Source organism: Enterococcus sp. ARL09-542, assembly GCF_005234805.1.
GTDB classification, from domain to species: domain Bacteria; phylum Bacillota; class Bacilli; order Lactobacillales; family Enterococcaceae; genus Enterococcus_D; species Enterococcus_D gallinarum.
On the sequence record NZ_QPQX01000009.1, the window covers coordinates 57,672 to 115,342 of the forward strand.

Below are 57,671 nucleotides of genomic sequence, written 5' to 3' on the forward strand. Positions count from 1 at the left end.
CCTTATCCATTAATGCCGATTTATAAATCATATATTTCGTTTAATAAGTTCCTTCTTCTCCTTGAGATGTTAGAATTAACGGCCCAGCTTTAGTGATTGCCAAGCTATGCTCATATTGACAACTTAAACTGCCATCTAGAGTTCTTGCTTCCCATCCATTAGACATCATCTTTACTTGCCCATCACCTACATTCACCATGGGTTCAATCGTGATGACCATTCCCTCTCTCAGACGAACCCCTTTCCCAGGTGTCCCATAATGAGCAAAGAAAGGTTCCTCATGGATACTAGGTCCAATTCCATGAGCAATAAAATCTCGTACGACGCTGTACCCTTGTGCTTCTACATAAGCTTGTATCGCATGACCAATATCCCCAGTCCGATTACCAACCTGTGCTTGCTCGATTCCAAGATAAAGAGCTTTTTTAGTTACCGCCATCAAATTGTCAACTTCCGGTGTGCTTGCACCTACTACATAAGCCCAACAAGAGTCCGAGATCGCGCCATTTAAATTGACACACATGTCAACTTTAACCAAATCACCTGACTTTAAGACTTGTTTTTTAGGAAATCCGTGACAAATTTCGTCGTTCACACTGATACATGTAGCATACTTATAACCTTCAAATCCAATTTGGGCAGCAATACCTCCATGACTTTCGATGTATTGACGCACAAAAACTTCAATGTCCCAGCTAGTAATTCCCGGCTTGATAAAATCTCGTAGATGGATATGAACATCGGCTAATAACGATCCAGATTCAGCCATCAACTCAATTTCTCTTTTAGATTTTAAGGTAATCATGTGTACTCCCGCTTTCAAATTTTTATAAGATTTTGTTGCAAAGTTTCAAACTGATTTAATTCCCATATTTCTACCGAAGCTTTCAGCCAGAATGCCGAGTAGCCTTTTTATTTCTCTGCAGTCCAAAAAAGAAGAAGATTTATTCTTTACATCCTAGGAAACATAGCAGTATACGATGGCTTTTTTAGGAGAGCGTCGTCCGTTGGAGCAGATCAATAAATATCATATAACATTCTTTTCGCTCTGATAAAAATCCGTTTTCTCGAATGGACGCTCTAATATCCTCATGGCATCTTTCCTTTTGATATTTAAAAATGCTATATACCAACTATCCCTTTTCCCTTCATTCTCTTTAGAAAGATAGATTCTGTCCATTTGCTTTCAATTTCTTTGATAACGATAGACCTCAGCAAAACAAATCCTCCTCAAGCTTCATAATAGCTAGATGTCTTCTTTCTGGGGTGTGTTCGATTATTTAGATGTGCTTTCACTAGTAGTATCCTTTAATAATTCTTCAAACCATTGCACGTTTACGACATGATGAGAACGGGAATTTTCCAACATCTTTTTAAAATAAGTAGGGATAGCTTCATTATGTTGAAGTGTTTGATCTAATAAAAAAATTTTCTTTTTCGTTTGTTCAATTTGTATTTTTATTAGCTTTATAAATTCCTCTTTTTTATATTCGTTAGCAAATAACATCGCTGCATAAAAAGAGAAATTGATATAATCGGTCTTAGATCCATACTTTACCATTAATTTTTCGAATTCTTTGTTTCCTCGTTCTGTAATGATATAATTATGCTTTTCTCTCGTGTCATCCAGTTGATCAATTTTTTTAATATATTGCTTTTCTTCTAATTGTTGCAGATTATAATAGAAGGATCCTTTTGTATAGTTTACGATATATTTATAGTGACGATCCTCCATTAAAGCTAATAATTCGTACCCATAGGAACCCGGTTTTTGCTTTAATAGACCTAAAATTAGTAGTGGAATCAAAAAAATGCCCTCCTCACACCTCGAACTCATATACTATTATGCTACACCTTACCCCTTAGAGATTTGTTTCAGATGTGTTTCAAATTGAGAATAGGAAATTTTGCCTAACGCCAATTCCAGACTTGCCATATATATCTTTTCCGTTTGGGTATGTGGTCGTTCATTATGAAGCTTGGTCCATTCATTTTCATTATTTAATGGATTTAATATATGCTGCCTATTAGAGAAAGCTGCAAAATATCGTAAGCCAAATTTTCTTTGTGAAATTGCATCGATATGAATACCATCAGGATTAGATGTTAAACCTTCTGCTGTGACAAAGTAACAATTATCTTGTTCGAAAGCAAATTTTTGCAATTCTTGATTGATGAAATTATATTCTGTACAATTTTTTCCGAACCCCTCTTTACCTAGAAAATCTCCTAAGCCACCAATAATGATCGGTATATTGGGGGCATTTAATTCCTCTCTAAAAGCCTTCATAATTGAAAGTAATTTTTGGTAATAGACTTTATACTTCCCATTCATACTATCGCTTTCTCCTTGGTGCCAAAGAATTCCTGTTAATTCACTATTCTCCATAGCAAATTTTGCTTCTGTTATAGCATGTCTAAAAAGAGCCTGATCTACATGCCACTCATCCAGCGTACTGCCACCTTCCGCACAAGGAATTAAGCCAATCGTCTCTTCTGGATTTTCATGACACCATGCATCTGCAAAGGAACCAGCTAGACTGATTCCAGAAACAGGGCGATCATAATTAATGGGTTCCGTCATCATTTGCCATCTTCCATTACGCAACATTTTAATTTTTTCATTATAAATGGGAGGTACATCCTGGATGAACCCTCGCCCTGCCATATTAGATTGTCCTATCATTAAAAATGATTTCATCATTTTCTTCATCCTTTCTTTCTATTGGCTATTTACGAAGAAATACTTCCAAGCTTCAATAAATACTGTGGAGATACTCAGTTAATTGACTGCTTCGTTCAATTTTCTTGAGTTATAAAAATGATCATAGTCTAATTAGACGAATATCATATAAACATTATAGTCTAATTAGACTTATTGTCAACAATATTTTTTGACGAGACTGAGACCTATTCATCCATTATTTTTACATTTACGCTCTCCAATTGATTTCTGAGCTAATTAATCGTAAAAAATAGCCGACTAAGGGAAATACGTTACTTCAAACCCCAGTTGGCATTAATTTTCAGTAAACTATAATTTAATTTATTTCTTGATATTATCGATAAGAGGGAACACATTCACTAGCTTTTAATTATTTTTTATGACTCAACAAATGATGGAAAAATGTGGTAAAGTTTACATCAAGAATAACAGATAGTAACAAACAAATCTGATTTTATAGAAAACAGACAGATAATATATAAATGCAAGAAATTATCATATGGTTAATGAATGAAACAAGCCTTAACACTAGACATTGCCTTTTTTGATTCTATCACTTTTAAAACTGATAAACCATTCTCAACAATGTAATTTTCTGAAACATTAAAATAGGGATAGAGTATAGATATCCCCTATCCCTATTATCCTCTTGACATGAAATGCTGATTTTTGATTCATCAGCATTCCTTAACAATGAACTCACTCTTTTAAACTAAAAGTATAGTTAGTAAATAAATTTATCATTCTACCTTTAATCTTTAGTTTTTATTTCTTTAATATAGTTTGACGACTACATCATCCTTTAAATAATCTATAGCTTTTAAAAAGAGAGAGAGCTTGAGAATAATTTATTTGCTTTTCTGTAGTAATTCCAGCTTTCGCTAACGATCTTCTCAATTGATTTTTTGTAAATATCAAATGAATATTCCCCGATATCCACGCTTCAATAAATTTTTTATATTCCTCTATTTCTTTTTTACTGAAACGATTTGATCTCCGTACCAAACGAACCAATGCACATTGAACATTTGGTTTAGGATGAAAATAATAATTCGGAATCTTTTTTAGTATATGGACTTCTACCTCCGGCAACAAAAGAGCCCCAAGTAATCTTGATGTATCCATCAGTCGTAAAGCAAAACCATACTCAACAATCAAATCAATTTGATATGCACGACTATGAAAATCAACTTTCCTCACTATGTCGGTACTAATGTTAAATGGAATATTTCCAAACACCCGATATTGTATATCTTTATTGGGAAACGAGTATTTCAAAACATCCACGTGGTATACTCGCACATTGGCGTACGTTTTTAACTTCTTTTTCGCTTTTTCAGTTAAATACTTATCTTTCTCTATAGAGATAACTTTTTTCGTTCGTTTTGCTAAAGATTCCGTTAAATGACCTTTTCCAGTACCTATCTCGTAGACAAGATCATCTTCTTTAAAGTTCAAACTACCTACAAAAAATCTGACATATTATAAAAGTCCATAGGCTGTTTTTGTACTTTATCTTCACTTTCCATATCCACACCTGCTTTTTCTTTTTATAATACCAAGAAAATCAGTCTATAGGAATGACTATTTACACTTGAAATGTAATTACTTTTTCAACTCAAATATTATGATATGTATATCTTAAATATTGGGATAAGAATAGCCCTTCATTTCAAAAGTAGGGAATGTTTCATCTATCCTATCTCCACAACCTCATGAAGTTATCTAATCTGTCTCCACAACCTTACGAACATTTTTGCGGTAGATATGTTTCCTCAAAGAATATAAATAAGGGTTTCTCGACATTAACATCCTCGGCAAAGTAGCCGTGAGAAAAGTTCAATGTCAGGAAACCCTTTATTTATCAGCGCTTTGAAAAGTCCTATTTCTCCACCCTTGACATCAAGACAACACACTCAACATGAGTGGTTTGTGGGAATAGATCAACTGGCTGGACTTGTTTTGTCACATAGCCTTCTTCTGCAAATAGCGCTAGATCACGTGCTAGTGTGGCTGGGTTGCAAGAAATATAGACAATGCGCTCTGGCTTAACCGCAGCTGTTGTCTCGATAAAGCTAGCTTCTAGACCTTTTCTTGGCGGATCGACAAAGACAACAGTTGGCTGAATGCCTTCACGTAACCATTGAGGCATAATCTTCTCCGCTTTGCCTACAAAGTAATGAACATTTTCTAAGCCATTTCTCGCAGCATTTGCTTTGGCATCTTCGACCGCTTCAGCAACAACTTCCATTCCGAGAACTTCTTGGACACGATCAGCTAAACTGATTCCGATGGTTCCGATTCCGGCATATGCATCCACGACAATGTCATCCGGCTGTAGATCTGCTAATTCAAACGCTTTTTGATACAGCACTTCTGTTTGGGCCGTATTGACTTGGTAGAAAGATTTGGCAGAGATTTGGAACGTCTTATCGAACAATTGGTCATCAATCGAAGCTTTTCCATAAAGGACTTTCTCTACATCACCCATGATGACATTGGTTTTTTCTTCATTGATATTTTGGATCACCGATACTACTTCAGGAAGCTCTTCATGAATGACTTCAGCAATCTCTTCTCCTTTGAAAAACTTCGCTTTTCGTGTGACTAAAATGACCATCATTTCTCCTGAGTGGTGTCCGCGACGGATCACAACGTGTCGTAAAAAGCCTTCGTGAGCTTCTTCGTTGTAGGCTTTGACGTTAAAACGCTGCAAAATGTTCCGCACGGTTACGATCGCTTGATCGATCGCCGGATCTTGGATATAGAAATCTTCGATTGGCACCAAGGTATGACTATTTTTGCGGTAAAAACCAGTAGTCAACTGCCCTTTGATTTTTTGAACGGGAATTTGCGCTTTGTTACGGTAGCCAAAAGGTTGTTCCATGCCGATCGTAGGCAATACCTCAACTTGCGGCATTTTCGCGACTTTTGCTAAAACATTCTCTACTTGTTGTTGTTTGAATGCCAATTGCTTTTCGTACTTCAAATGACTCAAAGGTGCGATACCGGTTCGCAACAAATCTTCATTAGGCAGTTCTTGACGATCTGGACTCGTTTGTAACAGTTTCATCACTTTGGCAAAACCGAATTTGTTGCCAACTTTCAACACTTTGACTAACGCACGTTCGCCGGGTAATGTGTTTTCAATAAAAAGTAAATAGCCATCGACTTTGGCGATGCCGTTTCCTTCATGGGAAAGATCTAAAATATCGACCTCAAGTTCCTGATTCTTCTTAACAGGATAATTTTTCATAGGTTTCTCCTTTGTACTTGCTTTTCTCATTTTAAAAAGGAATCACTGAAATTGCAAGCGCTGTTTATTTCGATGATGGCTCTTCGCCAACATTTTGAACAAAAAACATCCGAAGGATAGAATCGGCTGATTGCTTTTAGGCTCTGCGGCGAAGAGCCGCTGCACCACAAGAGCAATTCCTTTTCCATCCTTCGGAAAATCATCTACACGAGAAGTCTTAGACTTCCTTAGGTGTTTTATTTATCAGCTGTTTTTCTTTTTCTGTGATTTTTCCCGTTCGCTCTTGTTCAAGATTTGTTTTCTCAAACGAATGCTTTCTGGGGTTACTTCACAGTATTCATCATCGTTCAAGAATTCCAATGATTCTTCCAAAGAAAGAATGCGAGGTTTCTTGATAACGGATGTTTGGTCTTTGTTTGCTGAACGAACGTTAGTCATTTGTTTTGCTTTCGTGATATTAACGGTTAAGTCTTTGTCACGAGAGTTTTCACCAATGATCATTCCTTCGTATACTTCGGTACCTGGTTCAACAAAAACAGTTCCCCGTTCTTCAATACTCATGATCGAGTAAGTCGTTGCTTTACCTGTATCGATAGAAACCAGTGCGCCTTGATGACGACCACCGATTTGACCTTGGATCATTGGCAAATATTGATCGAAGGTGTGGTGCATGATGCCGTAACCGCGAGTCATAGATAAGAATTCTGTCGTATAACCGATCAATCCTCGAGCAGGTGCCAAGAAAATGATCCGCACTTGTCCATTTCCTGTATTGATCATGTCTTGCATTTCTGCTTTACGCATGCCCAATGATTCGATGACTGATCCCATGTATTCTTCCGGTGTATCGATTTGAACACGTTCAAATGGTTCACATTTCACGCCATCAATTTCACGTTCAATGACTTCTGGACGAGAAACTTGCAATTCAAAGCCTTCACGACGCATATTTTCGATCAAGATCGACAAATGAAGTTCTCCACGGCCAGAAACGATCCATGAGTCAGGTCCAATTGGATCAACACGCAATGACACGTCTGTTTGCAATTGAGCCATCAAGCGCTCTTCGATTTTACGTGCTGTAACGAATTTTCCTTCACGACCAGCAAAAGGAGAATTGTTCACGATGAATGTCATTTGCAATGTTGGTTCATCAATATGCAGCACAGGTAATGAATCTTGGTGATCAATTGGTGTCACTGTTTCACCAACGAAGATATCTTCCATTCCGGAAACCGCGATCAAATCACCGGCTTTGGCTTCTTGGATCTCTAAACGTTTCAAACCAAAGAAACCGAAAAGTTTCGTTACACGGAATTTTTTGACTTCTCCATTTAATTTCATCAATGCAACTTGGTCGCCGACTTTGATTGATCCGCGGAAGACACGGCCAATTCCGATACGTCCAACATAATCATTATAATCAAGCAATGATACTTGGAATTGCAAAGGTTCGTCACTGTTGTCGATTGGTGCTGGAATGTGTTCAATGATCGTATCGAACAATGGCGCCATCGTTTTTTGCTGATCAGCTGGATCGTCTGATGCACTAGATGTACCGTTGATTGCAGAAGCGTAAATGACTGGGAAATCTAATTGGTCGTCATCTGCCCCTAATTCAATAAATAATTCCAACACTTCATCGACAACGTGTTCTGGACGAGCAGATGGTTTATCAATTTTGTTTACAACAACGATTGGCACTAAATGTTGTTCCAACGCTTTTTTCAAAACAAAACGTGTTTGCGGCATCGTTCCTTCATACGCATCAACAACTAAGACAACACCGTCGACCATTTTCATGATTCGTTCCACTTCTCCACCGAAGTCCGCGTGTCCTGGGGTATCCATGATGTTGATTTTTGTGCCATTGTATTCAACGGCCGTATTTTTTGCTAAGATCGTGATACCACGTTCTTTCTCGATCGCATTTGAATCCATCGCCCGTTCTTGTAATTGGGTATGGCTATCTAACGTTTGGGATTGTTTCAATAATTCATCAACTAATGTAGTTTTTCCGTGGTCAACGTGGGCAATAATAGCGACGTTGCGGATATCATTTCTAATATTCAATTTATAAACTCCTTTTTTGGTGACATTGCACTCGACAAGCCATTATACCAGAATTTCTTTCTGAAATATAGTGCAAAGTTTTCATTTTTACAGAAAAAAACAGATACCCGTAGATATCTGCTCGTCATTTATTGATTTGCGATCGTCAATAATTCTTGAAAGGCTGTTGGTGTGCCACCAATAAACAATTCCCGACCATCTAGAGCAAGTTCCTCTCCGGTGATATTCGCCATCTTCAAACCTAATGTTTCCATTAAGATACCGCCAGGGGCATAGTCCCATGGCGCTAGGTTGGAAATATAGCCTGCGCGCTGACCTAAGACCAGCGCAATCAATTCGATGCCCGCACAACCGGTCATCCGTACACCTAGTGCCCGTTCACTCATTTCGACTTCATGATGACGATTATGCATCAACATGGGCGCATTTAATCCGATCAATCCTTCCTCTAAAGCGATATCTTTCGGCGGATCGATTTTTTTTCCGTTGCAAAAGACCCCAATTTCCGGACCACCCCAAAGAAATTCATTTTTCATGACATTATAAACAAAGCCAAAACGTCCTTGGCCTTCTTCATATACAGCAATCATGATACAGAAATTCTCTTTTTCCAACACGAAATTCATGGTTCCGTCAATAGGATCAATGATAAATACTCGTCCACTAAAATCTGAAAGTCGATCTAAACCATTTTCTTCCCCTAGAATTTTTGCTTCTGGGTCAAAGGCTTGAATCTTCTCAATTAGAAAATCCTGCGTCGCCTTATCCAGTTCAGTCACCAAATCTTTCCGACCTGATTTTGTTTCAACGATCAGAGACTCTTTATTTAGGTTTTCTTTGATTTTTTCCCCTGCTGCAATCATCCAGCTATGGATTTCACTAACGATTTCTTGCATGGTTGCTTTCTACTCCTTCATTTTCAGTTTACCGCTTGTCGTCTTAGCCGCTTGAACCGTTCGATACAATGAGTATCCGCTCAAGTCTTCGAAATCTCTGCCTAAACGGCGCTCTTCCCCAATACTTGGCACAACTTTCTTAAACTGCTGATAAGCTTCTAAAAACTCCGCTGCCGGGATCCCTTTCTCGTAGGCTTGTTCTAAGCGATCCCATAGATTCATTACAATAACCATTTCATCTGTTGACCAGTCCAGATCTAGAGGATATTGATAATCACGCATTTTAATCACCCCTATTCGTCCTATTCAGTGTACCATAAAAATACAAATTGGTCAGAGACTCTGTCGCAAAATAAAAGAGAACAGCTCTCAATGAGAGATGCACCCCCTATTTAAAAAAAATGAACGAATGTTTTGAAGAAGACCCCATGATGCCTAGGCTATATCGCCTTTTACAGACTTAATCGAGCTTAGTCCTAGCTCTAACTAAAATACGAGATACCTTAACTCATTCCACGTTGGTTCATTTAGATAGTTGTGCTAGAACTTCAGTAAAGTCTTTAACATAATAGCGTAGGTTTTTTCTTCCCTTAATAAGGATCGTATGTCCCTCGTTTTCCAAAGCGCTTTTTTGTTTCTCGATTCCGCCTGGATACTTAGGATTTAACTCCCCATTCGCTTTTAATGTCCGCCAGAAAGGAATTTTATCTGTTTTTCTTTGTTCACTAGCCCATGCTGCGATGGAAACAAAAATACCCGCGGTGATTGGATCTGTGAAATCGGCGCCATACCTTTCTGCCAGATACTCGCGAATCTTACTAATCGTCATCACTTGGCCTAATGGGATACGCCCCATGATTTGATTGTAATCCACTGGAGGAGCCAAAAGCATTCTCTTTCCCCCATATTTCTCAATACTCTTTTCATCTATGATTTGCTTGATTTTCGGCATTCCTTTCGTCTCATGGAGCATCTTATTGAAATCTTTCTTTTTTTCATCGACCATACTAGTCCCTCCTTTACTTTCAAAGTACCGCCTTCTAAATCAAACTGCAATGAGAAGCTTCAAATTATTTTGAAAAAGCATGCAAAAATAAAAAATTCTTGATGATCTGAACGGATTTCCACCAATTCACGCTGATATAAAACTTTGTATATTCTGTGCCCCATTGCCATGGAATAGGGAAAGAACCATCTTCTAGCTGGTTCTCTGAGATTTTAGCGGCTTCTTGCTGACAAAGTTCTTTATCAAAAATGGTGAGCATTTGTTCTTTCGAGAAAAAAAGTCCGATGGTTTGCTGGTGTAAGAAGTGAACCATTCTTCTGGGTCTTTCGAGACGGTTTGACGAATTTGTTGGAACAACACTTCTTGAAAATTTATGTTCTCCAAAAGAGGTTGATCATGTGTTTTTTTACAATAGTTTAGCATTTCCAATTAAACGACTAATGTATGCCTATCATCGTTGTCTCATTGAGAAAGCTTCAATGGCGGTTTGAAGGATTCCCTCCGTTTGTTGAGATAAACCAGTAGCTTCCACGCGGATGATCATACCAGCAAAACTCACGGTGGGATTATTAGCCGGCACACCTACAGGACTCTCCCACCAGATGGCATGGGGGTAAAAGCAGTCGGAGGTACTTGGTTCCGCCATTTCCCTTCAGAAAAATCTTTCCCACTGGACAACTACCTCAAGATCCCCTGTAATATAGGATTTTTAGCATCAAGGCAATTGATCTCTCATAAAATACTGCAGGCAGCTCACGCCGCAATCGGGGTGCTGTTGGGTTTCCAATTGTCTGGCTCTAAGCCGTGACCAAAGCCGCCATCCTCGTTTTGATAGACCTCTAACATCTGTAAAACATTCTCCCGACTACCGTCTTCAAAATGAATCTGCCAGCGTGCAAGTTCCAATGGACGTACATTCTGGTAAATAGATTGTCTAGCTTTTTCAAAAGGTTCCCTATTTTCACGCTCCTATTCAGTCTTGTTCAGATCTGTTCAGACTTGTTCAGATCTGTTCAGATCTGTTCAGACTTGTTAAGGCTTGCTAAGACTTATTGGTTACTTTGATTATGACCTAATTTATTATTCGTTACAACGCTTACACTGCTAGAACTATCCCTTCATTGATCTTCTATTTTCTTTAACGACTGCTTTTTTTACTCTTGCGGCTAAACTTTACAGATAAATGCTAGTCGTCTTTCTTGAAAAGCATTCTTTTGGTGTTTCCTTTTCCTTGATGTTACAGTAAGAATAGCAAGAATAAAGGAGGATTTCATTTGCGCTTAGAAAATAAAAAAATCATCGCGTTAGTCGACAATGATTTCGAGGATTTAGAGCTTTGGTACCCTGTTCACCGTTTGCGAGAAGAAGGCGCTCAAGTGGATTTAGTTGGCGAAGAAGCCCATAAAAGCTATAAAGGAAAATACGGAGTTCCTGCAGAATCCGCGTTTGCTTTTGACGACATCCATGTGGCTGATTATGATGCCATCTTAGTCCCTGGCGGTTGGGCACCGGATAAACTGCGCCGATTCCCACAAGTCATTTCTTTTGTTCAAGCAATGGACAAAGAAGAAAAAGTCATTGGTCAAATATGTCATGCCGGCTGGGTCTTGATTTCCGCGAATATATTGCAAGGAAGAAAAGTGACTAGCACCCCTGGCATAAAAGACGATATGACAAACGCCGGAGCTACTTGGGTGGATACACCAGTTATCACCGACGGTCATATCGTTTCAAGCCGTAGACCACCTGACCTGCCCGATTATATGCGGGAATTCATCGCTGTTTTAGAAAAGAAATAACCCGGCTAGGCTGATTCACTTTAACGAAAAAGAGTGGCGAACAATCATCGCCACTCTTTTTCGTTATCATTTTTGAACATTGCTCTAGCTATTTTTGTCATTCCTTGTCTGCTATTCGGAAAGATCGGAAACAGCAGAGGCCTTTGGCAGCTTACGGATCCCCCATAGCGTCAATAACGCTCCAATCAAAGCAAAGCACGTGCCGCACAATAACATCTGCCAGACACCGAAGTTCTGTAAAAGGCTGCCGCCTAAGATATTCCCCAGCACACCGCCTAATGTCGTCGCAATAATGATCAGCGTTTGTCCAAATACCCGATCTTCATCTGCCAATACGTGATTGAAGAGATAAGCAGACGCTGGGATAAATAAAGCAAAACTAAAGCCCTGCAATAGGTGTGTCATTTCCATCATAACAATCGTGCTGATAAGCAACATCATTACTCCTCTGACTGCAAATGCGATACTAGAAAACAAAAGCCAAAACTTGCTGGACTTTCTTTTGACCAAATGTTCGAAGAATATCATTCCTGGCAACTCGCATAATGCAGCAATCATTAATGAAATTCCTACTTCTTTGCTGCCGCCTCCGATCGAAGCAAAAATCTGTGCCAAGAAGCTATTGATCATTGTGTGAAAGCTGAACAGAAAGCTGAATCCTATGAATAACAAAAGTAAAAAAGGATATTTTTTTCCTAACCCACCCGAATGCTTCTCTTCTATCTTCAACGGCAGAACCCTTGTCTTCACTGTGGGCAGCAAAAGTAAGAGGACAAAAAACAGTCCTGCTTCTACTAATGCCATTATTGGGAGAAGCGCAGCAGAATAGCTCGCCAACAACTGCCCTAATAAGAAAGAAGTTGCGGCATATCCTAGTGAACCGCCTGCTCTCGAAAAACCAAAATTAATCCCATAGCCGGTGTTCACATACTCAAATGCAAGAGCATTGATAAATGACTGCATGGAAACTAGCACGATTGCACCAATGATAAAACTGATAATCGTCAGTGCTGGCAGTAATAACCCTACTAGAAGAGCGATAATCAGGCTCAGTGTCATCCCTTTTAGGACAGCAATCAAGGGAATCCTTTTTCTTTTAATGATCACTTGACTGATGAAAGGCTGAAGCGCGGCTGAAAAAATATTGATAAGTGCTAAGATCCCACCGATTTTTGCTGGATCGATCTTAAAATAAATCAGAAATAATGTGGCAAATCCATAAATTGAACAAAACATCATCCAATAAAGAAATTGCAGACTTGTATAATAGAGACGAATCGTTTTCCCACCCAATTGTTTACGCATACAATCCCCGCCTTCATCCGTTTTAGATAGCAACTTAATATAGCATAATTCAGACAGATTTGCTACAGCAATCAAGTAGGCAACCGTCAGTATTTTATGCCATTCACTGATACTTGATCACATAAAAAAACTCGCTCATCGAAAGGATGAACGAGTCTTCTATCATTAAATATGGATTGGTAAGCCTAATGCCAACTCAGCAGCATCCATGGTGATCTCACCTAAAGATGGATGTGGGTGGATCGTTAACGCGATATCTTCTGCGTTCATACCTGATTCGATTGCAAGAGCCAATTCTGAAACCATGTCACTTGCACCTAAACCAGCGATTTGCGCACCGATGATCACATTGTCTTCTACTGTTGTTACTAAGCGTATAAATCCTTCTGTTTTACCAAGAGACAATGCACGACCATTTCCAGAGAATGGGAATTTGTAAGCTTTCGCTTCAATTCCAGCATCTTTTGCATCTTTGATCGTCATACCGACAGAAGCTAATTCTGGATCAGTAAAGGCAACCGCTGGCATTGCTTTATAATCAACAGCAACTTTTTTACCAGAAATGGCTTCAGCAGCAATTTTTGCTTCATAACTTGCTTTATGAGCAAGTGCTGCACCAGGTACGATATCTCCGATTGCAAAGATGTTTGATACGTTCGTACGGCCTTGTTTGTCAACTGTGATTAATCCACGTTCGCCAACTTCGACACCGGCTTGCTCTAAGCCCATGTCATCTGTATTCGGACGTCGACCAACTGTAACCATCACATAGTCAGCTGTCACTGATTCTTCTTTGCCATCAACAGCGTATTTAACCGTTACACTATCGCCATTATCAACAGCTTCTTTAGCCATTGCATTAGTAACGATCGTTACGCCTTTTTTAGCGAAGTCTTCTTCAACTAATTTAACCATATCTTTTTCATAAGTTGGCAAAATTTGAGGAGAACCTTCAAGAATCGTTACTTCTGCTCCAAGGTTTGCATAAGCAGCACCAAGTTCAGAACCGATGACACCGCCACCGATAACAACGAATTTTTTAGGCACTTCTTTCAATGCCAATCCGCCAGTAGAATCAAGCACACGTCCACCGAATTTGAAACCAGGGATTTCAATTGGGCGAGAACCTGTCGCGATGATTGCATTATTGAAAGAATAAGTTTGAGCTGAATCAGGATGAATCACACGTAATGTGTGATCATCAACAAAGAAAGCTTCCCCTTCAATTGTTTCAACTTTGTGTTTTTTCAATAGGAAGCCAACACCTGAAGTCAATGTTTTCACAACTTTGTTGTCTTTCCATTCTTGTGTTTTAGCAAAATCAAGAGATACGTTTTCGCTTGTTACACCAAACATTGTCGAATCTAGTGATTCTTGGTAATGATGTCCTGCTGCAATCAATGCTTTTGAAGGGATACAACCAACGTTTAAACAAACACCGCCAATGTATTCTCTTTCAATGATCGCAACTTTTTGTCCCATTTCCGCTGCGCGGATGGCAGCTACATAGCCGCCAGGTCCCGCACCGATTACAACTGTATCTAATTCAACAGCAAAATCTCCAACTACCATTTGTTAATCATCCTTCCATCATTAATAGCTCTGGATCAGCTAATAGACGTTTGATATTATTCATTGCTTGTTGCGCTGTTGCACCATCAACAATTCGGTGGTCAAAGCTCAATGAAAGTTTCATTACGCGGCCGACAACGATTTCGCCCTCAGCATTGACGATTGGTTGTTGCGCGATTGTACCAACACCCAAGATAGCTACTTCAGGGTAGTTGATTACTGGTGTGAACCAGCCACCACCTACAGAACCAATGTTACTGATAGTGATCGTTCCATTGCGCATGTCATCTGCAGAAAGTTTGCCGTCATGAGCAAGTTTAGCTTTTTCGTTGATTTCATCAGCGATAGCAAACATTCCTTTGCGGTCTGCATCTTTGACATTTGGTACATATAACCCATGATCCGTATCCGTAGCAATACCGATATTGTAGTAGTTTTTGTACACAATTTCTTGTTTTGCATCATCGATTGAAGCATTCAAGATAGGGAATTTTTTGACTGTAGCAGTCAATGCTTTTACAACATATGGCAAGAAAGTAAGTTTTGTACCATTGGCAGCAGCAACTTCTTTAAATTTCTTACGATTATCCCAAAGATTTGTTACTTCTACTTCATCATGCAATGTTACATGAGGTGCTGTATGTTTGCTGTTGACCATTGCTTTCGCAATTGCTTTACGTGTTGGAGTTAATGCTACACGTTCTTCTAAATCACCCAAGTTAGACTTGAAGGCTTTAGCTGGTGCTGCTGGTTTGCTTTCAGCTGCTGGTGCTTGTGCTTCTTCTTTTGCTGGAGCTGCTGCTTCTGCAGTTGCTGAAGCTCCGCCACCAGATAGGAAGTTCTCAATGTCTTCTTTTGTCACGCGGCCACCTTTGCCAGTTGCAGTTACTTGTGTGATGTCGACATCTTTTTCACGAGCAAATTGACGGACAGAAGGCATTGCTAATACACGTTTGTTTGGATCAGCAGCTTCAACGACACTTGCTGAGCCAGAAGTTTCAACTTTTTCTGGCGCTGCAGTTGGCGCTGCAGAACTAGCAGCTGGTGCACTGTTGTGTCCTGGAGCATCGATTTCTACTAATACATCACCAACATTAGCAACTGTTCCTTCTGATACAAGGATATTTTTTACAGTACCTGTGACTGGAGATGGGATTTCTTCAACTGATTTGTCGTTTTGAACTTCCAATAAAGTATCATCTTCATTGATGGTGTCGCCAGCTTTAACGAACCATTTTACGATTTCGCCTTCTGCAATTCCTTCACCGATATCTGGTAATTTGAATTGGAATACGCCTTCGCCTTCTGAAGAACCAGCAGATGCAGCTCCCGTTGTTGGAACAGCAGCTGGTTGTGCAGGAGTTTGGGCTTGCGCTGCCACACCTGCATCTCCTTCATTGTCTTCATGGCCAGGTGCATCGATTTCTACTAATACATCACCAACATTGGCAACTGTTCCTTCTGATACAAGGATATTTTTTACAGTACCTGTGACTGGAGATGGGATTTCTTCAACTGATTTGTCATTTTGAACTTCCAATAAAGTGTCATCTTCATTGATGGTATCGCCGGGTTTAACGAACCATTTTACGATTTCGCCTTCTGCGATCCCTTCACCGATATCCGGTAATTTAAATTGAAATGCCATTTTCTATTCTTCCCTTCTTCAACTATTAAAAGTTCACGATTTCTTTCACTTTGTCTTCGATATCTTTAGCATTTGGCAACCAGATATTTTCTGCTTGACCGAATGGGAAGATTGTATCTGGAGCAGATACACGTCCAATTGGTGCTTCTAATGAAAGAACCGCACGTTCAGAAATTTCAGAAACGACTTGAGCGCCTACGCCTGCTTGTTTTTGAGCTTCTTGAACAACAACCACACGACCTGTTTTTTCAACAGATTTAATGATTGTTTCCACATCAAGAGGAGCAACTGTACGCAAATCGATAATTTCAGCATTGATGTTTTCTTTTGCTAAGTTATCCGCTGCTTTGATTGCTTCACGAACCATTGCACCATAAGTGATGATCGATACGTCTGTTCCTTCACGAGTCACCGCTGCTTTATCCAATGGAACTTCATACGCTTCTTCTGGCACTTCTTCACGGAATGAACGGTAAAGTTTCATATGTTCTAAGAAAACAACAGGATCATTGCTGCGAATAGAAGCAATTAACAATCCTTTTGCATCGTATGGGTTTGATGGAATCACGACACGGATACCTGGTGATTGAGCAATCAATCCTTCCAAGTTATCTGAGTGCAATTCTGGTGTATGCACACCACCACCAAATGGTGAACGAATCGTAATTGGCAAGTTGCGTGTGCCGCCCATACGGTAGCGAGTACGTGCCATTTGTCCAACGATTTCATCAAATGTTTCAAAAACGAATCCGAAGAATTGAATTTCTGGAACTGGACGGAAACCTTCTAGTGCTAAACCAAAAGCTAAACCGCCGATACCAGATTCAGCAAGAGGGGTATCGAAAACACGATCTTCACCGAATTTTTCTTGTAAACCTTCTGTTGCCCGGAAAACCCCGCCGTTTTTACCGACGTCTTCACCAAAGACTAAAATTTCTTTGTCGTTTTCCATTTCAACAGCTAAGGCATCTGTAATTGCTTGAATCATTGTTTTTTGTGCCATGACTATTTCGACTCCTTCGCTTCGTAAGTTGCAATTTGTTCTTTAATGTTTTGAGGTTGTACTTCAAACATATTTTTCAAGAAATCTGAAACTTTTTGTTTAGGTACACGGTCAGCTTCAGCGATTGCAGCTTTGATTTCTTCTTTAGTTTGTTCAATGATTTGTTCTTCTTTTTCTTCAGACCATAGTCCTTTTTCAGTCAAGTACGTACGGAAGCGAACCAATGGGTCTTTTTGTTGCCATTCGCTGTCCATATCTTTTGAACGGTAACGCGTTGGGTCATCCCCTGATAATGTGTGTGGACCATAACGGTAAGTCAATGTTTCAATCAAAACTGGTCCATTGCCATTTGCTGCCCATTCACGAGCTGCTTTTGAGACAGTGTAAACTGCTAATGGATCCATACCATCCACTTGGATTCCTGGGATACCAGCTGCAGCTGCTTTTTGAGCTAATGTTGGCGCAGCACTTTGAACTTCACGAGGTGTTGAAATCGCAAAACCGTTGTTTTGGATGTAGAATACAGCGTTTGCATGGTAAGCACCAGCAAAGTTGATTGCTTCATAGAAGTCCCCTTGTGAAGAACCGCCATCACCTGTATAAGTGAAGACAACATTTTTCTTGTTGCGCTTTTTCAGACCAAGAGCTACACCAGCAGCTTGCACGTATTGCGCACCGATAATGATTTGTGGTGGTAAAGCTTGCAAGTCTTCTGGATAAAGGTTTCCAGCTACGTGTCCGCGAGACCATAAGAACGCTTCTTTCAATGGAAGGCCGTGTTGGATCAATTGAGGGACATCACGGTAACCCGGTAAAAGCACATCTTCTTTTTCAAATGCAAAATGGCTTGCTAATTGACTTGCTTCTTGACCAGCTGTTGGCGCGAAGAAACCTAGACGACCTTGACGGTTTAACGCAGTAGAGCGTTGGTCTAATACACGGGACCATACCATGCGAGTCATCAACTCGACTAATTCGTCGTCACTTAGATCAGGTACTAAATCTGGATTTACGATTTTTCCGTCTTTATCTAATGCTTGATAAGTTGGAAAATCTGCATTGACTTGCTCCAAAATTGCTTGGAAATCAAGTGCTTTTTGTTTTTTTGCCATCTTGACACACTTTCCTCTCTGATATAAAAATTCACTTTCGAATGTAACAGGGATAAAATCTGTATCATCGAAAAATCATTTACTACTATAAATTATCATTTAAACGAGAATAAGACAAGTGAAAAGGTATTTTTTTTTAATAAAATGATTCCCATTAGACCAACTCTTAAGAAACGATTAGTGAAAACAATCACATTTAAGCAATCGCTTTCTTGCTTTGCTCCTTATTAAATTCTTTTTTTCTTTTAAGAATAGTACAGACTTCGCCTTTTAACTAAACAGAAACGTAACACCTCGAGGACTTTCCCTTGTGAATGTTTCGACTTAGTAAAATTAGTTTTTTTTGATAATGAGAAAAAAATAATACAGAATAGAATAAAAAAGAAACAGATAGCATAAAAGTTAAAATCTTTTATGACTATCCGTTTCTTTTCTCAGATCCACTCTTTTGTATAATGGATATAGATTCTCTTAGCTACTTCTACGCTTACCAGGTAGGCAAGAATAATGCCGACAAACCATGGCCAGTAAGAAGATGGTAGCGCTACAAAATCAAAGACTGTGTGCAGCGGCGACAAGATAATACCGAAACCCACCAAAATCGCAAGAACGCTTGACAGTAAGACTGCTGGCGATGCGATACTTTGGAAAAATGGCAGTTTACGCGTCCGGACCATATGCACGACTAATGTTTGCGTCACAAGACCGATCATGAACCAGCCGGCTTGGAACAGCGCTTGTTCTTGAATGGCATTTGCTTGGAACACATGCCACATCACGAAGAATGTCAAGATATCAAAAATACTGCTGACTGGTCCAATGCTTACGGTGAATTTCAATAAGCCTCTGACTTGCCACTTGACTGGTTTTTCTAGTTCTTCCACATCCACATTATCCCAAGGAATAGTCAACTGTGCCATATCATAGACTAGATTTTGCACCAGCAATTGAATAGAAAGCATTGGCAAGAAAGGCAAGAATGCACTAGCGACAAGAATCGAAAAAACATTCCCAAAGTTTGAACTCAATGTCATCTTGATGTATTTCATCATGTTTGTGAAAACTTTACGGCCTTCAATGACGCCTTTATCTAACACATTCAAGCTTTTTTCTAATAAAATGATCGAACTTGCGTCTTTGGTAATGTCTGCGGCCGTATCTACAGAAATACCGACATCAGCAGCCCGCAGTGCAGGCGCATCATTGATTCCATCTCCCATAAATCCGACAGTATGACCATCGGCTTGCAGCGACTGAATGATGCGTGACTTTTGCATAGGATTCAACTTAGCAAATAGATTGACCGCTTCTGCTTTTTCAGCCAATTCTTCATCAGAGAGACGATCAACGTCTATCCCTAGAAGATAGTCGTTCACTTCGATCCCCACATCTTTACACACCTTTTGCGCCACGATCGCATTGTCACCAGTCAAAACTTTCACGTTGACACCATGACCATGTAATGAAGCAATAGCTGTTTTTGCGGACTCTTTCGCTGGGTCTAAAAAGCCCATGAATCCGATCATGATCATATCTTGTTCATCTTCAACTGTGTAGACGGCTTCTGCGTGAGCATCTCGCTTGATTGCTACTGTTAGGACACGCATGCCCTGTTTGTTCAAGCGGTGATTTACCTCACGAAGTTTTTCTCTTAATTCATCTGTCAATTCCAGAACTTGTCCGTTGACTTCCACGTATTTGCAGACTTTCTCCATTTCCTCAGCAGCACCTTTTGTGACCATGATTTGGTGTCCATCTGCTTTGACAACCACTGTTAAACGCCGGCGGGAAAAGTCAAAGGGGATTTCATCCACTTTGATGACTTCTTGATACGGTGCTTGGCGCTCTGTGTCTTCGAAGTAGTTCAATACCGCAATATCCATCAAATTTTTCCAACCTGTTTGATAGTAGGAATTCAAATAGGTCATATCCAACACTTGTTGGTCTTCTTTACCAAACGGATTCAGATGCTGCACTAATACGACGCGATCTTCAGTGATCGTGCCGGTTTTATCCGTACATAAAACGTCCATACTGCCCAAGTTTTGAATCGAAGGCAATTCTTTGACGATCACTTTTTCTTTAGCTAACGACATGGCACCTTTTGCCAAATTACTTGTGACGATCATTGGCAACATTTCCGGAGTCAAGCCAACAGCTACAGCGATTGCGAAGAAAAGGGCTTCTCCCCAGTCTCCTTTTGTCAATCCATTGATCAAAAAGACGATGGGAAACAAAACCATTACCATTCGCAGCAACAATTTACTGACTTTCGTCAAACCATCCTCAAAAGTAGTCTTTCCTCGTTTTGACGTTGCATTTTTGGCAATATCACCAAAAAAAGTACTTTGACCGGTTTTTAAAATAATTGCTTTACCTTGTCCACTAAGGACATCCGTTCCCATGAAAACCAAATCTTGCATATCTAATGCGGAAATCGTTTCTTTAGAATCTTTGATCCCAGCATCGACAAATTTTTCCACCGGCATAGATTCTCCGGTCAGAGAAGATTGATTGATAAATAAATCTTTTGTCCAAATCAAAATAGCATCTGCCGGAATCATATCCCCGGTTGCCAATGTCACGATGTCTCCTGGTACGACTTCATCCATCGGAATCTCGATCGTTTCGCCGTCTCGAGTGACAGAACATGTATTTTCAATTAATTCTTTTAAAGCCAAACTTGCTTTTTGCGAACGATATTCTTGCACGAATGTGATCGTAACACTTGCTAAGATCATGATTCCCATCACGACCACTGCTTCATAATCACCTGTGAAAAAAGAAATGACCATCAGCAAAGCCAAAACTAATACAAAAGGATCTTTGAGAGCACTTAAAAACATCAGCCAAGCAGGTGTTGGTTTTTGTGCATCTACTTGGTTTGGTCCATATTCTTCCAGACGTTCTGCTGCATCCTCTTTTGATAGTCCATTAAACGAAGTCCGCATTTCCATCAGCAACTCTCTTTCCGAAAGTTGTGCAAGTAATTTTAATTCTTGATCTTTAGATAATTTTTTTAACATCTTCTTTTCCTCCTATAACTAGGAGTTGCATTTGCTACCCCTAGCATTCTTTTTATTGTTCATCTGGGGACTGGGGTATTCCATGTTCATCTTCCTCTCTGTTTATCAAGCAAGAAACTCTGGATCATGCAGAAGTGTTGGTCAAAAATAAAGGCAGTCAGCAATTGTCTTGCAGCACCTCATAAAGGTCTGTATGTATCAGCTAAAATAAAGGCATCAGTGACCATTAACACAAAAAAACGCATGCTCCCAATAAGCATGCGTAAAAAACTCATGATCATTGTAGAGCTTTAGCACTATAGGGCGTAGATAACTTGACGTTATCAGCTGCTTTGGGTTTAACCTTCACGATTAGACCTGTCCTACCAACTAAGCATCTCTCGATACTTTTGCGGCAGCAGCTTGTGTCCATATAGGAGCCTCACCTAACAATTATTTATTTCTATCCTCACTATAGTCTATCTAATTATATAGGTCAACCATTATGTGAAAATACTTTTGTTATTTTTCAATTCCATTTTCAGTTTTTGGATCATTGGATCGAAGGATCTGCCATTCCGGACAGACGGTAATATTGAGCCAACACTTCTTTGATTCGCTGACTTGCTTTACCATCACCATAAGGATTTTCAGCATGCGCCATTGCGGTATATGCAGCGTGATCCTGCAACAACTGCTTCGTTGCTTGATACACATCCTCTTCCCCTGTACCGACCAATTTCAACGTTCCTGCCGCAATGCCTTCTGGACGTTCAGTTGTGTCCCGCAACACCAATACAGGAACACCGAGAGAAGGGGCTTCTTCCTGGACACCGCCGGAATCAGTTAGAATCAATGTGCTTTGGTTGGCAAAATTGTGAAAATCGATGACATCTAAAGGTTCAATCAATGTAACATTCTCTAAAGCACCCAGAGTTTCTTGGGCAATTTCTCGAACTTTGGGATTTTTATGCATCGGAAAAACGACTGAGACTTCTGGAAACTCGCCTGCGATTCGAGCCAATGCCTGAAAAACATTCTTCATCGGCTGACCTAAATTCTCTCTGCGGTGCATCGTCAACAAAATCTTTCGCTGTTTTCTGTCTGTTAGTGTAGGATGCTGATAGTCTTGAGAAACAGTGTAGCGCATGGCATCAATCGCGGTATTGCCAGTGACAAAGATGGCTTCTGGATCATGATTTTCCGCAAGTAGATTTTCTTTACTTTGAAGCGTTGGAGCAAAGTAAAGATCCGCTAGCACATCGATGAGTTGCCGGTTGGCTTCTTCCGGATAGGGTGATCGTTTATTCCACGTCCGCAAACCAGCTTCAACATGACCGATCGGAATCTGAGCGTAAAAAGCTGCGGTTGCTGCGGCATATGCCGTTGTTGTGTCACCATGAACAAGCACAATTGACGGTTTTTCTTGGTGGAGAATCGGTTCTAATTCCAGCAAGACTTTTGTAGTGATGCCGGTCAACGTCTGTCCCAATGTCATGATATCCAAGTCGTAATCAGGTTCGATCGCAAAAACCTCTAATACTTGATCTAACATCTCGCGATGTTGGGCTGTCACCACGACAATTGATTGAAATCGAGGATCAGCCTCTAATTCTTTTACCAAAGGCGCCATCTTGATGGCTTCCGGTCTTGTCCCAAAAACGGACATTACTTTGATAGTCAAACACTCACCTGCTTCTTTCTGCATGTTTACTTTATTGTTATTGCTCTTACTCACTTAGTCAACTGAATATCCGCTTTTAGCTCAGAATATTTTTTTAGTTTTTTTTCATCATTTCTTCTATTATAACGAAAGATTAAGAAAAACCAAATAGTCGATAGAGATGATTCCACAAAAAGCAGAAGGTCAGCGCTGAAAATAAAAAAACCAAAAGACTTGTTGCCCTCAGCAGCAAGTGATAAGAATGTTTTGCTATCGCTTGCTGTAAGACCAAAGAAATCTTTTGGATCGAACTTTTATTCATGCCACTGTCAATTCTACAGCCGAAGCAACTTAAATTGTATCGCCATTGAAAATCGAGTTTTTCACGATCACATAATCAACTTTTCGAATCGATTCGAGGTCTTTGCCACCGGCATAGGAGATCGATGATTGTAGATCTTGCTGCATCTCAACCAAAGTATCTTTCAAAGAACCTTTGTAAGGGATCCAGATTTTTTTCCCTTCGACGTTTTTCTTTTCCCCTTTTTGGAATTCAGAAGCAGAGCCAAAGTATTCTTTTAAAACGACACCATTTTCGACTTTTGTTTCCCCGGGAGATTCTTCATGTCCAGCAAACAATGAACCAATCATGACCATCGTTGCCCCAAAACGAACAGATTTTGCGATATCTCCATGGGTGCGGATTCCCCCATCGGCGATAATCGGCTTGCGAGCTGCTTTTGCACACCAGCGTAATGCAGCTAATTGCCACCCACCAGTTCCAAAACCAGTTTTGATTTTAGTGATACAAACTTTCCCTGGTCCGATCCCGACTTTCGTTGCATCCGCGCCGGCATTTTCCAATTCTCGGACCGCTTCAGGTGTGCCAACATTCCCTGCGATCACAAAAGCATCTGGTAAATGTTTTTTGATATGTTGGATCATATTGATGACAGCATTGGAATGTCCATGGGCAATATCGATCGTAATATAATCAGGCACCAGTCCTTCAGCAGCCAATGTTTCGACAAAAGTATACTCATAGTCTTTGACACCGACACTGATCGAAGAGATCAGGCCTTTTTCCTTCATTTTTTTGATAAAAGGAATGCGGGCTGCTTCGTCAAAGCGATGCATAATATAAAAATAGCCATTTTCAGCTAAAAATTCTGCGATTGATTCATCAATGATCGTTTGCATATTTGCAGGAACGACCGGCATTTTAAATGAATGTTTGCCTAAAGTAACCGTCGTATCACATTCTGAACGGCTATTCACGATACATTTATTAGGGATTAATTGTATATCTTCGTAATCAAAAACTTTCATGTCAAACATAAAAATATCCTCCAAATCTTGATAAGAGTGAAGCAAGCATCAAATGGCTGTCGCCTATTTTTAATGCCCACAACAATTTAAACCAGCTCACTCATAAATACAAGTGTTTTAGAATCTTTTTTTTAAAAAGCAACAGGAATGTTCGTCTTTTACGAACATTCCTGAGATAGTTTCCATTAAATAAAGGGTTTCTTCTTTTTTTAAGGTAAAATATTGCCAGCTGCCAAATATACTTCATACCATTCTTGGCGTGTCAACACAATCGTAGATGCCTTAGCGATCTCTTCGATACGATGCGGCGTCATCGTGCCTGCGATCACCTGCATATTTGGTTATTTGGACACACAAAAAAAGCCCCCCCTACTCAAAAGAGTAAGGGGTGCTTGTGTTACTTAACGTCTTGCTCCAAGAACCATGAATTGATTCCGTCCAACAAATATGCTTTTTTAGATTTAGATTGATTGACAGATTTAATCTGTTTGATCTTATATTTATTGCCTTTAACCCAATATGGGATATTTTGTCCGGTCTGATATTGAGTTGCGAAGCTTTGAACGGTCACAGTATCGCCAACTTTGTATGTCGCATTACTAGTTGTCACAAGCTGAATGTCGTTCTTGTGGGCCCAACCCAGGCTATCAATCAAATATGGTTTTTTACCGCTGACCACTCGCTTGATTGTGCCAGTTTTGCCGCGACTAGCAGTCGACCGACCAGCGCCTGTGCTATCCTTGTATAGCGCATCAGTGATTTTCACCTTGTCGCCCACTTTAAAACTTGTTGAAGCAGCTGGCTTACTTGTGGATGAATTGTTGTTGTTAGATGAATTTGCAGAATATCCGAACACAGCCAGTGTTGCATTAACTGCTGCATCCATTTTCTTGGCCATGATATCCATATCTTTTTGACTATCTACAAATCCCCATTCGATTAAAATTGCCGAGCCTGTTGAAGCTCGAATGACATATAAGGATGTAGTAGCCTTAGCCCCACGGTTAACCCATCCTGTCACTTTACAAACAGCTGTACAAATTTCTTCTGCTAATTTTTTCGCTTGAGCATTACCAGCGTAATACCAGACTTCAAACCCATTTGCAGTACCGTTAAAGGCATTCAAATGGTGACTGACGTGGAAAGACTTGCCAACAGCATTCATTTTTTTGACGATGTTGTACAAGTTATCATTGGCTGTACGTCCCACATTATCCGTAGCATCTACCGCTTTGGTTACTGCACGAAACTTGTCATGGATCTTTTGTGCTACTTCGTGCTCTTTCAAGCCGCATCCACTTGCACCAGGAACGATCGCGTTATGTCCTCTATGAGAGGTTGAGTTATTATATTTGACCATGGTTATTCACCTCTCCCGATGTAAAAGTAGTCTTCGATTTCATCTGTTGGATCATCCGTTTTTTCACGTTTTTTTACTTCAAACTTGAAAGTCTTGTCTTGACCGTCTTTCGTGAAATTGCCTGTCAAATGATATTCTGATTCGCCTAATTGATTCATTGTGTGAGCTGCATCTTGCACTGGATCCACAGCCTCGATGATTTCTGGTTTTGCCACTGCTTCAAAGTCTTCGATAAATTTTGCTTTGTTCCTCATGTTTATCCCTCCAATTTTGTATATAAAAAAAAGCGGCCTATTCAGCCACTCCTTGATCAACACCATCTTTCATCCCTTTTACTGCTGATTCGATTAACAGATTCAACTCTTCTTCAGTAAACTTAATGCCGTTCTTGTTAAATAAGTCTACTAACTGAGCCTTGGCTTCTTGCAACTTAGCATCTCCATTTGCTTCTGCGTAAACTTGCTGAACTGCTGATACAACGATCGCTACATAGTTCTTCTTGCTTTCCAATTGAGCCAGCACACCTTTCCTCTTCAAATATGCCGTTCCTTTTTGTCCAATGAACGTTGTCGCCAAACCAACAACGACAATCAACAAGTTTAACAATACATCTTGTAATGCTTCCATTTAAACTCCACCTTTCAAAATTGTGTTCTCGTTTTTAAGTGTTTCATTTTCCCCTTCGAGTTCCTGAATACGCTCATCACGCTGTTCCACTTGCAACTCAAGAAACCCGATTTGCTCCTTATACGCTGTCACTTGCTTCTCGTGTTCTTCCTTAAACTCTCGGAATTCTGATCTAACCGCTGCTAGTTCATCTTTAAACTCTTTTACTTGCAACCGATAGCCTTCGATAATGTTCCCCATGTTTTGGATATACAAAGCTTCTGCGTTGTTATCCCCTTCTGTCTTCACTTCTTCAACCTTATTCTTCCCCTGCACTTTAGCCACTAATTTCGGACCGTATACCGCCGAAAGAAAAACGCCGATAATTGTCATGATTTGCGGAAATCCGCTGGTCCAAAATCTATCCATCTGCTTCATCCTTTATAATTATTTCCTGCTGATTTACCTTCAGGATATTTGTACTCATTAGCGCTATTGTGAAGCAATAAATCCAAGATGGATTAGTGCTGCCATCTATGAAAGTGACCAAGAAACAAGAGCCTAATAGAAGCCACAGAAACAGCAATACGAAGTACAGAGGGAGTTTGAGATATACATTATCAATTATCAATCCAAACACTTTCAGAGCCCCGATAATGATAAACATTAAACCAAAATAACGACCACCAATAAATCCGAAGATATTATTGATAGCCGCATATGCGTTTGAATATGAAAGAATGTTTGAGTTGAAGAAATGATAGAATCCATAAGCAATTGAACCTAGAGAGAAAACAAAAGAGGTGCTTCGCTTATTAATATAACCAAATGTATAACTAATTAATAACCACATATGCCACCTACTTCCCTAAAGTAAAAACCTTATATGAGTAACGAAAAACTATTAATCTTAACATTTACTTGTCCCCCACACCTAATTTCTAAATAGTATGAACCGAAAACATTACTAACATCCAAATAAATTTTTCTGTTTTTTCCACCATAGAAAATTGGTTGACTTGAATATGCACTAGGATAAACAGTTCCTTTACTTACAAAACCTTCTGATGGTTTATTCGTAAGAAGATTAACACGGCAGGTATAGGCATTAGAATCCCCGTTTCCGCCATTAAATATAATATCCGCATCTAGTTCTAACATCGAAAATTTACTGATGTCAACCTTATCATCAATGACAAACCCTACTGAACCTATCTGATTGTTTTCTTTACCGCCAGTGGTATTTAACGTAACTAATCCGCTCTTATCAATCGAGTATGTCGGATAATTCGAATCTAGTATACTACTTTCGATATAGGCAATATATCCATATACCTTTTTCGCTTTATCGAATCTATCAAAAATAATATTCTTCGTTGGATCGTAATACGGTTGCTCATTTGCATATAAATTCCCTTTGTAAAAAAGATTGTTATACATAATCCTTGAAGATACGTCTGTTTCATACATCTTTCCCGCACTTTTTTCTGGAAACTCACTTCGATTACCACGTTCCAGACGACTGTCTACAACATTCAACACACTACCGTCTTTTGCTTTGAATGTTACGGCATTGCTCTGCATAGGAATTTCGATTTCGCATTGTGTCATCGTTACTTTGCTATTGCTCAAAGATACCACTCCAGATGCAACAGGTGATTCAAAGTGGCATGAATTAATAAAAGCCGTTGTCGGAATTGTTGGATTAGTGGATGTAAATTTCAATGGCAACAACAGGCCCCCATCGGATGAGCAGTTCGTAAGCATTGCTTTTCCTTTTATGTCATATCCTATTTCATCTACTCCGTTTAAATGTATATCAGAAAAATTCATTGTTGTATTTCCCCAAAATGGCGAGAGAAATCTAAACCCGTTTTTAGCTTTTTCAATCTCTAATCGACTGTAAGTGCAATACATATTGTAACGAATAGTTTGCATGGCAACATTTAAATTTTTGAACAGTAATCTTGTGAATTCAGACATTGAAATCCCCAGTGCAAATATTCCCTGTTCGGTGTTATCTGAAGTGTCCCCGAAAATAGAGAAATCTTCTAGTTTTATATTTGAGCAATAATTTGAACTAGATGCAACATCTTGAATCGGTATCTTATCGTAATTACTTTCATTCATCAAAATAATTACAGCGTCAATATTTTCTGAAGCATTTGCTGAAGTTGTTTCATCAGCAAAACTATATGTTGTTTTCCCTTTCTTGTGGATATTGGTAATTCCCATACCTGCACCAGAAATAGATACCCAACTAATGTCTTTTTTCTGATTCGCCTTGACTAACAATGGCTTAGTAATTACATAATCCCCAGCTGGAATGAATACTTTTAGACGATTAGCAAATCCGTAATCAAATGCCTCCTGCAATGCGGCGGTATCGTCTGTTATATTATCACCTTTTGCACCGAACCACTTAACGTTCACACTTCTTTCTGCATTTTCATTTTGAACGCGCTGCATAAAAGATACACTGCTTTCAAAACCACGAAATTCATTATTCTTTCCAATTTGTTCATCAAGCCGTGTCGGTAAATCGGGATATGGCTGTGTTGCTCCTTCAGGCTTTCTTGATCTTATTAGTTCACTGAGTATTGTTCCACCAGGATCAACCGATTCAAGTACCTCTTTGTTCTGTTCGACAAACTCTTCCCAATCGGATTTACCAGAAGCTATATATTCTTCATACAATCTTTTCAAGTCTTCAATCGTCCAAATATAAGTTGACCCATCACTTATAATCTGTCTGGATCCATCACTAAACACGTTTTTAGTGACTTCATAAGTGAAATCACGTGTGGTGAATTGTTGTACGAAGGTATGATCATCGACCATTTTACGGAAACTAAAATAGGCCAGCTGTCGTCCTAATATTTGCCAATCTTGCGCTCGCATCGTGTACTCTAGTTTCCCGATTTTCGGGTCTGTCATTTCAGATGGCAATAGTTTTTGTTCAATAATACCTAATCCATCAGTTTGCCCGATTTTCGCACAAAAGAAAACTTGCAAACCTTCATATGATTTAGGTGTGGCATCTTCTAATATTTGTACAACGAGAGTCTGTGTTTCTTCATCTGCTTGTCTGATTTTTAGTAACCCTATATTATTGTTTGGTTCGCTTACGTTAAGTGTAATTGGGTATTTAACCGCCAAAACTATCAGCTCCTTTAAAACTCTTTATTTTTTAGAAATTTATATATTCTCTTGGATTGATAAAGTCATTTTGAGATGGCCAAGGTCCATTTTTAAAAAACTGAAAGTGCAAATGCGGACCTGTACTTGGCCCTGTTGTTCCCATGTTTCCGATTTGTTGTCCTTGTTTTACGGTGTCTCCAACTGAAACTCGCAATTGACTTTGATGTGCATATCCTGTGTATAGTCCGTCAGAGTGCTTGATAACAACATAGCTTCCGTACCATTCAGGATAACTTCCAGCAATCACGACTTCTCCTGCAGCCGAAGCATAAATAGGGGTGGTTGGATTTCCATTAACTAAATCAATCCCGTTGTGTAATTCGTAAGCTCCTGTTATAGGATGCTGTCTATAGCCAAACTCACTTGTCACAGTGACTGGTTTGCTAATAGGTACTACATATCCCACGCTCTCCGTTACTTTTACATATTGACGAATCATTGCTGCATAATGGAAGTTTCCTCCGTTAACATACAGATAGGTTCGTCCATCTGCTTGGGAAACTGCATTAACATATGGATAAGTGGCCCCTGTGGTATTTCCTAAAGAAGGTGCTACTACGTCTCTTGAATATTCTTCTGCTAAATCAGTAGTATTCTTCCCTCCACGATTTGCTAACCAAGGAATATATGCACTTCCAAAATTATATCCTTGCATGACTCCCCAAATATCAACGTTTTGAGTTTGACCATTTTTAATCTGTTCCGCCAGATGTTTACACCCTTGTTTAACCGAAGATTCTCCAGTTAAATAGCCTGGTCCTGGATAACCAGCCGATTCAGAAGATTGCATGATATCATCTGTGCCGTCTGTGCTTGGGTTTTCAACCATAATTAATGCGTAAGCTAAACCGATATAATCGGAGATACCATATAACTTTGTATATTTGTCAAGCCAAGCAACAATGTTGGGGTTTCCTGTAATGTTGCTCCCTATATTGATTGGTTCATAAGTAGAGCCGCTGGGACCGACCCCTCCGCCAGATCCACCTGGATAGACTTGTTGCCCTCCAGAATAAATACTGCCAGCATCTAAACGTCCCGCAATCTTTACACCTTTTTTAAATTCAACATCACCTTCAAAGACAACATTATCTTTGAAAGTGATCTGTCCTTCACCAAAAGTTCCTTTTCCATAGAAATTGTACAGTCGATTATCCGCTGTGCTTTCTTCAGGAACTTGAAGAATCGGGGCAGATAATTTCTTGTTATCTTTACTTGCGGAGTTGATTGAGAATATATAACTAGGATCTTGCACTACTGCAAATCCGTTGATTACTCGACCACCACCATACGTAGCTGTAATTCTCCCCAGTTCTTCTCCATGAACATCGTCTAGTCCAGTTGATACAACTTGTTTTTCAAAGGTTAATTTTCCGCCTTCCATAACTACTTGGAAATCTTCATCATCCAAAGTTTTCAACGCAACCCCTTGAACGAGGATACCTGACAGAATGCCTGCAGTGATAAAGTCAGCCACGATTGCACCGTCTTGAGTCATTGCCAAACCGTACGGACCGTTCACGCCGTTGTTAGAGTATCCTAGTCCACCTAAATTCCATCGCCAAACCTTTTGAGCATCAGCGACAGAAGGTTTATCCATAATTAGGATTTCGCTAGGCGCTTTTTCAGGTCGCATACGAATGATGCCGCCTTTTGTCCCAGTGATCCAGCTCGAAGCATTTCGAACGGCTTCAACCATCAATTCAGTGCGCCTTTCAACCTTTTGACGTAGCTTTGTCGTCTCAGTTGCCGTGGCATTGGTGTAGAATTCGATATCATTGCCCAAGGTCACGCTTTTGTATTTGCCAAGCGTTGGGTACCAAGTGTACTCGATCATTCGCTCAGCTACTTCAATTCCTAATTTTGCAACTGTACAGTAGCAAGTATCGCCGAAATGCAGCCTTGCAATATCATCGTATAGTTCTTCATATTCCATAGTGTTTTCAAGTTGGACCATTGAAACCGTATGAGTGATTGAAGGCTCATGTACTCGATCGACATCAAATTTCGATTGGCCCCATTTTTTCAAATCTGCAACAGTGGTGAGTTCTGAATTTTCGTATTTACCAATGCGGCGGTTTTTGTCAGTTACTCCTGTCAATTCGAGATATTTGTACGTGATAGGCTCTTTATCTTCATCGTAATCGCCTTCTGGCACTCCGCCGATTAAATACAAGCTATTATAATAGTTGCCGTCTATCTCTTCCTCGATCGATTCTAGGTTCACTCCTAAATCAACCCGATAGCCATTGTCTTTTCCGATTCGAGACAGCAATCTAAAACGATAGTTGTCCATATCCAATTCGCCAGCAGTGATACTCGCTAGATTCTCGTTACCATTGTTTGAACCAATCACAGCATCAACTGGATTAGTTTGTTTGACAGTGAATTGGTGGACTGTTTGAATATCTGACTCAAATGAAAAAGGCTGCTCAAATGCTAAGGCAGCCTTTAATCTACTCATGATAATTGATCCAGTACCATTTTGAGTGAAACTACTCTCAATGAAATTCCGACTCAACATATAACCGATCGCTCGTCCGGTAACAGAGAAAGAATTGAGATTTTTCGTTACTTTTTTTATCTCAAAGTATTTCATCTTGCCATCTTCATCTTCTGCACGAATGAAGTTATCTTCTTTGAGATATTCTACATTTTGACCATCTAATGAATAGTTGCCATAAAAAGTATAGTCACCATTTAGAATACGGTTGATTTCAGGTAAATCAGCCCAATCAATCAAAGCGTGACCGTTCGTTTCTAAGTCCGCTGGCATTTCTTCATAAACATAAACTAAACTCACAAATACACGCTCCTTCTTAAAATTGTGCCGCTAGAAACACCTGTGGTAGTCAGTTTGTTTTCTCCCGGACGAACCAACGGCCATTCTCCTTTGCTGAAAAGTGTTTTCGAACCTTGAATAATTTTTCCGTGTTCGCAATCGACTTTGATTACTTCTGTACTGGTGTTTGTAATCGTCAACGAAGTACTGTTGATTGTAAGTTTGACGTTGCCTCCTGTTGGTTTCAATTCTAGGTAAGGCTTTGCTGTTTCGTCTCCAGGGTCGTGAAAGACCAGCGAAGTAGCAAATGGCAATGACTGCTCATTTACTTTCCGTTTAAAAGGCTGGCATCGAAAAGTTAAATCAAAGGTATAGAAATACCCCCACTCGTTTTCAAACTCAGTAGGGGAATCCATCATGCAAATAACGTCTCGATAGGTATTGTAATCATTATGAGTAATCAATTGCCCACGACCTCGTAACCATTGTTTTACTTCACGTAACCGATCATAAGGAACTGTGATTGATTCAACTTCTAGGTTATACGGTTCGTAATCATCAAATGTTTCGTACAAAGATCCGCTTCGTCCTAACACAGTGATTTCTTCATAGCGTTTGTTTGGAGAGATCTCAGGAAGTTCAGTTTCGATAATACAATCCATATCCATAACTGCGTTGATTCCTTTGAATATAAAATTCGGTGTATCAGCATCCATGAACATTCCTACTAACCTCCCACACCGGCAAGTGCCTGTTTGCTTGCACGGTAAAATTTACGGTTCATTTTGTTTAATTCGCTTGGGTTATTCGCATCGACATTCCCAATGTGGATATGTTGTTCCACTTTAGTAGGCTGTACTTTGCCGCCAATGCCTTTGCGTTTTTCTTCGTCTGATAACGGAGTAACAGTTGTCTTACCGTTTTTGTTCGTAAGCAATTCTGGTCCAGCTTCACCAACGATCGCTTGGCCATTCAAAACATGTCCGCCTTCTGCTAAATAAGGAATCGTGGATATACTAAACCCTTTTCCGCCAACACCAGGAACCCATTTTGGAATTTTAATGTTGTTTAGTCCACCAAGAAATGCATTGATCAATCCAATCATTGTGTTTAGTGGTGCTTTAGCCATAGCAGCAATCATATCAAAAATACCGCCAAAAATATTTACAACACCATTCCACGCTCGTTCCCAATCTCCAGTGAAAATTCCAGTTATAAAATCTATAAATCCGGTGAAAATTCTCTTACCTGCATCAAAAAAGTTTTGGAAATTTTGTATGATTCCTCCAAAAGTATTGCTAATGTATCCGCCCATAAAATTAAATACTTCTACCGCTATATCAGAAACACCTTGGAAGAATGCATTCACACCGTTCCTAAACCATTCTACTTTATTGTAGGCAAGCACTAATCCTGCTATGAGCAATGCAATACCAGCTATCACAAGAACAAAAGGATTTGCTGCTAGTAATGCCGTCATTCCAGACCACACTCCTTGTAAAACCCTTATTCCAGTTGCGATTTTGGTAACCGAACTCATTAGCGTTCCTAAAACAACCAATACAGGACCAACTGCAGCAATGATACCTGCTATGGTTATAATCCAGTTCTTAGTACCTTGGTCCAGAGAATCCCACCAACCTTTAAAACTCTTCAAAGCATCAATCGCCATTTCAAAGAAAGGCAATAAGCTGATTTGGACGGATTCACCTACATCAGCTAAAGCTATTTTTGCATTGTTCATCGCTTGGTTAGATTTATCAATTGGATCTAGCGTAGCTTCAAATGTTTCCCCAACTGAACCTTGGCTTTCATCAGCGATTTTTGCCAAATCTTCTAGGTTTAACGTTCCTCTTCGAATCGCATCTGCCATTCTTGGACCACCTTTGGTACCAAAAACTTCTGCAGCTGCGTTGATTGCATCTGTTTCTGAACTAGCATTCTTAATCTTATCTTGAAGTTCCCCTAAGCCTTCAGACAGAGATTTTCCATCTTTAGCATAGGCAACCGTAGCTTTTGACAAACTGCTCAAGGCTGCATTTCCATCGACACCAGCTTGTTCGAATTGCCCCATCAAAGTAACGCCCTCGCCGAAACTAAGGCCCAACTGTTTGATTTGTGGGGCACCTTTTATAGCCGAATCAAACAGACTATCGACTGCTTGACCAGTATTTTGAGACGTTTTGGTTGTAACATCCAACACTTTATTCAAATCATCATAGGACAAATCATAGGCTTCGATAGCCTGTCTTGCATAGATAGCGGATTGAGAAACGTCTGTGCCATTAATTTCAGCAAATTGAAGGATATAATTGGTTGAATCTTCAAGTTTTTTATCCATGAACCCAAATTGAGTATTCACTTCACCGATTGCTTCTCCGACTGTTTGTAGTTCTAAGTGAGTATTTGATCCAACGTTTTCAAACGAAGTTGCCAAACTGTCAGCAACATCGCCTGTTGCTCCAGTTTTAGTTATGATCGTATCTAACGCTTCATCAACTTCCGAGAATGCAGCTAGCCCTGCCGCTCCAGCTGCCACGATCGGGGCTGTAACGCCAACAGACATCTTCTTACCGACATTCGAAACCTTTTCGCCAGCTTCTTCGATTTTTTGTAACTTTTTGGCTGTATCAATAGATACATCGCCTTGTTTTTTTAGTGCTTCATTCGTTTCATCCAAAGCGGCTTTTAATTTATTTTGACCAGTTTCGGATTCAAGCATCTTCTTATAAAGTTTTTCAGATTCTGCTGAGTACTTACCAGTTTCTTCTACTGATTTTTCATATTGTTCTCGCAAAAGTTCTGTTCGCTTTTCAGCGAGCGATAACTGATTTTCGAGTTTCTTTTTCGCAGCAGTCAGTTTTTCAGTTGCTGTTGCGTCTTTATCCATAGCAGACACTTGGTTTTTGTACTCAGTAGCTGCTAAGTTCATTTCACGATTGATTTCCTTGATCGTTTTAGAGTAATTGACTTCTCCATTTGTCTTGAAATTTAAGACTGTGTCTACCTCTCTTACGGCCATCTTAGCACTCCTTTCCTACCACCAAGGGCTTTGATCCATTGTTCTCGTTTCCGGCGGTTCAAACTCCGTATTACTTTTCAACCACTGGATATAAGATTTAAGCCACAAGTTAGGTGTTGCTTTTAAAAAAAATTCCTCACTCCAATTAAGTAGAGTGAGGGCAACATAGAGATAGAAGCTCCATGGAGTTCCTATCTCTTGTGTTTCTTCTTGTTTTTTCCTTTTTTCTTTTGAGGAGTTTGATAATCTTGTGGCTTCTTCGATTTTTTTAAGTCTTCAACCTGAAACTTCTGATTACTAAAAATTTCCATGCATGCCCCATAAGCCTGTAAGACATCGCCGTTCATACCTAAGAATTTGAAGATAGTTTGAGGATCTTCTTCTAAACCGCCAGTGCGCAGCATTCCATAGATCAACGAGCGCATGATTTTTAAATCAGCAGGCGTCAAATTACGAGAATTGATCTCCCCATCGCTTTTATTGATCAAAAGATTCATATCATTTTCGAACTTTGAGTAATCTTCACCGTATACATCTGCAATATATTCCATCGTTTCCATAGTAAATACAACGGGAAAGTCATGCCCTTTAATATTAACCACACGAGAGTTGCCTAAGTCGTCAATATTAATTCCGTAGTCAACTAATCTAGCCATTACTCGCCACCACCTACTGGAGGAGTAGCTGCAGCAATTGTTTGCCATTGTTGTTCAGAATAGATTGGCTGTGCAATGAATTTTTCAAATAGCGCAAGAGATCCGGTAGTTCTATTTGAATCAAAACTTGAATACATTACATTGTTGTAATTCAATCCAGTTGCTACTAGGTTTGCCGTTACATCGTCGATCTTTGTTTCATCTTCTTCGGTTGCATACTCTTCATCAATTACATTAGATAACTGAGTTTTCGGATACCATACTGCTTTGCGGCCACCGCCTTCAATTTTCCCGATAAATCCAAAAGCAAAGAATGGATATTCTCTTGCAATATTCTTAGAAAATGTTACGCCGCTTTCAGCAATCAAACCTTTCAATTCATCCATGACATCAATAGGAATTCCCACATGGTCCAATCCTAATTCGTGTTTTGTTTCTCGTGATACACGGCGGAACATCTTGCTTGATGCCCATTTTTCTAACGTTGTTCCGTTACCTTTTACAGCCAGTTTTGTAGCAATAGGTAGTCTTACAATTCCACCATATTCTGGTGCTTTATTTACGCCATCTTGTGCCTCAGGAGACATCATAGCGATCAAGATATCCTCAAGGCCTTCAAAATACAATACATCTGTTTTGCCCAAATTAATTACCTCCCCAAAGATCCATGATCTTTTGTGTCATGATTTCTTCGATTTTATTTTTGTTCTGTTCGTAGGTACCGCTAGCAAAGTTCTGCGCTCTTTGATTAGTGGTCCCATTTTCTGCGAATCGCCAGTAATACGCTGTATCTTCGAAAGCAACTCTTACTCTGTCCTTCTCTACCACAACCTTGATTTGATCTCGCATATGTTTTCTTTTCATTAAGCTTTTAGGTATACGTGGCAACATTTTGTCGACATAAAAGTTTGCGGCTTCTTCTAATGACTCCAAAGAAACTTTGACAGGATCTACCCTGCTCAACTCGCCCAATATATCAGACATTTCAGCAAATCCATTCTTATTACTAGGCATCTTCAACACACCTCACATAAGTATAAAAATTGGTGATTGTATCATCGTTTTCATCGCCTTGGATACCTACAAAATCCGTATACAGAATACCTGCGTTTTCCAATGCATGTTCCAGAATGCTCAAGTCTTGTTCTGTACCAGCCGTAAGTAATGACACTTGATAATAAGGCATTCGTTTATGGACTTTTGAAGAAGCCATTTTTTTACTTTTGCTAACATTCGAATAAACGATATAAGGATAGTTTGTACCTCTTGCTGCTTTATCACGAGTAACTGGCAAATTGGTTGCTTTGAGGGCGGTTTTTAAGTCATCCAAATTAATTAACATATGTCAAACTCAACTCCATTTCCCTACTCTTTGGTAGCGTGTAAATACGGGCTATGTTATACGCAATACCGTCGATTTTAACGCCGTTTGTCTTCTCTGTGATAGATTTATCCCAACGGCATTTAATGCGCCTTACAACGTCCGTCTTGGCTTGCTGCGATAGGTATTTTTCTTCTGCCGTTATTCCGATTTCAATATAGTATAAATCACGAACTTTCGTCCTAACTTCAACAGGTCTGTCGTTGCCGTCTACGAGTTCTTCAATCTTTTGTAACTCAGCGATCCACTGTAAATCATTAAGTAGGCTCATCAGTCAACACCTCCAAAGCGAAAATAGGTTCTAAAGCCATCAACGCTTCTTTGAGATCATCAGATGAAAGTCGGTGTTCAAACATGACGGTTGTCACCATGATTTCTAAATACTCTTGCTCATAGCCGATTTTCTTTTTTACGTATCGTTTCGCTGCTTCAGCATAAAAAGAGAGCATAGAATCATCCATGCCCTCCTCTAATCGGATATGTTTTTTTAGGTTATCTAACAAATTACTTTCCAATCTATTCACCTACCAATTCCAATAATTCTGATTTAGTAGCATTGGATTTGTAAGAAATACCAACCGTATCTAAATAGGCTTTGATTTCTACAACAGTATTGTCACTAGTCGGCTTTTCTAAGTCGGCTACCCCTAACGAAGTAGGGGTAATTACTCCCCCGCTTTAGGTTCTAACAAACCAAAGGCTTTTGTATCAAGTACAGCCCAGTCAGTGATCATGTAGCCAAGGTAAATTGTTTCGCGGCTAGTCAAATCTTTTTGAGATTGGATAGACAATGGCTCGTTTGTATTTTGGACCATTCCAGCTTCACCATTCGCAAACAAGATTTCTCCATCAGCCAATCCGCCGTCCATTACAACAGTATAACCAAACAATCGACCAACACCGCCAGACGTTGCGTCAGGAATAAACACTGGACGATTTTCGCCATCAACAATATTCGCTAGTTTCAACCAGATCGTATTGTTGTTTGCGTAAATTTTAGCGCCAGAAACGTATGTTGGGTGAACTTTTGTCATTAATTGGGTAAGGTTTGCATATGTCGGAACAGTTGCAGCATCATATTCCACAACTTGAGGAGTGGAAGCTTCTGCTTTCAATTCTGTTAACAACCCTTTAGGTTCGCCAGTACCTGTACCAGTAAATACTTTAGTACCCAAAGCTACACCGATACGATCTGCAATTTCTTTTTGGATAAATGGAAGGAAATCTTGAATGCTCATAGCATCAAGTTTGAATGATACACGAACTAATTTAACAAGTTCGAATCCATTCAATTGAACTTCTCCAAATGTATTCTTTTCATCTTCCGCTGGTGTTCCTTCAGCAACGAATGAAGCATCACCTTGTGTAATTCCAGTATGTTTCTTAAATTTCAAGATACCCGTCACGTTCAACTTGCGAATAGATCCATAGAATGGATATTGGTTACTTACCATTTCCATAATGCCAGCTACAGTTGTTTCTGGAATTAAAATACCTTGTGTTTTTACTTCGTGAGTGTATGCAGCGTTATTTACTTTCTCAAAGACTTGTTTGTCACCTGCGCTTAAATCACGATCTAACATAATTTTTGCAAATACTTCTTCATATTTTGGTGTTGCTACATCTTTTACTTCTTCAACTTTTGTCAAATTTGCCACCTCTTCTGGTTTTTTATTTTCCAGCGCCTTGTCTTCGACTTTCGCTGTTTTTGGTTCTTCAAAGATTGCTTTAGCTTCTGGATTGTCTTTCATCAGTTGATCCAATGCTGCGTTTGCTTCTGCTGTCTTGCCTTCTTCTAATAATTTTTGGATTTCTTCGAAATTCATTTTTTATCCTCCTTGAAACGCAAAAAACGTAACTTAGCTTCTGCCAAATCACGTTCTTCTTTGTCCTTCATATTTTGTAGTTTTTTGATAAATGACGAATTGGCTAAACTCTCAAAACCAGCTACTAAAAGTAACTCGCTTTCCGAATCTTTAACCATTCCATCAGCAAATCCATAATCAATTACTTCTTGTGCGGTCATGAATGTTTCTTTGGCCATTAAATCTGCCAATCCTTCTTTGTCTAGTCCTGTTTTTGCTACATAAGCATCTAGCAAAGAATTTTCAACGGTCGTTAATAGTTGAGCCGCTTTTTCCATATCCTTTTTCTCACCACTAACATCAGCTAGTGTTGGATTGTGGATCATGAATGTAGATACTGGACTTACAAGCACTTCATCAAATGCGCATGTAATCAATGTACCGATACTGGCCACCAAACCACTCAACTTAACAGTCGTTTTGCCTTCGTGATTTTTAATAATGTCGTAAATCTCTTGCCCAGCAAATACAGAACCGCCATTTGTGGTCAATGTAATTTCTACATCTTCACTTCCAGCGTCTTCTAATGCTCGTTTGACGCTCCCTGGATAAATTGAATCTAGGTCAAACCAATCAAACAGTTTGCCTACAGTATCGGGAACGACATCGCCTTTAAGCTGAATCTTCTTCATTTGCATCCCCCTCTCTTATATTGTTTTGCCCAATTCTGTCAGTGTCTTTTCGAAGTAAGCGCATATCTCCGCCTTCGACAGGCTCTAATCCCAATGCAATTGTTCTGTATTCATTCACAGTCATCACACCACGATCTAGCCAGCCAACCATTTGTAACTTCGTTTGCATGCTTGCAAATTGAAGATTGTTGGATTCAAACATAATTGAATTACCCAATGCTCTTTCTCGCCTACTAAAAAAAGCCTTTGTAAATCCATCTGATAGTTGGATCAACACTGGCTCGATTTGTGTTTCATAATAGGCGATCCACTGGTTTTCAGTGAAATCCGATTGGACGATTGAATCATTGGAGTTGAACAGGTCTAAAATACGCTGTCTCGTTGCGGCTGACTGTTCTTTTTCAGGAACATAGGAATAAGGTTGCACCTGAACTGCATCAGCCTTAGAATCGACACCAGCGGCTCCCATTCCCTCCTCAGATGTTTTAAGGAAATCTTCAACAAACTGCTTCGTATTTTCTTTGATATCTTCAGGTCGCAAGGTTTGATTGAATTTAAGCAGCCATTTAACAACGTTTGAATTTCGAATCGCTGCTATGATCCCTTGGTCGGTTGTTTGAACGACTTCAAGCAATGGCAAAAGAGACGGTGCTAGGCTATCGCCTAATATTTCGTTTGAAGTAAAGTCGTTTCTAATGTGAATGAGGTCCCGATATCTAAAGGTATAGGATTTGCCATCACGCAGAACGAACTTAATGAAATACTCGCCACTAGGGCTAATTAATAACTCCAGAGAGTGAGAAACGATTGGATAAAGCGCAACGGGCTTTCCGTTATCATCTTTTTCCACATAAATAAAGGCATTCCCATTTACCCGATACTGCCAAATCGTTTTTTCGAGCAGCATTTGCATGCTCATTATGGCATTCGGTTCCTGAAGCACCATCGATACAGCAATGTTAGGATTAATCTTGTCACCAAACCTATGTTTAGGCACTGTCTTACCAACTGCATTTGCAAGCGGTCGTACAGCGCTTCGTACAATGTCGGCTTCATAAACATTCCCGCTAAATCCAACAAATCCAGAACTAGGTTCGTCAATCATTTGAAACTTCGTTACAGTTTTCGGAGTTTCGTTTACTTTCCGATTAAATAATTTCAATTTCTCACCCCTTTCTAAATTTTATGGAAGATCATTCAACTGTTAGATCGTAAAACTTTGTTATATTATCTTTAATTCTGGTTAATTGGATATCTGTGGAATAAAAGAGGAACAAAAGTAAATCTTCTCCTCTGGCTGAGACCCTGATATTCTCTTCAGAAAACCACTTATAATAATCTTCACGTTCTGAACAACTAAAAATAATTTTTGTTAGAGAGTCTTCAACGATAGTTACTACAGGTCCTGAAACGGTTATCTTTTGAAGCTTTCTCTTTTGTGGATTTTTCATCACAGGAGGAGTTCTGTCTGGAAATGTTTCGTTTATAATCCCCATTCTTATCACCCTTTCTAAATCAATCCAAGGTATTCTTCCATATAGCGCTCATAGGTTGCATAAGCGTCCAAAAGACTTGCCAAACCATCAATACGTTTCCTCGGATTGTTGCCCTTAACAGGTTTTATATTGGCGTTCTCGTCCGTTTTTACACGCGTATTCGATATACACCATTTTAATAACCCGTTATTGTTGTAATTGATATTGTCACTCATTAAATCAGCACCTAATGCTTTCATAGGAGCAGATAATGATTTGAATCCTTGATAAACAGCTTCAGGAACAGAAGGTCCAAACGCATTCTTCAATTCATCGATCAGATACGCCGAACTCCAAGCATCGTAACCAATTTTGAATGGATAAATATCGTATTCCATCTGCAATTTTACGAACCACTTAGTTACATCCTTGTAGTCTACTTTACTGTCACCAGAGAGAGTGATAATCCCTTGGTCTTTCCACTTGTCATATGGCACCTTATCGTCCTTCATACGCTCTTCGAACAAATCACTTGGCATAAAGTACTGTTGCATGACATAAAGCTTGTTAGGCTCGTCCTTGATGCCAAATATGGCAGTCGCACAAGTTAAGTCAGTGGTTGCTGACAAGTCGATACCGCCAATAAAATACCTTGGCTTGAGTTCAAGCACATTGAAGGTTGATTCATTGTTGAAATCGTTGAAGCTTAACCATGCGTCTGTGTCGGATTCGTTAATATTGAATTCTTTACATAGCATGTTGCGTACCATTCGAGGATTCTGTTTCGCAAGGTCAACTTTTTCTTTTAATGATTGCAATTTCTTGATAACGCCGATTCCTGGATTAGCTTTGACCCACATTTCTTCGTCTCGCCATTCCTCGGGATCATCTAATTCGTACATGAATGGAATTGTGCGATCATCTTGATAGCCTTCAGCATTATCCCAGCCATCAATGATATCTCCCATCTCCTCCCGAAGTTCATCGAAGATATCTTCACGAGTTGTGCCTGAAGTTGTAGTAATCAAAATCAATGGTTGTTCACGAGCGGACATACTATCAACGATTACGTCATACAGCGGACGTCCGCCACGTCCTTTCCACGAATGAATTTCATCCATCAACGAGCAATGAGCGTTTAAACCGTCCAAACTATCCGAATCACTAGCCAAGGGTTTAAATTCAGCATCGTTAAATTCGGCTACCATGTCGGCCACTCTAGCTTTAATCATTTTTCTAAGCGTTGGTGATTTTTTAACCATCAACTTCGCTTCTTGCCAAATGATTTTCGCTTGATCTTTCTTAGCAGCCGTTGCTAATATTTGAGATCCGTTTTCTTGATCAGCAATCATCATGTAAAGTCCGATTGCTGAAGCGATTGCCGACTTACCATTCTTACGACCTATGAGCAGAAATACTCGCTGATACTTTCTATTGCCTTCGATACCCACAAATCCAAATATCGCTTCAACCATTGCCTTTTGCCAAAGCATTAACTTCAAAGGCTTGTTCGCTTGTTTCCCTTTTGACGGGTGGCAAAACTTTTCTATGAAGTCAATCGGGTGTTTCGCACGTTTTGGATCAAAATAATAGTCGCTATCTGTATTTTTCAGATCAGCGACTAGCTTTTTATATAGTTTGAATATCTTTAAAGAGACTACTGTGCTTCCGCCGTTTTGCCTGAAGCTTTTCCAGTATTTGAAAATGTTCGTTTCTTGATAATCCACATCAATCCGCCCTCTCACTTAGAAAGGCGCTGAATTCAGATAAACCATCGTCATTTCTAGGAGCATCCTTAGGCAACAAGCCAAGAAGTTTCTCAGTAACTGTCGTATATCGTTGGATAGTTGTGTTGTATGACTTTAAAGCAGGGTGTTCACGCATAATCGAGTACTCACCTTGCGGCATTTCGTTAATTACGCCTTCATTTTGAATAATTTCTTTTAATTCGAGCAACGTTGTTTTCATAAACGCCGATTCTTCAATCAATCCTTTGATCGTTCGTTGCTTCTTGCTATCAACTTCCTTAAAGATATCCGTTAGTCGCTTTATCTCGTTCGTTACTAGGCGCTTCCTCTTCTTATCGTCCATCTAAATCCTCCTTTCTTTTGGGGTGGGGGTTATATGAAATTACCCTGTGTGTTTTTCGGAGTTCCATCCCCGATTCCTAACCGATTTATTTTTTTCGATTCGAACGGGGGATAAGGTTGCCGTTGCCATCGAACATTACATCGTCATTAATTATTTTTTCTTTTTCGAAATGTTCTTTATTATGACAATCAAGGCATAAGTATTCTAAGTTACTCCATGCCAGTGATACATCTGGATCATGTATAGTCTCCTCTGTTAGGTGTTGCTTATGATGGACTATATATCCTTTGACGATCTTGTTCTTCTTTATACATCTCTCACACAATCCACCAACTGATTTGATATAGCCTGCTCTACAGTTCCGCCATGCCTTAGACTTATAGAATGGTTGTGATATATGTCTAGGTACCATTCTAGTATCCTAAGATCCTTCCCCGTTGATCCTGTGAATCTTTCATGATATCAGATAGCGGTCTGGTAATAGTTTTTCCTGTAATCTTCCCTGTGTGAATATGATAGTCCTTGCTGTCGACTTCTTCAGGATAAACCAACTCGATAGCAATTATCTTAGATCCATCCGAGCGCTTCGTTGCATTTACATTCACTGATTCTAATTTACTTGCATCTGCACTTTTGAGAATCCCCATACCCATATTAAGTAACTCTTCATACTCTTCGTTCACATTCCATACCTCCTTAATCTCTCTGCAATATGCGGATCACTCTTCCAGCCATGTCCAATGTATATCAACCTATGCCGATCGATATACTCCTCATCAAACAGCCCATAGCATTCAAGCAATGTGTGCTTTGGTTTCAACTCCGCTTGTCGGATGTTCTTATGCCTTAGTATTCCTACTGATAGTTGGATGTAATAGTAATGCATATCAGTCACCCCAACTCATATTCACGAACTTCGTATTGATAAAAATAATTTTGTTCCATTAATTGCTCAGCCGTTCGTACAGCATCTTCTTTATTTGCCATTATCGAATAGATGTCCACCATATCTCCAAATGGTTCGATTTCCGGTTGAGGAAACGGATTGTTGCATACCATGCTAACCTTGAATCCCTTTTTAATGACTGCATATACTTTTTGTCCTTTAGATGTCATAAGTCACCCTCAACCTTTCACTATCATATTCAAACAACTGCAGCACCTTCTTGCCCATCGTCCAACCATTCTCGATCTCGTAGCTGTCATTCGGCTTAATGGTTCCTAGCTGACGATGGATCACACCTTGATAGTCGTTCGTCTGTTGCGTGTGGAAATGACCAGTGATTATCTCCCTTGTTGTTGCCTTACTCCATATATCGCTGAACTCAGTAGCAAACAACATCGGCAAATCCTTCCGCTTGCCATACTGCCCATGAGTAATCATAATCGCCACGTTATCCAACATGAACGCTTGACGGTACTTATTATGGTAATTCACTTTGATGTCTGGATACTTGGCTTCTAGGTATAGGAGAAACATATACTCGATCGATCCGCTGTGATTCCCTTCAGCGTGTTCCACAGTCACTTGCTTCGAATGTCTCACACACTCAGTAATCAACACATCAAAAAACGCTCGCGCATCTTTGATAGCTGTTTCCATGTCCACATCATCTAATTGTGTGCCAGCCATCGTGACCGACTTTTTAATTTGGCTGCTATGGAATAAATCTCCTAGCTGACCAATAACAATCTGCTTATAGCCTTTTGAGATAACTTCAATCATTCTCGCTAGCTTGTCTTGTAAGTCCTCTAGCTTAGTGATTCCGAAATGCCAATCAGCCAAACCAATGAATAAGTTTCTGTCACCAGTCTTGATTGCGGTTAGCTTTACTGGCTCGATTGATTCGGTGAATGCTGATACATCGAACGCCTTATGTTTCGGCTTCACCACAAACTTCAACTGCTGATTCCATTTCTGGATATCCGCTGTATTGGTTGTCCACTCATTGGTGGTTACTTGAGATATCTCCCACTCATCTGGATCATATCCCTTATAAAGAAGAATATCTTTTGGCGTCTTACTTTGTTTCTGATAGAATGCCATCTTTACTTCAAACTCGGCTTGAGAGATTGTTCCATCAGGATTATGATGCTCATTTACTTTGATTGAATGGTCACTCGGTTGCTTAACACGCATATTCTTTTCGCTCGGTGGCAAACCCAACCTGGTACGTTTACTTCTAACGCTTGGCCATGAGAACTCTTTGCCGAACTCCTCTGACAGCATAGGCGCTATCTCTATATTTGTTAGTCCTTCATTTGCCAATTCCGACAATCGTTTGACCTGTTGTTCCGTCCATTTAGTAATGTCTGCCACCTCGCTTTTCTGCAAAATAAAAAGCCACTCGCAATGAGTGACTTATAAAACTCTCATATCAGATACACGTCTGCCGCAAGGGAATGAGAGTATTGACTTAAATTTAAAGCAACCTACACATAGGATTTCCAGCTATTCGCTACCTATCCGCCATCCCTACTACGTCCTCGGTTGCTTCTTTGTCTATTCGCATTAAGGCAGCGAGAAACCGAACAACGGATCAGAATATCGCCCCTGACCTTGGCTTACTCATTTAACTGTGAATCCCTTCCTTCATCACAGACCGCTAACAAAGCCTGCGTAAGGCAACCTGCCGTGTTCCTAGCAAGTCCAACTTAATGTCTATGTCACTGGAGTGGTACTGCCCCACTCACGTATCAATACCACAAAAGATTGGCTAGTTCCTTTGTTGGTCGCCCCTAACAATATTGATACAACCAAGCGTCTTCTACTTCCGCCACAGTGACCGAAGCTTGGTGGTGTACAGATAGCACACTTACTACATTGCCGTACGTAGCACCTTATAGCTTCTTAACGATCTTTTTTCGGTAGTCGTAACCATCATAGGCATTTAATGTCACTGGCAAGGAATCGAACCTTGCATGTTGAGTTTCACTCCTTAGCAAGTGCACTTGCCTTCCCAACTAGGACTTAGCGTTTACCCTTTCCGCCACAGTGACTATCGCCCACAAGCACCAACTAAGCATTAATGAAAGGAGAATGATCTGTCATTTGCTTGTGGGCGATATCTGATAATACTATTTTACCCCTCTTGACACAGGGAAAACTACACGTTTCTTTCCCAAATTAATTGATTTCACCGATCTTTCTGCCAAAGTCGAGTAAAACTTTTTGTCTAATACGATAGATTGGCGTTCTCGCATATCCATGCTTTTTGCCGAAGCTTACCCAATCCATCCAACTGTCTTCGCCCCAGTACTTGGTTTCAATCAACTGTCTTATCTCTGCACTTTGATCGCTCAGAGTTTCTTTAACTGCCTTTTTCCACAACTCGCGATTCATAATGTACGGGTCCGACATTTCTTTTATTACCTGTGATTCAATCGGATTGCTAATGATATTACTTCGACCGCCACCAATATTTTCATCGACTTCTCGAAGCTTCAGCTCCTCTTTTCGAATAGCTATCTCTTTGTTATATGCATGGTAGTTAGCAAACTTTCTATCTAGCTCATTGATTAATGAATCATTCTTACTCAATCACTTGCCCTCCTTATTGTCTTCCTTACCAAAAATTACGCCTGCGACCACTGTCGCTACGACTGCGAAAAAAATCGCTACTGCAAAGTCCATCATTTATCCTCCGTTTACAAGATAGCTTTGATTTTCTTCAGCTGCTTTTTCTTGATTCTAGATTTCTTTGTCCTACGATAAATTTGATGAAATTTCTTGACCCTTGGATCTCTTGATTGTTTGATTTCAATATTTAAAACAGCTTCATCCATTGATGCACCGAATAGCCTAAAAGCATTCGATATACTGTTTACTATTTCTTCAATTGATCCTCGGGACCAAGTAAGCAGCCTTTGACTCGTTTCATCTGATGCCATCATTCATCCTCCCGCTTCCATCGCATCTCTAACTAACGGATCGTTGATAATAATCTTGTACTTCGTCTGCTCATGCTGCAGCTGCTGTTCTAGCTGCTCAATTTGCTTCTGTTGGTCCACAATCGTATAGGATAGTAAACTCAGCGTTATAACTACAAGGACCGTTATGATAATTGTTTGACTACGATTCATTGGCTTGTTCCAATAGTTCTGGGTTCTCATAGATGTTGCCGGCGACAGTTACATAAGGTTTTAATCTTGCTAACAAAAGATTACCAGCACACCAAGTTAGGTCACCTTCATTCCAAGAAATCGCATAATCACCATCAATTTCGATGCCAGCGCCCGATTTTTCTGTTTTCTGAAATGGATGATTTCTTACTGAAACGATATCCCCCTCGAAAATCTCCACGCCGTTCTTATCTTTCAAGCCAGTGGACTGCATTAGTTCTAAAACCATTCCACGCTCGTCTTTTAAAAAGAATCTGCCCAACAATTCGTCGCTATAATTAATGTATTGTGGCGCTTGGTTTTCTGCAAAAGTTCCCACTCCGTTGATTTCTCCGTTATCGTCAAAAGAAATGCTTGTCACTTCAACCATTCTTTTATGATATTTTTGCCACGCTCTAAATTTTGGTATTTTACTCATCACTTTTCCTCCAGTACCTTGAAATTATAATCCGAGTCAATGAATTTTTCTGTTAATTCTGGATTTATTGCATTACCCAATTTTGTATAGATTAAATCAAAAGCATCTCGGTTAAAGTTAGTTTGTAAGTAGTTATTGATGATTGCTCTGATACGGTTTTCCCAATAACTTCCTACCCCTTTGTGCGCTGGTCTTGATAGCCAATGAAATATTTTTACTGTTATGTCTCTTTTTGACTCTACGCCGTTTAAGTTAAAATAAATATTCTTGGTTGGGACTAAGATTAGTTCATTTCTTCGATTGATGAATGCCTTCGGTGATATTTCCGTTACAAATCCTATGAACTTTAGAACTTCTACTTGCACCATCACTCTTCCTCCTGTTTCAAAGCCCATCTAGAAAATACTTCTAGGACATGCTCTTGCTGATCTTCTGTCAAATTTTGTTTGATAAATGCCCAACGTTTAGATGCTACATTCCTGATTGCTCCGAACGCTGTAGTAAACGGTCTGTTTTCTTTGTAATAGTCTTTTAGCCAACCAAGGACTTGCTGCTGATTCTCGTTGAGTTGCGGTTGTTCAAGCCCTTGTACATTAGCTAACGCATAATTGAATCCTTCAAGAAAACTATTATTTACAGTTTTGTAAGGATCAGAGTTGCTGTGACATTCTTCAGTCAGCCTATCTGATTCCTCTTCTAACCATTTAAGAACTTTACTCACATTCATTCCTCGCTTTCTGCTATTTTGGTGGATAGTGGAATCAACTCACACTAATTTCATCAATTTCATAAATGTTGTACCAGCTGGGTAAATATTTGTGCTTTATGAACCAGTTTTGAATTAAGTCATCTAGTTCTTCCCTGTGTTCTTCTGTTACATCATCTAAATAATCTTCGGCAAATTCTCCTCCGTCTTCATAAGCAGCTTCCTGTATACGTTCTAGTAAATCATCAACACTGAAAGGTATTCCCGGACAGAATGCTTGTCCCACATAAAAGCTAGTTACAACTTCTTCTGGTGTACTTCCCATTTCATCATCCAAACACCCGTCTTCTGGATTCTTGTTAAAGGTTTGAATTGACTCAATACCAAATTTCACAGCTTCTTCTTTAGTGTCAAAATATTCAGCGGCTTGCCATTGGTCTTCGTCAACAGAACACATCCACTTTTCGTGCATTTCTTTACTCATTTTCTTCTCCTCCTAGTTGGTAATATCTTCCGATAAACAACTTCCTATTCCAAAAATTTCAGCACTTCATCTGTTATAAAACTGAATCGTTCCTGATGAAGATTCTTCTTCCATCCTGTTTTTTGATTTAGCCAGTTCATTTCATTTTTTATTTTTTCTGATTCTTCTATGCACAATTCAGCCTGTCTCACTGACTGCCAATACCTTTGTGTTGTATGCTGTGGAGTCAAGGCCAATTCCTGAATCGTTTTATCGTACTTTTGTTTTCTTTTCATATACATTTTCAGATTTCTAGTTTGTTCTTTTAAAATTACAGTTTGATATTTCAGGAGAAATTCATCATTCATTCGTCTTAGTCCACCTGCTCAAATAAAATGGCGTAATCATCAATATCAAGCTTTTCAGCAATTTCTTGAACTGTCGTCAATGTAATCCCTGCTTTCTTTCGGTAAGCAATCATTTGTGTTTTGGTTAGCACAGCATTTTTATTACCTAAATGCCAAGCGACGTTTTTCCAGAAAATATCAATGATGTTCATGATTCATCCACCCTCTTCATATCTCGCAATTTAACTACTGTCCGATCGCTGCCAAACGTCACAATAGCTGAATTTTCAAGCACTTTGACACACACTGCTTTGAAAGGTGTTTTAAAACGTTCGGTCACGCACCAATACTCGATGCCTGCTTTTACTCTACGTTGCTTTCTGACTACACGTGGCGGTGGGCTATACTTACCGTCTTGCACGCCTGTTACTGTGTCTGCTAGTTTCATGCTTTACTCCTCCGTTCCCAATATTCAGCTACTTTTTTCACAGTTTCTTCTATATGCTCAACGCCGTACCTATCAATAAATATTTTTTCCAACTTTTGCGGATTAAGGTAAAAATCATTTCCTTTGGCCCTCGCTTGCTCAGAATGATCAAAAGTTTCATCATAGATTACATTTGTATCTAAGTTAGGAGAATATCCTCCTGTTGCGTCTACATAGGTGTAATAAGCTATGACTCTTTTGCGATTTATGCCATGCAACTTAATGCCATAAATTATGCCGTTATGGTGTACTTTCGCAATCAAATGACGTGGTCGTTTACTAATCATAGCTTTTACTTCTCCGTTCCATTTCCTCACAAATCCATTTTTCACGAAATTCAAATCGCCTTTGCACGCTCCGAACGATTTTTAGTTGTGCTATTAACTCTTTATCTGATAGTTTTCGTATGCTTTCTTGTGTTGGTGTCATTAAAAACCCCACCCTACTATTTTTTCTTCCACGATCATCAATGCATCCATCGCGCTTCTAGCAATGCCATGAACAATACCGTCTTTTTGCAATACTTTATGAAAGGTAATTTGTTCGGGTCTTGCTTTACCTTTTGCGTTCTTTACTTCGATATAAAAAACAGTTTGATCGCTCGGATTGTAGCCATAAATATCGAAATGCCCTTTTGGCAACAGCTTAATCACGCCACCAGAATCTGTTCTAACTTTGCCGGCATTCGTGCGAAAAGCTTTATAGCCTTTTTTTGACAATTCGATTAAAATTTCGTTTTGGATTGATTGTTCAGATTGCATGTTTGGACCTCCTAATAGAGTGAATAGTCAACCTAAACTATTCACCTGCCTTCGTGCTTACTCCCCCAATGGATACAGCACAATAAGGTGAACAGTAGTGCATAGTTTGACCCAAATTCCTATTCTTTTATATATTTTTCCTTTATTACTTTTTTATTTACTCTTTTATATTAACTATTCACTACTATTCACTTTATATAAAAAAAGTAATATAAATATAGTAATAGCAAGGGTTTGAAGAAGTGAATAGTTGATTTCTAAACTATTCACTTACCCTTCACTACTATGCACTTTTTCGACAATTGGTATAGACTAATTAAATAAATTTCGAATTCCTATATTTTCGTAAGGCTGACTTTCCTCAATTAAATCTATACCTTCGTACATAATTCCTTGGTTAGTTTTCTTTTTGTTAAATTTTTTACTCATTTCTTTACCAAATTTCGTACTATTCATTTCATACTGACCATTTTCATTTGCCCAAGTTTTGTACGCCTGATAAAAATCTTTAGCTTTTACTCGCTTATTTATCCCTCTCTCACAACAATCATTGATAAATGCTGCAGTTACGTCCATTTCTTCTCGATATTCTTTTGAAGCATCCTCAACGATTTTTGGTCGTTTCAAACCCTCTCTCTGCCACATCAGACAACCTTCTACTATCCAATTCAAAATCCCGACTGATTCACGCTTAAGTTTATATTTAAGGTTCTTGTCTTTTTTGTGATCAGGAATCTGTATGGTAAAAGGGATTAAATTCATTCTTCGCCATATTCCGTCATCCGTACCTCGAATGATCGGTTTGTGGTTAGTTGCTAACCAAAGCTTGAATTCTGGTGTAAATTCAAATTCTTTTCCGTATAGAAAGCGAGCAGTTACTTTATCCCCACCAGTCAACTGTTTGACCAAACCTTCATCCATACGCACGCCTTCATTAGGCTCAGATGATGTCACCAACCTAGCGCCTTTCAAACGCGCTATATCTGTATTAGCTCCACCATTTGCTTTTCTAACCATAATCGTGTCTGCTTGCATGTTTGTCGCATAGCTGCCCATGATATATGAGATAGTATCTAGAAACACAGATTTACCATTGCTACCAGCGCCGAACAGCACGAACATACTCTGCTCTCTTGTGGACCCAGTGAGTGAGTAGCCAACTGCCTTTTGAACATATCTAATCAACTCTTGGTCGTTATCAAATATTTGATTTAAAAATTCAGTCCATTGCGGCGCATCGATTTTATCTGTATATTCAATATTTGCTATTCGTGTAAACTTTTTGTCTATGTTGTGTTCGTGCAATACTCCGCTAATCAAATCTAAATATCCATTTTGTGTGTTTAGAAGTGTTGTGTCGCTATCAAATTCATCTGGTAAAACCGATACACGGTGCATGATTTGTTCTCTCATAGCTTTCTTTGCAGAATTCCCACGGGAACGCTTGATATGTTTCCTAAAGGCTTCTTCAATTTTTTCTGGATCTTCACAGTCGGCAGGGATATAAACTTTCTCATTTTTCATCATGTCAACTGTGGTATCGATCATTTTTGAGATTTCACCTGTATCATCAATCTTCCAACTCTTACCATCGTAGAAATAAAACTCTTTATTAATGTATGAGTATCTGACTAAGGTTCCATACACATCCATAAATCTTTCTGCATTCCCGGTGTCATCATAGGAGTAGAATTTGTCTTCTTTCTTTTCTTCAAACTCTTTAATGAAAATTCTGAAACCATGCGACTGGCTAGGTGTATAGGTATTTTCACATTCATGGATTGCTTTGTTTAATAAGTTTCCACCGTATGTTGAATTTGGTGGTCTGCGTTCGTCATACTTTTGTCTAAATAAAGACGAATCTCTGAAAATGCTGTCCATCTTCTCATAATCTCTACCGGTCCAAAACGCCAACATATTAGCGAAAGCAATATCAGCTTCGGATTGAGAATCATAAAAAGCTTCCCAACCACCCTCCATGAATACTTTGAATTTGGCGCCTTGCTTGCTTTCGTATGCTTTTTGTACTATCTCGCTTTCTGAGAGGTCTATTTTCGATTCTGAGACGTTTTGATTATTAAATCGGATAATCTTATCGTCTCCAATATATCTGTTGTATAGCAGTTTTAGAGTGGTTTCTGATGGTTCAATGACTTGGTTATATTTGCGATCGACAGTGTTGCCTGTCATAACGAAAAATCTACCCGAATCATACATTTCAACATTGCCTTTTCTACGCCTGTGACCAGGCAGCTTTCCTTTACAGATAATGTGGATACCGTTACCTGATTGAGAGTATTCAGCATAAGATTTAATCGATGTTACAAATTCATACATCATGTTTGTTTCAATATCACCTTGTAGATAACGCTGAATTTCTCCTTCGATATTATCGATGTCAATTCCGAAGTATGGCTTCTTAAAATAAAAACCTAATCCATTACAGTTGTACTTATCTATTGCAGAGAGTGCGGTCTGATAATCAGACCACGTACTCTCATCATTTGATTTACCATTGTTTCCAGTGTGTGGATCGACTGGTATTTTGGTGTGTTTTTTTCTCTCTTCGTTCCATACCAATCGATATACACACCACTGTTTTTGCTGCTTTAGTTCTTCTGGAATGTGTTCATATGCCACACACTTTCAACTCCCTTTAATTAGAATGGCAAATCATCATTGATCTCGATGCTGCTGCCTGAGAAATCATTTGGTTTACTGCTATCTTTGAATTGATGTTGAATATTTGGGAAAGCCGACTGTTCCCACCGTTTTACATTCAAGTTGTCATAAGTTTTTCCGTTAAATTCTGATTGCTCGTTTTTAACGGTCACCTTAGCGGTTTTCATAAAGAAATCTTGTAATAAGTCGTCAATACTTCCATATGACTTCCCTTCGTCTAAGCGAAAAGCCCAACCTAAAGTGTTAAACATTTGGAAATTGTATTTGCCTGTGTCTTTTTTCTTCCAAATTTTATGAAAGATATGTTGATTTTGGTGCTTTTGTTGCACATCGTTACGGATGATCAAATCTAATTGTGCGTATTCTGTTCCGCTTTTTGTTGCATCTTCAGTCGCGATATTTACGATCACTTCATAAACTCCGTCTGTAATTCCGCCGCCTTCAAATTTGTCGTTGAAATCTAAGTTAAATCCTGTCATAGTTAATTACCTCTTTCTGTTTTTTTTATAGTAGGTTTAGTCTTTTGGCTTGAAAGAATGCCCAGCCTTTTTTATAACCTCTAGCATCAGCCATTTTGTATAAATCGCTGACACTCTCAGCTTCTTCTGGTTCCATTGCTGCATACTTTCCTGTATCTAGATCAATTTTTATTTCTTGTAGTTCTGCACCTTCAATTGTTTCAAGGTTTGCAGAACGCTCTTCTTTCGGTATCTCATGCCCACAATAAGGACAAATATTTCCAACTTCACTTGCATAAGTTCCAAAACAGTTAGGACATTCCTTAATAGGTATGACATCCTCTTTCTTTCTGCTTTTTTTACTTGATAGGCTCCATTGCCTAGGCATATCTGGTAATCCGTGTTCATTCACATTACCTACGTGATCAATGATTGTAGATATTTTATTTGGTTTGTAACGCATCCCTCTCATGGCTTGCTGGATGAACAGCGAGAGCGATTTAGTGGGCCTTAGCATTATGACTGTTGAGCAATCTGGAACATCGAATCCCTCACCGATCAAATCAACATTTGTCAGAATTTTAATATCGTGATTACGAAACTTTTCAATAATTGAATCACGTTCCTGTTTATTCGTTTTTCCGTCAATATGTGCTGCTTGGTATCCTGATTCGATAAATAAATCTCTAGTCTTTTCGCTAGACTCTATACTGTGGCAATATACGATCGCCTGCTCACCTTCAGCTAGTTTTTTATAATGCTTGATAACATCACCGTATATAGCTTTTTGTTCCAATGCTTTATCTATACTGCCTTTTGAGAATTCAGACATAGAATTCATTTTTAAAACTGAAGTATCGATCAGCGCTGGTGCATAGTATTTAAATGGAGTTAGTCGTTTATTTTCAATCAACCATTTAACTGATACTCCCTCTATCAACAAATCGTTGACATCTCCCAAACCGCTACCGTTTAATCTGACTGGTGTTGCGGTAAAGCCTATTCGTTGGACATCTGAATAGTATTCGTAAATTTTTTTATAGCTACTAGCTAAACTGTGATGGTTTTCATCGGTTATGATTAATTTAGGTTTTCTTATTTTTCCTAACTTTCTAACGATCGTTTGGACCATTCCGAAAACTACAAATCTCATATCCACACCATGTGTTTCAAAGGTGCTTTTTATTTGGTCAATTAATTCCTTTCTGTGGACTAAGAACAATACCTGATTGCCCTTTAATGTTGTCTTACGAGCGATTTCTGCAATCACTACACTTTTGCCTGAACCGCATGGAGAAACGATACAAGGAGCGCGATAGCCATTGATAAAAGACTCTCTAGCCCTCTTTATCAAATCTTCCTGATAGTCGTATAATTCAAAGGTCAATCATCATCACTTCCGATTTTGAAGATATTTTCTTGAAGGCAACCTTCTCTTTGGTCCAATTGATTTTTTGCGAATGTTCCATTTGATTTTTGAAGAATGAATCCACGTTGCTTGGTTTCAGGATTTCGAACCAGCCTAGCCACCAATGGAATGATTCCCATAATATGATTGACTACTTTCTCTCTGATGTCTGGCAAGAATTGATTGTATAGTTGCCCGCTTTCTAATTGGATTTGTCTGGTCGTTTCCCAAGCCGTATAAACTACATTCGTATTTAATGCATTGAATGTGGATATCAGTTCAATCAAGTGTGTATCAAACACCCCATAATGCTGAAGTTCTGGTTGTCCAGATTTTGTGTGTTTGCCTTTTTCCATAAACCAAAGCTTTTGATAGTGGCTTAAATTATCCAAAACAATATTGTCATATTCATCACTATGAGCTTTCGCGTATCCGTAAAACTCAATCATTTCTTTTGCTACGTTTGTTGGATCAATTTCCACAACATCAATATTCTCAATACCAGCTAACACTCTGGAGGTACCATCAATATCTAAAACAAGAGTTTTACCTTCTAAATATTTAAGCGTTGTCGTTTTCCCTGCTCCTGGTTCTGCGTATATCATTGCCTTAAACCGATCACTTTTTTTCATTTCACTAGCTTTTTGGATTTTCATTATTGAATTCCTTTCTTCGATAACTTCCTCTGGGGGTTCATAAAAACCCATATCATCTGCCCAAGTCATCGTATCCTCAAACTTTCCGATTGCTTGATTTCGACACCAGGAACATCTTCTTCTGCTTTCTTGATTGCGGTTTTATCAAAATCGATAGTGACTTTTTTGAATATTTCTGGCACTAACGTTTCGTCAATAATCTCGACGCTAGGTTGATTTTTTTGAATGTTGAAACTAAATAAATCTGTTTTAAATTTCGTTTTGCCAATTTCTACCATTGCATTTTGTAAGCTTAATTTCATTCGCTTAACATTATTGTCGACCGCTTGCTTACGCTCTTTCATTCGCTTGATTTCTTCATCAAATGCTTTGCTTGAAGCTTCTTGATTGCGGATCAACTTAGCATAACCGTCTGCTTTTTCTTCAATAGCTAGGTCAATTGATTCCAACGTGTCAATAATCGCTGCATTTTCTGAATCATATTCCAGCATGTCTGCAACTTGATTAAATGCACCAGTTAATTCATATAGTTTCACTCAAAGGACCTCCTTCAATTCTTCAATTACTTGCTCTAACCCTTGAATCAGTTCTTCTCGACCAAATTCAGCTGATTCTTCAATAGTTTCAAATTGCGTGCGGACAACCTCGTTGTCGCTGTCCTGATAAACACCTACTCGATCGTTCTTCTTATCAATATCGAAAACGATCGATCCATAAGGTTTGTATCCGTCAATTAGATGAATACGCCCGATTGTGTCAATAGCTATTCTCATGGTATAATCTCCTTAAGATGTATTTTCTGACTGACTAAAGCTTGCCGGCTAGTCGGTCTTTTTTTGTATACATAAGGTATTTAGTTAGATGTTGGATGAGTCTAAATATTTGTCTGTCGTCAAGATAGATAGCCACGGTTTCTTTGTCCTGTTTATTTTGTGCGATCAACACTAACTCTCCGTGCATGTCATGAAGCGAAAGCTCTGATTCGTTTCTTTGCACTTTGTCCGATACACGTATGACTTTACTCATAAATTCCCCTCCGTTTCTTCATTCGTTCAATATTCTGTTTAGCTAATTGGTTTCTCGTATCTATATCCACGATCAGCAATGATTCTGCCGATACGTAGCGCTTCAGCTCTGGTCATACTACTTAACCCCCATGATCCAAATCAGTGTTAACAAAAGTACGATGTTTAAACCAATGCTCAAATATGAAATTGCTTGGAGTTGGCGTGCTTTGTAAAAGTGATTTCTATTTAGACTTGCTAGCCATTTTTTATTCATGCTGACTCCTCCTTGAAGTATCGATCAATCAAAGCGAGCGCTTCTTCTTTTGTTGAGACGGTATGCTGCATTTTCGATCCACTATCTTCTTCAACTGATATAGTGATTCTTTTAATCATTTCCCCAACTCCCCTACTTTTTGATCCGTATACTGTCTTAATTCGCTCACACGCTGTTCTAGCTGTTCCTTGTCGTTTTGCACTGTGGACAGTTGTTGACGCAAGCTATCGGCTTCCTGTTGCTTTGTAGCAATCTCCTGTTGCTTTTGTTCGATTTCGCGTTGTTTGGCTTCAATTTCTTTTTGCTTGTCCGATTTGATTTGCTCAATTTCTGCCTTCAGCTGCTCCTGTGTGCGAGTGTTGTCGGATAGCTGTGATTCGAGTTCTGACACACGCTGTGATTTGGTTTGTCCGTATTGC

Annotated in this window: 67 protein-coding genes, 1 pseudogene and 1 riboswitch (1 of these 69 only partly in view); of the genes and pseudogenes, 1 reads left to right on the forward strand and 67 read right to left on the reverse strand. The window is 39.3% G+C overall.

All coding sequences use genetic code 11. The features are described from left to right. Positions 1-40: 40 nt before the first annotated feature. The 11 genes from map to DVW06_RS17525 all read right to left on the reverse strand — a co-directional run bounded on the left by map (position 41) and on the right by DVW06_RS17525 (position 10,862). Complete coding sequence (gene map / locus DVW06_RS10840) at positions 41-805, reverse strand: type I methionyl aminopeptidase (RefSeq protein WP_003127235.1); 765 nt, start codon at positions 803-805, stop codon at positions 41-43. Positions 806-1,276: 471 nt separating this feature from the next. Next, complete coding sequence (locus tag DVW06_RS10845) at positions 1,277-1,807, reverse strand: PadR family transcriptional regulator (protein WP_003127233.1); 531 nt, start codon at positions 1,805-1,807, stop codon at positions 1,277-1,279. A 48-nt stretch (positions 1,808-1,855) separates the two neighbouring features. Continuing rightward, on the reverse strand, positions 1,856-2,701 hold the full coding sequence (locus DVW06_RS10850) for a sialate O-acetylesterase (protein WP_227173559.1): 846 nt from the start codon (positions 2,699-2,701) through the stop codon (positions 1,856-1,858). Positions 2,702-3,520: 819 nt separating this feature from the next. Beyond that, entirely contained in the window at positions 3,521-4,183 is a 663-nt protein-coding gene (locus DVW06_RS10855; protein WP_005472531.1) for an rRNA adenine N(6)-methyltransferase family protein, read from the reverse strand. Positions 4,184-4,607: 424 nt separating this feature from the next. After that, on the reverse strand, positions 4,608-5,981 hold the full coding sequence (gene rlmD, locus DVW06_RS10860) for a 23S rRNA (uracil(1939)-C(5))-methyltransferase RlmD (protein ID WP_005472529.1): 1,374 nt from the start codon (positions 5,979-5,981) through the stop codon (positions 4,608-4,610). Between the two features lie 243 nt (positions 5,982-6,224). Continuing rightward, complete coding sequence (gene typA, locus DVW06_RS10865; protein WP_003127228.1) at positions 6,225-8,054, reverse strand: translational GTPase TypA; 1,830 nt, start codon at positions 8,052-8,054, stop codon at positions 6,225-6,227. Between the two features lie 128 nt (positions 8,055-8,182). After that, the gene (locus DVW06_RS10875; RefSeq protein WP_003127227.1) at positions 8,183-8,950 is read right to left on the reverse strand and encodes an inositol monophosphatase family protein; all 768 of its coding nucleotides are present in this window, start codon (positions 8,948-8,950) and stop codon (positions 8,183-8,185) included. Positions 8,951-8,959: 9 nt separating this feature from the next. After that, on the reverse strand, positions 8,960-9,232 hold the full coding sequence (locus DVW06_RS10880; protein WP_029486895.1) for a UPF0223 family protein: 273 nt from the start codon (positions 9,230-9,232) through the stop codon (positions 8,960-8,962). A 241-nt stretch (positions 9,233-9,473) separates the two neighbouring features. Next, on the reverse strand, positions 9,474-9,956 hold the full coding sequence (locus DVW06_RS10885; protein ID WP_003127225.1) for an MGMT family protein: 483 nt from the start codon (positions 9,954-9,956) through the stop codon (positions 9,474-9,476). Positions 9,957-10,020: 64 nt separating this feature from the next. Further along, entirely contained in the window at positions 10,021-10,215 is a 195-nt protein-coding gene (locus DVW06_RS17520) for a hypothetical protein (protein WP_231450629.1), read from the reverse strand. A 494-nt stretch (positions 10,216-10,709) separates the two neighbouring features. Then, the gene (locus DVW06_RS17525) at positions 10,710-10,862 is read right to left on the reverse strand and encodes a hypothetical protein (protein WP_003127222.1); all 153 of its coding nucleotides are present in this window, start codon (positions 10,860-10,862) and stop codon (positions 10,710-10,712) included. Between the two features lie 368 nt (positions 10,863-11,230). On the opposite strand from DVW06_RS17525, the gene DVW06_RS10895 reads away from it, so the two are divergent. Then, the gene (locus DVW06_RS10895) at positions 11,231-11,755 is read left to right on the forward strand and encodes a type 1 glutamine amidotransferase domain-containing protein (protein WP_003127221.1); all 525 of its coding nucleotides are present in this window, start codon (positions 11,231-11,233) and stop codon (positions 11,753-11,755) included. Positions 11,756-11,866: 111 nt separating this feature from the next. On the opposite strand, the gene DVW06_RS10900 is transcribed toward DVW06_RS10895, so the two are convergent. The 56 genes and pseudogenes from DVW06_RS10900 to DVW06_RS11170 all read right to left on the reverse strand — a co-directional run. Next, complete coding sequence (locus DVW06_RS10900) at positions 11,867-13,060, reverse strand: MFS transporter (RefSeq protein WP_005472525.1); 1,194 nt, start codon at positions 13,058-13,060, stop codon at positions 11,867-11,869. Between the two features lie 165 nt (positions 13,061-13,225). Then, a complete protein-coding gene (gene lpdA / locus DVW06_RS10905) occupies positions 13,226-14,632 on the reverse strand; it encodes a dihydrolipoyl dehydrogenase (protein ID WP_003127217.1) in 1,407 nt (468 codons plus the stop codon). A 7-nt stretch (positions 14,633-14,639) separates the two neighbouring features. After that, the gene (locus DVW06_RS10910; protein ID WP_021150950.1) at positions 14,640-16,280 is read right to left on the reverse strand and encodes a dihydrolipoyllysine-residue acetyltransferase; all 1,641 of its coding nucleotides are present in this window, start codon (positions 16,278-16,280) and stop codon (positions 14,640-14,642) included. Between the two features lie 25 nt (positions 16,281-16,305). Next, positions 16,306-17,283 carry an alpha-ketoacid dehydrogenase subunit beta gene (locus tag DVW06_RS10915; RefSeq protein WP_003127215.1) on the reverse strand — a complete coding sequence of 326 codons (978 nt, stop codon included), beginning with the start codon at positions 17,281-17,283 and terminating at the stop codon, positions 16,306-16,308. Between the two features lie 2 nt (positions 17,284-17,285). Next, positions 17,286-18,395 carry a pyruvate dehydrogenase (acetyl-transferring) E1 component subunit alpha gene (pdhA, locus tag DVW06_RS10920; protein ID WP_003127214.1) on the reverse strand — a complete coding sequence of 370 codons (1,110 nt, stop codon included), beginning with the start codon at positions 18,393-18,395 and terminating at the stop codon, positions 17,286-17,288. 434 nt (positions 18,396-18,829) lie between these two features. Continuing rightward, on the reverse strand, positions 18,830-21,421 hold the full coding sequence (gene mgtA / locus DVW06_RS10925; protein ID WP_137264633.1) for a magnesium-translocating P-type ATPase: 2,592 nt from the start codon (positions 21,419-21,421) through the stop codon (positions 18,830-18,832). Between the two features lie 269 nt (positions 21,422-21,690). Continuing rightward, positions 21,691-21,861: riboswitch (M-box (ykoK) riboswitch) on the reverse strand. A gap of 92 nt (positions 21,862-21,953) precedes the next feature. Next, complete coding sequence (gene wecB / locus DVW06_RS10930; RefSeq protein WP_081131368.1) at positions 21,954-23,084, reverse strand: non-hydrolyzing UDP-N-acetylglucosamine 2-epimerase; 1,131 nt, start codon at positions 23,082-23,084, stop codon at positions 21,954-21,956. Between the two features lie 330 nt (positions 23,085-23,414). Beyond that, positions 23,415-24,392 carry a GMP reductase gene (gene guaC / locus DVW06_RS10935; protein WP_003127210.1) on the reverse strand — a complete coding sequence of 326 codons (978 nt, stop codon included), beginning with the start codon at positions 24,390-24,392 and terminating at the stop codon, positions 23,415-23,417. 209 nt (positions 24,393-24,601) lie between these two features. Further along, positions 24,602-24,730: pseudogene (locus tag DVW06_RS10940) on the reverse strand (aldo/keto reductase); the annotation flags it as partial. Positions 24,731-24,789: 59 nt separating this feature from the next. Next, on the reverse strand, positions 24,790-25,752 hold the full coding sequence (locus DVW06_RS10945; protein WP_137264634.1) for an N-acetylmuramoyl-L-alanine amidase: 963 nt from the start codon (positions 25,750-25,752) through the stop codon (positions 24,790-24,792). A gap of 2 nt (positions 25,753-25,754) precedes the next feature. Then, on the reverse strand, positions 25,755-26,006 hold the full coding sequence (locus DVW06_RS10950; RefSeq protein WP_137264635.1) for a DUF5960 family protein: 252 nt from the start codon (positions 26,004-26,006) through the stop codon (positions 25,755-25,757). A 37-nt stretch (positions 26,007-26,043) separates the two neighbouring features. Next, a complete protein-coding gene (locus tag DVW06_RS10955; RefSeq protein ID WP_137264636.1) occupies positions 26,044-26,379 on the reverse strand; it encodes a phage holin, LLH family in 336 nt (111 codons plus the stop codon). Continuing rightward, positions 26,380-26,787, reverse strand: coding sequence for a hypothetical protein (locus DVW06_RS10960; protein ID WP_137264637.1), 408 nt, complete (start codon positions 26,785-26,787; stop codon positions 26,380-26,382). Further along, entirely contained in the window at positions 26,780-27,211 is a 432-nt protein-coding gene (locus DVW06_RS10965; protein ID WP_137264638.1) for a hypothetical protein, read from the reverse strand. Before DVW06_RS10965 ends, DVW06_RS10960 begins: the two co-directional genes overlap by 8 nt. A 29-nt stretch (positions 27,212-27,240) precedes the next feature. Further along, positions 27,241-29,517, reverse strand: coding sequence for a BppU family phage baseplate upper protein (locus DVW06_RS10970; protein ID WP_137264639.1), 2,277 nt, complete (start codon positions 29,515-29,517; stop codon positions 27,241-27,243). 31 nt (positions 29,518-29,548) lie between these two features. Continuing rightward, entirely contained in the window at positions 29,549-32,362 is a 2,814-nt protein-coding gene (locus DVW06_RS10975; protein WP_137264640.1) for a phage tail spike protein, read from the reverse strand. After that, positions 32,359-33,063, reverse strand: coding sequence for a phage tail protein (locus DVW06_RS10980; RefSeq protein WP_137264641.1), 705 nt, complete (start codon positions 33,061-33,063; stop codon positions 32,359-32,361). Before DVW06_RS10980 ends, DVW06_RS10975 begins: the two co-directional genes overlap by 4 nt. A gap of 5 nt (positions 33,064-33,068) precedes the next feature. After that, positions 33,069-35,363 (reverse strand): phage tail tape measure protein, encoded by a 2,295-nt coding sequence (locus tag DVW06_RS10985; RefSeq protein ID WP_137264642.1) that lies wholly within the window; start codon positions 35,361-35,363, stop codon positions 33,069-33,071. Between the two features lie 191 nt (positions 35,364-35,554). Continuing rightward, entirely contained in the window at positions 35,555-36,019 is a 465-nt protein-coding gene (locus DVW06_RS10990; RefSeq protein ID WP_086269598.1) for a hypothetical protein, read from the reverse strand. Beyond that, on the reverse strand, positions 36,019-36,663 hold the full coding sequence (locus tag DVW06_RS10995) for a phage tail protein (protein ID WP_137264643.1): 645 nt from the start codon (positions 36,661-36,663) through the stop codon (positions 36,019-36,021). The genes DVW06_RS10990 and DVW06_RS10995 overlap by 1 nt, the downstream gene beginning before the upstream one ends. 1 nt (position 36,664) lies before the next feature. Beyond that, complete coding sequence (locus DVW06_RS11000; protein ID WP_137264644.1) at positions 36,665-37,033, reverse strand: HK97-gp10 family putative phage morphogenesis protein; 369 nt, start codon at positions 37,031-37,033, stop codon at positions 36,665-36,667. Beyond that, the gene (locus DVW06_RS11005) at positions 37,026-37,361 is read right to left on the reverse strand and encodes a hypothetical protein (protein ID WP_137264645.1); all 336 of its coding nucleotides are present in this window, start codon (positions 37,359-37,361) and stop codon (positions 37,026-37,028) included. The genes DVW06_RS11000 and DVW06_RS11005 overlap by 8 nt, the downstream gene beginning before the upstream one ends. Beyond that, complete coding sequence (locus DVW06_RS11010) at positions 37,351-37,671, reverse strand: phage head closure protein (protein WP_137264646.1); 321 nt, start codon at positions 37,669-37,671, stop codon at positions 37,351-37,353. The genes DVW06_RS11005 and DVW06_RS11010 overlap by 11 nt, the downstream gene beginning before the upstream one ends. Continuing rightward, positions 37,658-37,924, reverse strand: coding sequence for a head-tail connector protein (locus DVW06_RS11015; RefSeq protein ID WP_260603757.1), 267 nt, complete (start codon positions 37,922-37,924; stop codon positions 37,658-37,660). Before DVW06_RS11015 ends, DVW06_RS11010 begins: the two co-directional genes overlap by 14 nt. 141 nt (positions 37,925-38,065) lie before the next feature. Further along, positions 38,066-39,226 carry a phage major capsid protein gene (locus DVW06_RS11020; protein WP_137264647.1) on the reverse strand — a complete coding sequence of 387 codons (1,161 nt, stop codon included), beginning with the start codon at positions 39,224-39,226 and terminating at the stop codon, positions 38,066-38,068. Then, positions 39,223-39,897: a head maturation protease, ClpP-related gene (locus tag DVW06_RS11025; RefSeq protein WP_161569482.1), complete on the reverse strand. Its 675-nt coding sequence runs from the start codon at positions 39,895-39,897 to the stop codon at positions 39,223-39,225. Before DVW06_RS11025 ends, DVW06_RS11020 begins: the two co-directional genes overlap by 4 nt. Further along, complete coding sequence (locus DVW06_RS11030; protein WP_137264649.1) at positions 39,878-41,059, reverse strand: phage portal protein; 1,182 nt, start codon at positions 41,057-41,059, stop codon at positions 39,878-39,880. The genes DVW06_RS11025 and DVW06_RS11030 overlap by 20 nt, the downstream gene beginning before the upstream one ends. Positions 41,060-41,090: 31 nt before the next feature. Continuing rightward, on the reverse strand, positions 41,091-41,393 hold the full coding sequence (locus DVW06_RS11035; RefSeq protein ID WP_137264650.1) for a hypothetical protein: 303 nt from the start codon (positions 41,391-41,393) through the stop codon (positions 41,091-41,093). Between the two features lie 14 nt (positions 41,394-41,407). Beyond that, positions 41,408-43,099, reverse strand: a complete 1,692-nt coding sequence (locus DVW06_RS11040) for a terminase large subunit (protein ID WP_202977525.1) — start codon at positions 43,097-43,099, stop codon at positions 41,408-41,410. Position 43,100: 1 nt separating this feature from the next. Next, a complete protein-coding gene (locus DVW06_RS11045; RefSeq protein WP_174784176.1) occupies positions 43,101-43,463 on the reverse strand; it encodes a hypothetical protein in 363 nt (120 codons plus the stop codon). Between the two features lie 85 nt (positions 43,464-43,548). Then, positions 43,549-43,875 (reverse strand): HNH endonuclease, encoded by a 327-nt coding sequence (locus DVW06_RS11050; RefSeq protein WP_137264651.1) that lies wholly within the window; start codon positions 43,873-43,875, stop codon positions 43,549-43,551. Position 43,876: 1 nt separating this feature from the next. Next, a complete protein-coding gene (locus DVW06_RS11055) occupies positions 43,877-44,146 on the reverse strand; it encodes a hypothetical protein (RefSeq protein WP_137264652.1) in 270 nt (89 codons plus the stop codon). Positions 44,147-44,354: 208 nt separating this feature from the next. Next, positions 44,355-44,579, reverse strand: coding sequence for a hypothetical protein (locus DVW06_RS11060; protein ID WP_137264653.1), 225 nt, complete (start codon positions 44,577-44,579; stop codon positions 44,355-44,357). Next, the gene (locus DVW06_RS11065; RefSeq protein ID WP_137264654.1) at positions 44,569-45,783 is read right to left on the reverse strand and encodes a helix-turn-helix domain-containing protein; all 1,215 of its coding nucleotides are present in this window, start codon (positions 45,781-45,783) and stop codon (positions 44,569-44,571) included. The genes DVW06_RS11060 and DVW06_RS11065 overlap by 11 nt, the downstream gene beginning before the upstream one ends. A gap of 807 nt (positions 45,784-46,590) precedes the next feature. Beyond that, positions 46,591-47,004 carry a hypothetical protein gene (locus DVW06_RS11075; RefSeq protein WP_041119180.1) on the reverse strand — a complete coding sequence of 138 codons (414 nt, stop codon included), beginning with the start codon at positions 47,002-47,004 and terminating at the stop codon, positions 46,591-46,593. 107 nt (positions 47,005-47,111) lie between these two features. Beyond that, positions 47,112-47,354: a hypothetical protein gene (locus tag DVW06_RS11080; protein WP_238696181.1), complete on the reverse strand. Its 243-nt coding sequence runs from the start codon at positions 47,352-47,354 to the stop codon at positions 47,112-47,114. A 3-nt stretch (positions 47,355-47,357) separates the two neighbouring features. Further along, positions 47,358-47,546 (reverse strand): hypothetical protein, encoded by a 189-nt coding sequence (locus DVW06_RS11085; protein ID WP_137264680.1) that lies wholly within the window; start codon positions 47,544-47,546, stop codon positions 47,358-47,360. Further along, entirely contained in the window at positions 47,536-48,003 is a 468-nt protein-coding gene (locus DVW06_RS11090; RefSeq protein ID WP_137264656.1) for a YopX family protein, read from the reverse strand. Before DVW06_RS11090 ends, DVW06_RS11085 begins: the two co-directional genes overlap by 11 nt. Continuing rightward, a complete protein-coding gene (locus DVW06_RS11095) occupies positions 48,003-48,371 on the reverse strand; it encodes a hypothetical protein (protein WP_137264657.1) in 369 nt (122 codons plus the stop codon). The genes DVW06_RS11090 and DVW06_RS11095 overlap by 1 nt, the downstream gene beginning before the upstream one ends. Beyond that, complete coding sequence (locus DVW06_RS11100) at positions 48,371-48,724, reverse strand: hypothetical protein (protein ID WP_137264658.1); 354 nt, start codon at positions 48,722-48,724, stop codon at positions 48,371-48,373. Before DVW06_RS11100 ends, DVW06_RS11095 begins: the two co-directional genes overlap by 1 nt. 40 nt (positions 48,725-48,764) lie before the next feature. Next, positions 48,765-49,193 (reverse strand): hypothetical protein, encoded by a 429-nt coding sequence (locus tag DVW06_RS11105; RefSeq protein WP_121261453.1) that lies wholly within the window; start codon positions 49,191-49,193, stop codon positions 48,765-48,767. Between the two features lie 44 nt (positions 49,194-49,237). Next, the gene (locus DVW06_RS11110) at positions 49,238-49,540 is read right to left on the reverse strand and encodes a DUF1140 family protein (protein WP_137264659.1); all 303 of its coding nucleotides are present in this window, start codon (positions 49,538-49,540) and stop codon (positions 49,238-49,240) included. Between the two features lie 5 nt (positions 49,541-49,545). Then, positions 49,546-49,731: a hypothetical protein gene (locus DVW06_RS11115; RefSeq protein WP_137264660.1), complete on the reverse strand. Its 186-nt coding sequence runs from the start codon at positions 49,729-49,731 to the stop codon at positions 49,546-49,548. Continuing rightward, positions 49,728-49,967: a hypothetical protein gene (locus DVW06_RS11120; RefSeq protein WP_137264661.1), complete on the reverse strand. Its 240-nt coding sequence runs from the start codon at positions 49,965-49,967 to the stop codon at positions 49,728-49,730. Before DVW06_RS11120 ends, DVW06_RS11115 begins: the two co-directional genes overlap by 4 nt. After that, on the reverse strand, positions 49,964-50,338 hold the full coding sequence (locus DVW06_RS11125; protein ID WP_161569484.1) for a hypothetical protein: 375 nt from the start codon (positions 50,336-50,338) through the stop codon (positions 49,964-49,966). Before DVW06_RS11125 ends, DVW06_RS11120 begins: the two co-directional genes overlap by 4 nt. Before the next feature lie 96 nt (positions 50,339-50,434). Continuing rightward, the gene (locus DVW06_RS11130) at positions 50,435-50,767 is read right to left on the reverse strand and encodes a VRR-NUC domain-containing protein (protein WP_137264663.1); all 333 of its coding nucleotides are present in this window, start codon (positions 50,765-50,767) and stop codon (positions 50,435-50,437) included. Positions 50,768-51,079: 312 nt separating this feature from the next. Beyond that, complete coding sequence (locus DVW06_RS11135) at positions 51,080-53,407, reverse strand: phage/plasmid primase, P4 family (RefSeq protein ID WP_137264664.1); 2,328 nt, start codon at positions 53,405-53,407, stop codon at positions 51,080-51,082. 20 nt (positions 53,408-53,427) lie between these two features. Next, positions 53,428-53,928: a DUF669 domain-containing protein gene (locus DVW06_RS11140; protein ID WP_137264665.1), complete on the reverse strand. Its 501-nt coding sequence runs from the start codon at positions 53,926-53,928 to the stop codon at positions 53,428-53,430. 25 nt (positions 53,929-53,953) lie between these two features. Then, positions 53,954-55,294 (reverse strand): DEAD/DEAH box helicase, encoded by a 1,341-nt coding sequence (locus DVW06_RS11145; protein ID WP_137264666.1) that lies wholly within the window; start codon positions 55,292-55,294, stop codon positions 53,954-53,956. Continuing rightward, entirely contained in the window at positions 55,291-56,022 is a 732-nt protein-coding gene (locus tag DVW06_RS11150) for an AAA family ATPase (RefSeq protein WP_238696182.1), read from the reverse strand. The genes DVW06_RS11145 and DVW06_RS11150 overlap by 4 nt, the downstream gene beginning before the upstream one ends. Before the next feature lie 14 nt (positions 56,023-56,036). Then, positions 56,037-56,507 (reverse strand): siphovirus Gp157 family protein, encoded by a 471-nt coding sequence (locus tag DVW06_RS11155; RefSeq protein ID WP_137264667.1) that lies wholly within the window; start codon positions 56,505-56,507, stop codon positions 56,037-56,039. Then, the gene (locus tag DVW06_RS11160) at positions 56,508-56,744 is read right to left on the reverse strand and encodes a hypothetical protein (RefSeq protein WP_137264668.1); all 237 of its coding nucleotides are present in this window, start codon (positions 56,742-56,744) and stop codon (positions 56,508-56,510) included. Positions 56,745-56,778: 34 nt separating this feature from the next. Next, positions 56,779-56,997, reverse strand: a complete 219-nt coding sequence (locus DVW06_RS11165; RefSeq protein WP_137264669.1) for a hypothetical protein — start codon at positions 56,995-56,997, stop codon at positions 56,779-56,781. 117 nt (positions 56,998-57,114) lie between these two features. After that, on the reverse strand, positions 57,115-57,252 hold the full coding sequence (locus tag DVW06_RS17215) for a hypothetical protein (RefSeq protein WP_174784177.1): 138 nt from the start codon (positions 57,250-57,252) through the stop codon (positions 57,115-57,117). Beyond that, positions 57,249-57,371, reverse strand: coding sequence for a hypothetical protein (locus tag DVW06_RS17690; protein WP_255324147.1), 123 nt, complete (start codon positions 57,369-57,371; stop codon positions 57,249-57,251). Before DVW06_RS17690 ends, DVW06_RS17215 begins: the two co-directional genes overlap by 4 nt. Further along, a protein-coding gene (locus DVW06_RS11170) for a hypothetical protein (protein ID WP_137264670.1) crosses the window boundary here: on the reverse strand, positions 57,368-57,671 show its 3' portion. It continues 128 nt past the right edge of the window; 304 of the gene's 432 nt are visible here — the last part of the coding sequence; its start codon lies beyond the right edge, outside the window; the stop codon is at positions 57,368-57,370. The genes DVW06_RS17690 and DVW06_RS11170 overlap by 4 nt, the downstream gene beginning before the upstream one ends.

What these genes read in the sequence shown, in the direction of transcription:
- DVW06_RS10880 (WP_029486895.1), bottom strand. Translation starts at nt 9,232, where the DNA reads ATGCGTGATTATCAATATCCTCTAGATCTGGACTGGTCAACAGATGAA.
- DVW06_RS10990 (WP_086269598.1), bottom strand. Translation starts at nt 36,019, where the DNA reads ATGGCTAGATTAGTTGACTACGGAATTAATATTGACGACTTAGGCAAC.
- DVW06_RS10910 (WP_021150950.1), bottom strand. Translation starts at nt 16,280, where the DNA reads ATGGCATTTCAATTTAAATTACCGGATATCGGTGAAGGGATCGCAGAA.
- DVW06_RS11130 (WP_137264663.1), bottom strand. Translation starts at nt 50,767, where the DNA reads ATGCAATCTGAACAATCAATCCAAAACGAAATTTTAATCGAATTGTCA.
- DVW06_RS11035 (WP_137264650.1), bottom strand. Translation starts at nt 41,393, where the DNA reads ATGGGGATTATAAACGAAACATTTCCAGACAGAACTCCTCCTGTGATG.
- DVW06_RS11160 (WP_137264668.1), bottom strand. Translation starts at nt 56,744, where the DNA reads ATGAGAATAGCTATTGACACAATCGGGCGTATTCATCTAATTGACGGA.
- DVW06_RS10955 (WP_137264636.1), bottom strand. Translation starts at nt 26,379, where the DNA reads ATGGAAGCATTACAAGATGTATTGTTAAACTTGTTGATTGTCGTTGTT.
- DVW06_RS10945 (WP_137264634.1), bottom strand. Translation starts at nt 25,752, where the DNA reads ATGGTCAAATATAATAACTCAACCTCTCATAGAGGACATAACGCGATC.
- mgtA (WP_137264633.1), bottom strand. Translation starts at nt 21,421, where the DNA reads ATGTTAAAAAAATTATCTAAAGATCAAGAATTAAAATTACTTGCACAA.
- DVW06_RS11105 (WP_121261453.1), bottom strand. Translation starts at nt 49,193, where the DNA reads ATGAGTAAAGAAATGCACGAAAAGTGGATGTGTTCTGTTGACGAAGAC.
- DVW06_RS17520 (WP_231450629.1), bottom strand. Translation starts at nt 10,215, where the DNA reads ATGCTCACCATTTTTGATAAAGAACTTTGTCAGCAAGAAGCCGCTAAA.
- DVW06_RS10900 (WP_005472525.1), bottom strand. Translation starts at nt 13,060, where the DNA reads ATGCGTAAACAATTGGGTGGGAAAACGATTCGTCTCTATTATACAAGT.
- DVW06_RS17690 (WP_255324147.1), bottom strand. Translation starts at nt 57,371, where the DNA reads ATGATTAAAAGAATCACTATATCAGTTGAAGAAGATAGTGGATCGAAA.
- DVW06_RS17215 (WP_174784177.1), bottom strand. Translation starts at nt 57,252, where the DNA reads ATGAATAAAAAATGGCTAGCAAGTCTAAATAGAAATCACTTTTACAAA.
- lpdA (WP_003127217.1), bottom strand. Translation starts at nt 14,632, where the DNA reads ATGGTAGTTGGAGATTTTGCTGTTGAATTAGATACAGTTGTAATCGGT.
- DVW06_RS11090 (WP_137264656.1), bottom strand. Translation starts at nt 48,003, where the DNA reads ATGAGTAAAATACCAAAATTTAGAGCGTGGCAAAAATATCATAAAAGA.
- DVW06_RS11020 (WP_137264647.1), bottom strand. Translation starts at nt 39,226, where the DNA reads ATGAATTTCGAAGAAATCCAAAAATTATTAGAAGAAGGCAAGACAGCA.
- DVW06_RS11025 (WP_161569482.1), bottom strand. Translation starts at nt 39,897, where the DNA reads ATGAAGAAGATTCAGCTTAAAGGCGATGTCGTTCCCGATACTGTAGGC.
- DVW06_RS11000 (WP_137264644.1), bottom strand. Translation starts at nt 37,033, where the DNA reads ATGCCTAGTAATAAGAATGGATTTGCTGAAATGTCTGATATATTGGGC.
- DVW06_RS11095 (WP_137264657.1), bottom strand. Translation starts at nt 48,371, where the DNA reads ATGGTGCAAGTAGAAGTTCTAAAGTTCATAGGATTTGTAACGGAAATA.
- DVW06_RS11045 (WP_174784176.1), bottom strand. Translation starts at nt 43,463, where the DNA reads ATGGACGATAAGAAGAGGAAGCGCCTAGTAACGAACGAGATAAAGCGA.
- DVW06_RS10850 (WP_227173559.1), bottom strand. Translation starts at nt 2,701, where the DNA reads ATGAAATCATTTTTAATGATAGGACAATCTAATATGGCAGGGCGAGGG.
- DVW06_RS11010 (WP_137264646.1), bottom strand. Translation starts at nt 37,671, where the DNA reads ATGAGCCTACTTAATGATTTACAGTGGATCGCTGAGTTACAAAAGATT.
- map (WP_003127235.1), bottom strand. Translation starts at nt 805, where the DNA reads ATGATTACCTTAAAATCTAAAAGAGAAATTGAGTTGATGGCTGAATCT.
- guaC (WP_003127210.1), bottom strand. Translation starts at nt 24,392, where the DNA reads ATGAAAGTTTTTGATTACGAAGATATACAATTAATCCCTAATAAATGT.
- DVW06_RS10915 (WP_003127215.1), bottom strand. Translation starts at nt 17,283, where the DNA reads ATGGCACAAAAAACAATGATTCAAGCAATTACAGATGCCTTAGCTGTT.
- DVW06_RS11085 (WP_137264680.1), bottom strand. Translation starts at nt 47,546, where the DNA reads ATGAATCGTAGTCAAACAATTATCATAACGGTCCTTGTAGTTATAACG.
- DVW06_RS10965 (WP_137264638.1), bottom strand. Translation starts at nt 27,211, where the DNA reads ATGTGGTTATTAATTAGTTATACATTTGGTTATATTAATAAGCGAAGC.
- pdhA (WP_003127214.1), bottom strand. Translation starts at nt 18,395, where the DNA reads ATGGCAAAAAAACAAAAAGCACTTGATTTCCAAGCAATTTTGGAGCAA.
- DVW06_RS10985 (WP_137264642.1), bottom strand. Translation starts at nt 35,363, where the DNA reads ATGGCCGTAAGAGAGGTAGACACAGTCTTAAATTTCAAGACAAATGGA.
- DVW06_RS11080 (WP_238696181.1), bottom strand. Translation starts at nt 47,354, where the DNA reads ATGGCATCAGATGAAACGAGTCAAAGGCTGCTTACTTGGTCCCGAGGA.
- rlmD (WP_005472529.1), bottom strand. Translation starts at nt 5,981, where the DNA reads ATGAAAAATTATCCTGTTAAGAAGAATCAGGAACTTGAGGTCGATATT.
- DVW06_RS10885 (WP_003127225.1), bottom strand. Translation starts at nt 9,956, where the DNA reads ATGGTCGATGAAAAAAAGAAAGATTTCAATAAGATGCTCCATGAGACG.
- DVW06_RS10950 (WP_137264635.1), bottom strand. Translation starts at nt 26,006, where the DNA reads ATGAGGAACAAAGCAAAATTTATCGAAGACTTTGAAGCAGTGGCAAAA.
- DVW06_RS11005 (WP_137264645.1), bottom strand. Translation starts at nt 37,361, where the DNA reads ATGTTAATTAATTTGGATGACTTAAAAACCGCCCTCAAAGCAACCAAT.
- DVW06_RS11165 (WP_137264669.1), bottom strand. Translation starts at nt 56,997, where the DNA reads ATGAGTAAAGTCATACGTGTATCGGACAAAGTGCAAAGAAACGAATCA.
- DVW06_RS11115 (WP_137264660.1), bottom strand. Translation starts at nt 49,731, where the DNA reads ATGAACATCATTGATATTTTCTGGAAAAACGTCGCTTGGCATTTAGGT.
- DVW06_RS11060 (WP_137264653.1), bottom strand. Translation starts at nt 44,579, where the DNA reads ATGACATCTAAAGGACAAAAAGTATATGCAGTCATTAAAAAGGGATTC.
- DVW06_RS11110 (WP_137264659.1), bottom strand. Translation starts at nt 49,540, where the DNA reads ATGAATGATGAATTTCTCCTGAAATATCAAACTGTAATTTTAAAAGAA.
- DVW06_RS11140 (WP_137264665.1), bottom strand. Translation starts at nt 53,928, where the DNA reads ATGACAGGATTTAACTTAGATTTCAACGACAAATTTGAAGGCGGCGGA.
- DVW06_RS10960 (WP_137264637.1), bottom strand. Translation starts at nt 26,787, where the DNA reads ATGGATAGATTTTGGACCAGCGGATTTCCGCAAATCATGACAATTATC.
- DVW06_RS11050 (WP_137264651.1), bottom strand. Translation starts at nt 43,875, where the DNA reads ATGGTACCTAGACATATATCACAACCATTCTATAAGTCTAAGGCATGG.
- DVW06_RS10875 (WP_003127227.1), bottom strand. Translation starts at nt 8,950, where the DNA reads ATGCAAGAAATCGTTAGTGAAATCCATAGCTGGATGATTGCAGCAGGG.
- DVW06_RS11150 (WP_238696182.1), bottom strand. Translation starts at nt 56,022, where the DNA reads ATGGGTTTTTATGAACCCCCAGAGGAAGTTATCGAAGAAAGGAATTCA.
- DVW06_RS10980 (WP_137264641.1), bottom strand. Translation starts at nt 33,063, where the DNA reads ATGTTCATGGATGCTGATACACCGAATTTTATATTCAAAGGAATCAAC.
- DVW06_RS11120 (WP_137264661.1), bottom strand. Translation starts at nt 49,967, where the DNA reads ATGAAACTAGCAGACACAGTAACAGGCGTGCAAGACGGTAAGTATAGC.